Raw genomic sequence first — 57671 nt, 5'->3', positions numbered from 1 at the left:
CCGCCCGCCTGCGAAATCCAGACCAGGTCAAGCCGATTGGGAATATTGTGCCAGACCCACAGGACGAATACGAGGATCAGCCCCAGCATGAAAGCCCAGGCCACGTTATTGTGGATCAGCTTGGAAATCGTCAGCAGGGTCGCGTTCGCCTCTAGCCCCAGATAGGGCGCAATGAACATCCGGCCCATCAGGGTGACCAGACCCGTCAACCCTAACAGCACGAATGACCCGGCGACCAGCCAGTGCGAGAACCGCTCGAACGCCTGAAACCGCGTGACCGTCCTGCCGGTTTTCTCGCCCTCGATACGGACGCGCCCGCGCAGAAGGAAAAACACAACCAGAGCAGCAATCGTGCCAAGCAGCAACCAGCCGCCATAGGTAACCAGCGGCCCGCGACGAAACTCGTACCACCGCATGCCGCCATCCTGCACCAGCACCTTGCCCAGATCACCGCGCGTCGAGGTGGTGACCTCCGCTTCGTTATAGCGCAAAGCCCGCCAAAGCTCCGGATCGGACGCGCCACCCAACGGGCCCAGACCAGGCGCACTCACCGCATCCCCACCAATCGCTTCGCGGCGAAACCTGTCATCCACCGGCTCGCCGTTCTGGCGCCGTAGAATATCTTCCAATGTCTGCGCCCCGCCCGTGGCGGATCTATCAATCGGAAGTGCTTCAGCTTCCTGCGAACGCACCGCAGCGGGCAACGTCAGAAAAACCAGCATGAGAACGGTCATCAAATGACGCAACATTGTCCACTTCTCCAGACTCCAAAGGAAACAGGCCGCAGAGCCATCAATGGCCCCACCCCTTCTTCTTGGCAAAAATACTCCGGGGAGCGCGAGGGGCTGGCCCCTCGCTTCCGTCATTTTCACGCTGTGCCGACACCAGAGCGATCATGCACCAGTCGCAAAACCACCACCACTGTCGGACAGACACCAGGCCAGTTCCGGCGAGGGTCCCGCCCCGCCAGCCTGTCGCAAGGATCACCCGCCCTTCTGATCGTAGGCCGTGCCCCATCCCCAGGCACCAGAGCCGAAACCGCGCGCCACCACACGCTCGCGGTAGATCGCCGACACGATATCGCCATCCCCTGCCAGCAGCGCCTTGGTGGAACACATCTCGGCGCAGATCGGCAGCTTGCCTTCCGCGATCCGGTTGCGCCCGTATTTGGTGAACTCCGCGGCCGAGTTGTTCTCCTCGGGACCACCTGCACAGAAGGTGCATTTGTCCATCTTGCCACGCGATCCGAAATTGCCGGCCTGCGGGTATTGCGGCGCACCAAACGGACACGCGTAGAAACAATAGCCGCAACCGATGCACAGATCCTTCGAATGCAGCACGACACCGTCTTCGGTCTGGTAGAAGCAATCCACCGGACAGACCGCCATGCAGGGCGCGTCTGAGCAATGCATGCACGCGACCGAGATCGACCTTTCGCCGGGATCACCATCCTGGATGGTCACGACCCGTCGTCGGTTGATGCCCCACGGCACTTCGTGCTCGTTCTTGCACGCGGTGACGCAGGCGTTGCACTCGATGCAGCGCTCGGCATCACACAGGAATTTAGCTCTGGCCATTCTGTTTTCCTCCTTACGCTGGCATGATCTTGCAGAGAGTACACTTGGTCTCCTGCATCTGGGTCACGCTGTCATAGCCATAGGTCTGGGCGGTGTTGGAACTTTCCCCCAGCACATAGGGGTCAGCGCCGTCCGGATATTTGGACCGCAGATCCTCGCCCTGGAAATGGCCACCGAAGTGGAAGGGCATGAAGGCCACGCCCTCGCCCACCCGTCGTGTCACCATCGCCATGACCTTGACCTTCGACCCTTCGGCACCTTCGACCCAGACCTGCGCCCCGTCACGCACACCCAGATTGTTGGCGTCGCGCGGGTTGATCTCTACAAACATGTCCTGCTGGAGTTCCGCCAGCCACGGGTTGGAACGTGTCTCTTCGCCCCCGCCCTCATATTCGACCAGACGACCAGAGGTCAGGATGATCGGATAATCCTTGCTGAAATCCTGCTTCTGGATCGAGGCATACATGGTCGGCAAGCGATAGAACTTGCGGTCCTCATAGGTCGGATAATCGGCCACCAGATCGCGTCGCGGCGAATAAAGCGGCTCGCGGTGGACAGGTACGGGATCGGGGAAGGTCCACACCACTGTGCGGGCTTTGGCATTGCCGAAAGGGGCACAGCCATGCTTGATCGCGACCCGCTGGATGCCACCCGAAAGGTCGGTCTTCCAGTTGACGCCCTTGGCCTTGGCGTTGAAATCCGACGGGAAGGGCGACATGGACTGTTCGCCCACCTCTTCGGCGGCACCTTGCGTTCCATCGGCAGAGGTCAGTCCCGAAGTTGCACCATCGTCGCCGTCGTCGCTTTCACCAACGCCACCGTCGATCTGGACACCTGCGACACCCGCGATAGAGCGTTTCTCGGCATCCGTCAGATCGCCATCCCAGCCCAGATCCACAAGCATCTGATAGGTGAACTCCGGATAGCCATCCTGAATTTCCGAACCGGGATTGAACACGCCTTCAGCCAACAGATTGTCACCGTCCCGTTCGACGCCGAAGCGGGCGCGGAAGCACAAACCACCCTCTGCAACAGGCTTGGACATGTCATACAGATTCGGCGTACCGGGATGGTTCATCTCGGGCGTGCCCCAGCAAGGCCATGGCAGACCGTAATAATCGCCATCCGCCGGACCGCCAATCGCCTGAAGCGTGGTGCGGTCGAACGTGTGCTGGTTGGCCATATGCAGTTTCAGCCGCTCGGGGCTTTGCCCGGTATAGCCCACCGTCCACATGCCACGATTGAGCTCGCGCAGCGTATCCTCGACATTGGGCGTTACGCCATCCTCCTCGATCGCGATGTTGCGGAACATGCGGTCGTGAAAGCCGAACTTCTTGGCGAACAGGCCGATGATCTCCTGATCCGGCTTGGATTCAAACAACGGGTCGAACACCTTCTCGCGCCATTGCAGCGACCGGTTGGACGCGGTGACAGAGCCATAAGTCTCGAACTGCGTTGCGGCCGGCAGCAGATAGACGCCATCGGCCCGGTCATGCAGCACGGCCGAGACTGTAGGATACGGGTCGACCACGACCAGCATGTCCAGCTTTTCCATCGCGGTCTTCATCTCGGCCATGCGGGTTTGCGAATTCGGCGCATGCCCCCACAGAACCATCGCCCGCAGGTTGTTGGGTTGGTCGATGTTTTCGGCATCTTCCAGCACCCCGTCGATCCAGCGCGACACCGGTATCCCGGTCTCGTACATCAGGTTCTTGTCCTTGCCGTCTGCGCCCTTGACGGTCTGGAACTGACCGTTCAACCAGTCAAAGTCCTCCTCCCAGACCCGTGCCCAATGCTGCCAGGCACCTTTTGCAAGCCCGTAATATCCGGGTAGCGTATGCGACAGAACACCCAGATCCGTGGCCCCCTGCACATTGTCATGGCCGCGGAAAATGTTGGCACCGCCGCCCTGTGTTCCGATGTTGCCCAGCGCAAGTTGCAGCACGCAGTAAGCGCGCGTGTTGTTGTTGCCCGTCGAATGCTGGGTTCCCCCCATGCACCAGATCAGCGTGCCGGGACGGTTGTTGGCCAATGTCCGGGCGACGCGGCCCAGCTGGCTGCCGGGGGTGCCGGTCACGCGCTCGACCTCATCGGGGTTCCACTTGGCAACCTCTTCGCGGATCTGATCCATGCCCCAGACACGGGTGCGGATGAACTCCTTGTCCTCCCACCCGTTTTCGAAGATGTGCCACAGGACGCCCCAGATCAGCGCCACATCGGTGCCGGGGCGGAAACGGACATATTCGTCGGCATGGGCCGCGGTGCGGGTGAAGCGCGGATCGCACACGATCAGCGGCGCGTTGTTCTCTTCCTTCGCCTTCAGCAGATGCAGCAACGACACCGGATGCGCCTCTGCCGGATTGGACCCGATCAAGAACATCGCCTTGGAATTATGGATGTCGTTATAGCTGTTGGTCATGGCACCGTAGCCCCATGTGTTCGCAACACCCGCAACCGTGGTCGAATGGCAGATCCGCGCCTGGTGATCCACGTTATTCGTGCCCCAGTAGCTGGCAAACTTGCGGAACAGATAGGCCTGTTCGTTGCTATGCTTGGCGCTGCCCAGCCAATAAACGCTGTCCGGGCCGGATTGCTCGCGGATCTGCATCATGCCGTCGCCGATCTCGTTGATCGCCTGTTCCCAGCTGATGCGCTTCCACTCACCACCCTCTTTTTTCATCGGGTATTTCAGACGGCGCTCGCCATGCGCATGTTCGCGCACCGAGGCCCCCTTGGCGCAATGCGCGCCCAGGTTGAACGGGCTGTCCCAACCGGGCTCCTGCCCGATCCAGACACCGTTCGACACCTCGGCCTGAACGGTACAGCCGACCGAACAATGCGTGCAGACGGATTTGCGCAGCTCTACTGCACCGCTTACGGCAGATTGAGCGCTGGCCTGTGTGACCGTTCCGCCTGTGGCGGCAATCGCCGCAAGGCCCCCGATCGCAAGACCGGACCCGCGCAGAAATGCGCGCCGGTCAACGGATGTTTGTGCCACATCCGACAGGATACTTGTCCGTTGGGGGCGTCGCGCAACCCCGTTGGTCTTTTTCCTAAGCATGGTTTCCTCCCTTCACGCGCCTCTTGCGCGCTTGGTTTACAAGAAGGCCGGAACAGTCGGGCGTCACGCAACCAGTCGTCCTCAGGCCAAATCCTGCATCCGGTTCAGAACCGGGCGCTGGTGTAGTAAGCGCGGGTATGCGCGGTATCCTGCATCTTTTCCGATGCCAGATCGACCTCTGCTGCCTCTGCTTCCGCCGTGCCGGTCGCTATCGCCACCGCGGCAAGCGGTGCCGTGGTCCCGGCCAGTTTCAGGAAATCGCGGCGGCTTGTGGCCTCGTAGGTTTTCCGTGTCATCGTGAGTACCTCCTCACTGGTTCTGACGGTTTCCCGCCACTCTGAGCCCACAGCCAATCGCCGCAGACATGTGATGTCGAAGGGGTTATCCCTTGCTCATCCGAAAGGCTTCGGCCTCGATCCCGATAAAGATGCGGCCGACCGTCCCGACAGGCGCATAGAAGACAGAGTTCTTCGCCGCCTCCAGGTCGGCAAAGAAATGCCCCGCCCAAGGCGCGATATGCTTGTTGAAAAAGCTCTTTTGCGCTGCCAGATCCGCCGCCACGCCGAACCGGCCAACAATCATCGCACCCATCATCTCCATCAGGCTGGCGATATTGTCCTCTGGCTCGAACACGTTTTCGGCCCGCGCCAGCCCACGCGCCGACATGTCCTGCCGCAGCGTAGCAAGGGGCTTCTCGTTCAGGAAACCTGTCAGGTAGTAACTGGCATAGGGCAGCAACTCGCCCCGCGCCAATCCGATGAACAGGCGGTTGTATTCGCTTTCTACCGTTGCGGTCCGCGTCAGCTTTGCCAACTTCGCAAGGGTCGAGATCGCCTGACCCAAATCACTGTCATCGCCTGACAATCCTGCAGTCTGAATCAATAGGCCCTCATCTGGTGGGCGCGACAGGAGCAGCCCAAGAAAATTGTACAGGTCCGCGCGCAGGCGGTCCTCTTCATTGATGGCGATGATGTCGGGCGTGGCGGTCATTGCTTCCTCGGTGATGTGGCGTTTTCCTTGAAAGAAAATACCATGCGCCGCGCTGTCGGTGCGGCCTGCTCGGTTTCGTATGATCCGGCGACGTCGATGCAAGGCCCCGGCTCAGAGGCCGAGGCGGGGTCGGCCGAAACAACGGGTTGCGCTTCGTCGTCGGACGCGGGCAACACAGCCAACCCGTCCCGGACTTGATCCGGGACCTCCGCCGCCGCGACGTCTCCCTCCTCCTCGCGCTCCTGCTCAGCCTCCGCTGCGCGCGCCTGAATGGCCCTCAGCATGCCCTTGCCGACCTGATAGGTCGTCTGGAGATTCTCCACGACATTGGCCGCATCGGTAAAATCACCGCCATAATCCACCAAGCCATCGACATTCGCCAGCACAGGATCAAGTCGCCAAAGGCGCCGCAATGCCCGAGTTTTGAGCCGGTCCGGCAGAGCCGATTGCATGAAAGCCCGCACCTGTTCCCCGTCCGCGAGCATATCCGGGTCCGGCATCCCAGCCTCTGCCAGCAATTCCTCATCCGGGCGTTCGGCCAACTCCGTCTCGCGGGCCTGCGCGTCGGCCTCTGCCAGTGCGGCCTCTTGGGCGCGTTCCTCTGCTTGAACGGCGGATTTTCGGCGGGTCCAGAAATCACTCATTGCAAACGCCTCCGCTTCAGCGTTGGCGAGGCGTAAATATCCGCCTCCTTGTCGATGCGGGGATCGCCAACGCCGTCCTGCACCAGATCCACCCGCAATTTGTCACGCTTGCGCTTGACGAAAATCTCATCGTGATGAAATTCTTCAATGAAGTCGCGCACCCATGCCACCAGCCCGTGCGGCATCGGAACTTTTTCGACGATCTCTTCGCCACTATCCGTGTAATCCTGCGCCTCGTAAGGTGAGGCCGTGACCAGCAGCACATCCAACGGCATGTCGTCGTCGCCCTCGCGCATCACGACATAGACACTGGGGATCGCTGCGGTCAGCCCGTGCAGATACGCTTCGGTATCAGAACCGTGAAGCTCCAGCACCACGGTTGCGGCATGATATTCCACGGCGTCACCTTCGCGGCGCAACTCATGCCATCGCGCAGGCCCCGCGCCAGGCAATACTGCCGTCGCCGTCCAGCACCAGGGCACCCAGCGCGTAATGCCCGGCGCTTTGCGCAGAACAACTCCTAACGGCATGGTCCGATACTTATTCGGATTGTGCATCAAGTCGCTTGGCCTCCCCACGCCTACCATGCGCCAACAAGACGCGCCGACAAAACGCTTTTTTCATGCAAATGCGCGCTTTTGGCTTGCTTTGGACAAAAAGGGGCGGCCTGACCCGCACACGGCAGACCAAGGGACGATTTGTCCAATCCGAGTATTTCCCTCTGGTTTCTGGAAGCTCCGCCCAACCGACTCAAGACATTCCCGTGGCGCGGCGATTTCCTGACGACACAACGAGCAAGGATAGAATAGCGGTTGTCGCGCGCCGCCAAAGAGGTCTAGGCTTTGGACGCGCGAGGCACGGCGAAACGAGGAACACGCCACCGCGCAAGGGAGGCACTAACTTGGCCAAAACATTGATAACATGCGATTGTCTGGGCAGTCAGGCCATCGACCACAAGGCCCTGAGTGCGGCAACAGGGCAGGACGTCCGGGCACCCTGTTCGGCGCTTTGTACACAGCAGATAGACCGCGCCGCCGCCGCTCTGACCCACGACGATACGATTTTCTGCTGCACCCAGGAGGCGCGAGTATTCGAGACGCTGGCGGCGGAACTGGGCACCGAGCCTCCTGCACTTCTTGACCTGCGCGACCGCGCCGGATGGACCGCCGACAAGGGCTCTACCCTGCCCAAAATGTCCGCGCTGATCGCCGAGGCGCTTTTGCCAGCGGCACCGGAGAAAACCGTCGATGTCGTCTCCGAGGGGCTTTGCCTGATCCTTGGGCCAACGGACGTCGCGCTACAGGCAGCCGATCAGCTTTGTACGCATCTTGGCGTCACCGTCCTGCTGGACATCGCGGCAGAGATCCCCGACAGCCGTGATTTTGACGTGATTGTCGGTCGGTTACGCAAGGCAAAGGGCGCGCTTGGGCAGTTCGAGGTTGAGATCGACGCGCTGCAACAGATTGAACCGGGCGGGCGCGGCGCATTCTCCCTCAGCCAGCCCCGCGACGGCGGTGTGTCGCAATGCGACGTGATCCTTGATCTGACGGGTGCGCCCCCCCTGTTTCCAGCCCATGAAAAACGCGAAGGCTATCTGCGCGCCGATCCCGACCATGCCTCCGGTGTTGCTGCTGCGGTCCTCGCGGCTTCACATCTGGTGGGCACATTCGAAAAGCCGCTCTATGTGATGACAGAACCGCTGCTTTGCGCGCATTCAAGGGCCGAGCAGACCGGCTGTACGCGATGCCTCGACATTTGCCCGACAGGTGCGATTTCACCGGATGGCGACCATGTCAGCATCGACCCGATGATCTGCGCGGGCTGCGGCGCCTGTTCGGCGGTCTGCCCCTCGGGCGCTGTCAGCTATGACGCGCCGCCGGTGGCAGAGACGTTCCGCCGGGTGCAAACCTTGGCCCAGGCCTATCTGGCGGCGGGCGGCACCGCGCCGCGCCTTCTGGTGCATGACGCGTACGGGGCCGAAATGATCCGGATTTCGGCCCGGCATGGCCGCGGCCTGCCTGCCGATGTGGTTCCCCTCGAATTGCCCGCGATCGGCGCTTTCGGCCATGCCGAAGCAGTCGCGGGCCTTGCCGCCGGTTTCGCCTCGGTCAGCCTGCTGCCCGGACCGGGGGCAGAGATGGACGCCTTGGCAGCACAGATCGCGCTTGCGACGGCGATTGCCGGTCAGGACCGGACGAAGATCCTTGATTTGACCGACCCGGATGCGCTGTCAGATGCGCTTTATGCCGAAAACGCGCCCGCCGCGCTGACCCAGCCTGTCCGCCCGATGGGAACCCGTCGCCAGATCACCCGGCAGGCCGCCCGCGCGCTGCATCCCGACGCGCACTCCTTGTCGTTGCCGGAAGGCGCACCCTATGGCGCGGTTGTGGTGGATACCGATGCCTGCACGCTTTGCCTGTCCTGCGTATCGCTCTGCCCATCCGGGGCGCTTGCCGACAACCCGGACCTGCCGCAACTGCGGTTCCAGGAGGACGCCTGCCTGCAATGCGGGTTGTGCGTCACCGTCTGTCCCGAAGATGCGCTGCGCCTTGAGCCCCGGCTGGACCTGACGGAAACCGCACTGACGCAGCAAGTCCTCAACGAAGAAGAACCCTTTGCCTGTATCGAATGCGGCGCGTTATTCGGGGTGAAATCCACCATCGACCGGATCACCGAAAAGCTGCAAGATCACGCGATGTTCGCGGGGGGCGACAAGCTCAAGATGATCCAGATGTGTGACAACTGCCGGGTAAACGCACAGTTTCATTCCACCGACAATCCGTTTGCAGGCAAGGAACGCCCGCGTGTGCGCACCACCGAGGATTACCTGTCCAAACGTCGCGATCACTGATGTTGCAAAGGGGCCCCAAGATCGGCCGCCGCCATTGTGGCGACGAAGGCCAGCACCGCCTCGACCTCGTCCAGTGTCAGGGTAACGGGCACAATGGGCGAAGGCCGGTCGATCGGGAAATCGGGCGTGACGCCATCAATCAGCGTGAAGGCCGGATGCGGGTTGAGGACGTAAAAGCCCAGAAACCGCGCCTCCCAGTCGGGCAGGCTGCGCAGCACCGCAAAGCTGGGGGTGGACCCGATACCACCACGCGATGCCGCATCCACGACGTGACAGCGCCCGCATTCCCGGCGAGAGACCGTCTGACCCAGTGCCGGATCCCCGGCCAGTTCCACGCGGGCAACCTGCGGCGCGGCCACTTTCGGCGGAGCGAAGAGCGGCGTACCTTCGGGCGCAAAACCGATGATCGTGCGCTGGCCCACCTGCGACGTCAGCCACTCGGCCAGCCGCTTGGTGCCGGAATGATCCGGGCGGCCCACTGCCATGTGCCATGTCCGGCCCGCGCCATGAAACAGCGCTCGACCCTCGTCGCCCAGCACCATATCGGCACCCTCGGCGTCCTCCTGCAACGCGACCTTCACTTGCGTCTTGAGCGAAAAGCGCGGCAGGATGTGACGCAGCAGGCCAGTTTCGACCAATGCGGGCGGAGCGTAAAGCTGCACCAGCTTGTCTTGCGCCCGGCCTGTCATTGGCGTCATACCAAGGACCAGAGCAACTATCAGGATGCGCCACGGCATGAGGGCAGGTTAGGCCTGCATTGTGGCGTGCGTCAATCACCAGCAAAGGAGATCAGAATATGAGCGAAGATTTCAACATGTCGATGCGGAAGTTTCTTAAACAGGTTGGCGTGACCTCGCAGCAGGCCATCGAAGAGGCGATGCGCGACAAGGGTGCGCCGGGAAAATCCTATGCCGTCAAGGCCGTTGTAACCATCGAAGAGCTGGACGTGACCCACGAGGTCACCGGCAAGATCACCAATCAGGACTGACCCCATGACCGCCAGCAGAGAGGCCGTTCTGGCAGCCCTCAAGGCTTTCGACGACCCTGTCGCAGGCGGCGATATCGTGGCAAGCGGCGTGGTGCGTGCGTTGAATGTCGACGCAGGCACCGTTCGCTTCGTGATGGAGATCGCACCAAGCCACGCCGATGCCTATACGCAGATCAAAGCGCAGGCAGAGGCGGCGCTGATGGCGCTTGACGGGGTGTCTCAGGTCTCTGTTGTGATGACCGGGCATACCGAAAAGGCACCGCCCGATCTGCGCCCGCAACGCCCTGCCGAACCCAAAGGGCCAGAGCGGATACCGGGGGTGGACCACATCATTGCCATCGCCTCGGGCAAGGGCGGTGTGGGCAAATCCACCGTGGCGGCCAATATCGCCTGCGCGCTGGCCCAGCAGGGCCGCCGCGTGGGTTTGCTGGATGCCGATGTCTACGGGCCGTCGCAGCCGCGCATGCTGGGCATTTCCGGGCGCCCTGCCAGTCCGGATGGCAAGATCATCCTGCCGATGCGGAACCACGGCGTCACGATGATGTCGATCGGGTTGATGACCAACGAAGATCAGGCCGTGGTCTGGCGCGGTCCGATGCTGATGGGGGCGCTTCAACAGATGATGATGCAGGTACAGTGGGGCGCGCTGGATGTGTTGCTGGTCGATCTGCCGCCCGGCACCGGGGACGTGCAGATGACGCTGAGCCAGAAGGCAAAGGTCGACGGCGCGATCATCGTGTCCACGCCGCAGGATATTGCGTTGCTGGATGCGCGCAAGGGGATCGACATGTTCAACCAGCTAAACGTCCCCATCCTTGGCATGATCGAGAATATGAGCACACATATCTGTTCCGCCTGCGGCCATGAGGAACACGTCTTCGGCCATGGCGGCGTTACGACAGAGGCGGCAAAGCTGGGCGTTCCGCTGCTGGCCGAAGTGCCGCTGGATCTGCAAATCCGGCTCGCCGCCGATGGCGGCGCGCCGATCACCGTCAGCCAGCCCGACGGCAAACAGGCCCGTGCCTTTCACGATATCGCCGCCGCGCTGGTGGCAAAGGGCGTGGCATGACGCCAGACCACGACGCGCCGACATTTCCGCCGCTGATGTGGGGCGAACCCGCCCAGGGCAACGCGTTCGATCACGCCTGCATGCGCGCGACGATGGGCTGCGATGCGGGTCTGGTGGCCTATGTGCTTGGGCCCCTTCAGGTCGAGGCGGCGCTGGTCTTCGCGCCCGAAGTCCCGCTTGGCAAAGCCATGGCGATGCTGCCGCTCTGCGGTGTGGGGTTGCAGAACGCGCTTGGCGCGCTGGCCCCGCCCGAGGTCGCCGTGCACCTTGGATGGGAAGGCGGCATTCGCGTCAATGGCGCGGGCTGTGGCCGGTTTCGGGTCATGGCCTCGGATGTCGATCCGGCGGCCATGGTGGATTGGCTGGTCGTGGGTTTTGCTCTGCCTCTGCTGCCGGAAGACGATGCACGCGCAACCCCGGACCGGACCGCGCTTTACGCCGAAGGCTGTGCCGATATTGCCCCGCCCGCGTTGATCGAAAGCTGGTCGCGCCATACGCTGAACTGGATCAACCGATGGGAAACCGAAGGCCCGCAACCTCTGCATGCCGAGTGGCGCGGGCTTGCATTCGGCATCGGCGAACCCGCCGCACCCGAGGGCCAGAGCGGCACTTTTCTGGGCATTGACGAAGATTTCGGGATGTTGCTGCGCACCGGGACCGCCACCCGCCTTATCCCGCTTACGACGCTATTGGAGAGCCCGCCATGAAACTCGCCCGCGCCATCCATTTCGACGAAAGCGATCAGCGTGTCTTTGCCAGCCCGGCGCGGACCGGCGAATGGTGCATTTCCGGCGGGTTCGAGTTTTCCAACTGGACCGAGGCCGATCTGTCCGGCAAAGCGCGACAGGCTTTCGCCAATGGCTGGCTGGGGCTGGAAACCGGCGGGCGCGTGACCTTTGTCGCGGTCACGGCGGTTGAACCATCCGAGGTCGAAACACTGACCGGCCTTCTGGCACAGCATTTCGTGACCTATTACGGCGCCCCCTCGCCCGAGGCCGCGCGGCCTGTTGCTGCCGAAGAAATCGCGCAGATGACCGACCTGTGCGAAGATCACGCGCCCAACACGCTGCTGACCGTCGCCCGCGAATTGACCGAGGCAGGCGTGCGCGAGGCGTTCCGGGTGATCGAGGCTCAGGATGCCGGGCTGGACCAGTTCGCCATCCATGGCGATGTCGATCCCTAACCAGTTTGTGGTCACGCTGGAGAGCGTCTGACGACCCGAGCGGGAGACGTAAACGACGTTTCACCATCGCCCGTGCATCCATTGATCAATTCGTAGGCACGGTCAAACGTAAGCCACGCTTCCCGCATTCTGCGCGTGGTCATCCAGTTCGCGTTTCACTTCGCGATAAGTGTTTTGATTGAACAAGACAGGTTCAACGGCCCCGGACGCCTCCGATCTTAGGGCACCAGCGCAGGTTTGCACCGGGTTGCGGTAACGCGTAGGCTTTGGTGGCCCGAGGAGAGTTCCGCACATGACCTCAGTTCGCCTGCGTCTGCTTGTTCTGGCGCTTGCCCCGCTGGTTCTGTTGATGCCCTTTCTGCTTGTGATCGGCATGACGCGCTGGACCGCGGATTACGACAAGCTTTTGATAGCGAATGTCGAAAGCGACCTGCGCATCGCCGAGCAATACCTCGCGCAGCTTACCGAAAAAACGGGCGACGAATTATTGGGAATCGCGGGCTCTGTCGAATTTGCGCGCAAATTGGCGGAAGGACCACCTGCACAGAAAACCTTCCTTGCACAAAAGCGCGCAGAGCTTGGTTTGGATTTTCTGTCCTACTTGCCACGCGACAGCGCCCGGAACGCGACGACCCGCTGGCCGGTCATCGCCGAAGCGCTTGTTGGCAGGGCCAAGACAAGCATCGACATCTTTGACGCCGAAGCGCTGGCAGCCCTGCCCGGTGATCTTACCCGCCGCGCCCGGATCGACCTGATGGACACCGAGGCCGCCGTCCCCACCGATCGCACGGCCGAAGATCGCGGCATGGTGGTGCATTCGGCAAGCCCGGTGCGGCTGACCGGCCAGGAAGGCGTGCTGGTGGGCGGCATCCTTCTGAACCGCAACCTGGATTTCATAGATTCGATCAACGACTTGGTCTACCTCAACGCCGTGACCGGCGGCGATAGGCAAGGGACCGCGACGCTGTTTCTGGAGGACGTGCGGATCTCGACCAATGTGCGTCTGTTCGAAAACGTGCGGGCACTTGGCACCCGCGTTTCTGCCGCCGTGCGCGGCACCGTGCTGGGCGAGGGGCGCACCTGGCTGGACAGCGCCTTCGTGGTAAACGACTGGTATATTTCCGGCTACATGCCCCTGACCGACAGTTTCGGGGAACGTGTCGGCATGCTTTATGTAGGCTTTCTGGAGGCCCCCTTCGCCGCAGCCAAACGCAGGGCCATCTTGTGGATGCTGGGGGCGTTTGCGGCAGTTCTGGCCGTCTCCGCACCGGTGTTTCTATGGATGGCCAAGGGTATTTTCGCACCGTTGGAACGCATGACCCAAACGATGAGCCGCGTAGGCGAAGGCGACCTGTCGGCCCGCATCGGGCAGGTAAATGCGAAGGGAGAGATCGGCGCGGTCGCCGGACATCTCGACGATCTGCTGGATCAGGTACAGGATCGCGACCGTCGGTTGCGGGCCTGGGCGGATGAACTGAACCAACGCGTCGATGAACGCACCGCGCAGCTGCGCGACGCGAATGACAGGCTGGAGGACACCTACCGTCAGCTTGTGGTCAGCGAGAAGCTGGCCTCGATCGGCGTGATCACCGCCGGCGTCGCGCATGAGATCAACAATCCCGTCGCCGTCATTCAGGGCAACGTAGATGTGATCCGCGAGACTTTGGGCGACGGCAGCGCGAAGGTGCAAACAGAGCTGAACCTGATAGATGACCAGGTCACCCGGATTGCGGTGATCGTCGGCAAGTTGCTGCATTTCGCCGGTCCCGGCGAAGGCGGCGACCAGGCCGAGGTGAATGATCTGAAACCCGTGGTGAATGACTGTCTGGTGCTGGTCAAACACGCGATTTCAAAGGATGAAATCGCGGTCCACACGACGTTTCATCCCGCCCCGCTGGTCTGCGTCGACGCGGGTGAAATGCAGCAGGTCATCATCAATCTGATCGTCAACGCGGTACAGGCGATGAGCCGACACGGACGGCTGGAGCTGGAGCTTGGACAACAAAATCGCGATGGCACCGCCGGAGCTTACCTGATCGTCCGCGACACCGGGCCAGGGATGCCCGAAGATATCCTGTCTTCGGTGTTCGATCCATTTTTCACGACAAAGCGCGGGCTGGGCACGGGCTTGGGCTTGTCCATCTCTCAAACGCTGGTGCAACGCGCGGGCGGGCGCATCAGTGTGCGCAACCGGTCCGCTGGCGGTGCCGAATTCACTGTTTGGCTGCCGGCGGCGGATCCAGATGAGGAAACGGTCGATGATGGACCAAACCCGCCCCGGGCTTGACCCGGGGCCTTTGGGCTGGCCGACCGCGAGGCCCCGGGTCAAGCCCGGGGCGGGTTGCGATCACAGCGGGCATCCTGCACGCAGGAGTCATCCGAACAGCTCAACCCTCTTCCTATTCATGGGGTGGGTAACGTCGTGATTTGCTCCAGGTCGAATATCGTTGTCGGCTTACCAGACTTTTCCGGTTTTTCTCATGCACCTCTGAGCCCCTGTTCGGTCCGTCGTTGTTAACCGACGGGACTGGTAGCTTGCCCGTGGGGTAGGAATCCTCGTCCCGAGAAGATTCTCATCTCTTTATGGCAGTGATGGACAGCGCCATCCGACGGCCATATGTCTGTGCACATGGAATGGGATCACGAACTCGACGCCAGCGGATTGCTTTGCCCGCTGCCCGTATTGAAAGCGCGCAAACGCCTACAGGGCATGGCCCAAGGGCAGGTGCTGCGGATGCTTGCCACCGATCCTGCTGCGGTGGTGGACGTGCCGCATTTCTGCGCGGAATCAGGGCATGAATTGATCAGCATGGAAGAAGAAATCGATGCGCAGGTATACCTGATCCGACGCGGCTGAGCGTTCAGACCACTCCAAGGCTCGAATATGGCAGGTACTTGACTGGCGTGCCAGGCGCAACATCCATCGCCTCGTCAGGCAGTTCCACCAATCCGTCCGCCCAGGAAAGCCCACTGATTCGGCCCGACCCCTCAGATGCAAAGACCTCGGCCGCCCCATCCGTGTTCAGCCGGGCCCGCAGGTATTCCCGGCGGCCCGGTTTCTTGGATTTCGTGAACGCCGCCGGAACCGTGAAGCCCTGCGGTGTCAGCCACCCTGCACCCGCCATCAGCGAAAAGGCGGGGCGGGCGAAAATCAGCGCGCAGACCAGCGCGGCCACCGGGTTGCCCGGCAAACCGAATACCGGCGTCCCGCCCCAGAGTGCCAGCGCCAGAGGTCGCCCCGGTTTCAACGCGATGCGCCAGCTGGACAGCGCCCCACGCGCGCGCAGCAAGGCCGAGACGTGATCCTCATCCCCTGCCGATGCGCCGCCCGAGGTCAGGATCACGTCGGCCCGCGCCGCCCCATCGTTCAGCCGGGCGGCAATCGCTTCGGGGTCGTCGCGCGCATGGCCAAGATCGACCGCCTGATACCCCCAGTTCTGCGCCAGTGTCAGCAGCATCGGGCGGTTGGCATCCCAGATCTGATGCGGCAAGGCGGGCAGGTCGGGCGCGGCGATGATCTCGTCCCCCGTGGACAGCACTCCGACGCGCAGAGGCCGGAACGCCTGAACCTCGGGCACGCCGAGCGCTGACAGCAGCGCCAGATCAGGCGCACGCAAGCGGTGACCCATGGGCAGTGCAAGCGCGCTTTGGGTCACGTCTTCGCCCGCTTTGCGCGTATTGGCACGGGGCTTCACCGGGCCGTCAAAGACGACCGCCGCACCATCATTGGCAGTGTCTTCTTCCAGCACCACCGTATCCACGCCATCGGGCAGGATCGCGCCCGTCAGAATGCGGATGGCGGCCCCTTGCGGCACTGTCCCGTCGAACGGCTGGCCAGCGGCGGCGCGCCCGTCGACCAGCGGCAGGCGCTGTGGCCCCTCCCCTGTTGCCGCATGGGCAAAACCGTAGCCATCGACGGCAGAGTTCGGCCGGGGCGGATTGGATCGCCGCGCCAGGCACTCGGCAGCGAGAACCCGCCCGGCGGCCTGCGTCGTCGGGCAGGTTTCCTGCATCGTTATCGGCTTCAACGCCGCGCGCAATCGGTTCAATGCGTCATCCACCGGCACCCAATCCACCCCCTGCGGCATTGCAAAGCAATCATCCCGCAAGCGGGGTGGTTCTTGCGTGGCCGGCACAGCCCGGCGCAGCTCCATCTGATGCCCTGCCCCCAGAATCCAGCCCTCTTCGGCGATGAAGTCCGCGTCTTGGGACGGGTCCATGAGGGCTGTCAGATCACCTTGCGCAGACAGGGCATAAAGCGCCTGAGCCAGCAGCCGGACCTGCGCTTCGTCCATTGCCATGGCGGGATTGGCGGCACACAGCGCCTTGCATTCGGCCGACAGCATCGAGGGGTAAACCTCTGCCACCGTTACAGCCGCATCGGTCGGCTCAAACGGCCAGACCGCCAGTTGCCCGGCAAACCGCGCCCGCAGGCGATGCACCATCGCCATACCCATCAGACCTTGCGCGCCGACCGCACCGGCGCCCGAAAGCTGCCAGACCGATTTTGGCCGTGCGCCCGGCCCGGTGGCCGCCGTTTCTGCCTCGCGCGCGGCGGCCAGCCCCTCGGGCAAGCCGGACCTGGTGCGCGGTAAGCCCGGTATGTCAGCCTTGCGCGCGTTGCCCCAGAACGGCCCCTGTCCTGGAAAGGCTGCGTTGGCCTCGGCCGCGACATGCGGCAGGTTATGTGCATTGTCCGGCCCGTCCACCACACGGGCCGCCAGCCATGCCCAGACCGCCTGTGCGCGCGCTTCGCCAGTCAGGTGCCGCGCAAAGCCAGCGGGATGGCCCAGATTGAAATCCACCCCGAGCAACAGGCGCTGCCCCCCCGCCAATGTCTCTGCAATCAGGGTTTCCAGCCGCGCTTCGGCCTCTGAGCGTGTTGGCAGGTTTTCGGCGGTGACACCGGCGCTGTCCACAATGCCCAGCCAGATGGAATCCTTGCCCAGCCGGGGTTTGCCAGCGGTGGACCAATCCAGAATTGCGACGCGGTCCACCTTCACAGCCCGACCTCGCGCAGGATGAAATCCGCAATTGCGGCAGTGTCGTCCAGATCCATGCAGGGCAATGACAGATCGGGATGCGGAACATCCGAGGCGACGGCGCGGATCGTGTCATTCCGATCCGCCAGTGGCGGCTTGCCGTTTTGTGCGCGGAAGGCTTCGATCTTGGGATGCGGCTCGCGCTTGTAGCCCTCGATCAACACCAGATCGACCGGAGAAAGCCGCGTCAGCAGATCGGAAAGCGCAGGCTCCGGCGCGTCGCGCAGCTCATGCATCAAGGCCCAGCGGTATGGCGAAGCCAACAGCACCTCGCGCGCGCCCGCCGCGCGGTGGCGAAAGCTGTCACGACCGGGCTGATCCACATCCGTATCGTGATGCGCGTGTTTCACGGTCGAGACCGTCAGCCCACGACCACAGATTTCAGCGACCAGACGCTCCATCAACCCGGTCTTTCCGGCATTCTTCCAGCCAGTGATCCCGTAAACCTTCATAGCAGAGCCTGCGCGTGGGCCAGATCCTCAGGCGTATTGACGTTGAAGAACGGATCAAGCCTGTCCGAAGGGAACAGCGCCTCGCGGCCGCCATGCCGATCGGTCCACAGAACAACCTTTTTCAGCCCGTCCCGCAACGCATCCCGCAGGTCATCGCGCAACGCAACCGGCCAAAGGCCGAAAGTCGGATGCCGGATCAGGCCAGAGCGTGACTTTGATTTCGTCTGTGCGTCGCCCTTCGTCGCGGCCAGCACCAGCGGATGCGCCTGCCCTTCGGAGGCCAGCAGAAGCTGCGGCACCAGATCGCAGGGGAAAAACGGCGTGTCAGCGGCGACGGAGATCAAGGCATCTGCCCCTTGCTCTGCCGCCCAGTCCAACCCCGCAAGCACCCCGGCCAGTGGACCAAGAAACCCTTGAAGGCTGTCAGGCACAATCGGCAGGCCGAAATCCGCAAAGCGCGCGGGATCGCCATTCGCGTTCAACGCCAGACCGGCCACCTGAGGCGCCAGCCGGTCGATGACATGCGACAACAGAGGCGCGCCGCCAAGATCCAGCAAGGCCTTGTCGCCACCGCCCATCCGGGTCGCCTGCCCGCCAGCCAAAATGATCCCGACAGGTTGCCTCATGTGGCGGACTTGCGCCGCGAACGCGCGCTTTCCTCTGGGACGCTGGCAGGGTCAACATCGCGCACCAGCCGGTCCTCGCCGCTAAGGCAGACAAACCGCTGCCCGCGCATCCGCCCGATCAATGTCAGGCCGACCTGCTGCGCAATTTCCACCCCCCATGCGGTGAAACCGGACCGCGAGGCCAGCGCGGGGATGCCCATCAGCGCGGTCTTGATGACCATCTCCGATGTCAGCCGTCCGGTGGTATAAAGGATCTTGTCGCCCGCCGGCACGTCATGGCGGAACATGAAGCCCGCGATCTTGTCGACAGCGTTGTGCCGACCGACATCCTCCATATAGACCAACGGGCGATCCTGCTGACACAGCACCGTGCCGTGAATGGCACCCGCCTCAAGATAGAGCGACGGCGTGGTATTGATCTGCCGCGCCAACGCATAAAGCCAGCTTGTTCGGATCTCGGCGGCCGGCAGGGTCAGCCCCTCCAGCCCCTCCATCATGTCGCCGAAAACCGTCCCCACGGCACACCCGCTGGTGCGGGTCTTCTTTTGCAGCTTTTCCTCGTAGGTCGTCTCGCGCGCAGTGCGCACCACCACGGTCTCGATCTCGTCGTCGTAATCGACGCCTGTGACTACATCATCGGCGCGCAGCATGCCCTGATTGCGCAGGAACCCCAGCGCCAGATATTCCGGGTGATCGCCGATGGTCATCGCCGTCACGATCTCTTGCCGGTTGAGATACATGGTCAGGGGGCGCTCTTCGACCACGGCAATTTCCGTGGCCGCGCCGGTATGGTCCGTCCCGGTGATCCGGCGCGTCAGTCGAGGGTCGCCGGGATTGGGCAGCACGGGATAATCAGGCGGCTGTATCATGCGGTCACTTTCCTGTTCGGCGGGCATCATGTATGCGGGTCGGCAGAGTTGCAAGGGACGTAACATGCTGGGCTATGTGGTGGCTGACGGGCGCGGAGCGGCGGATCGGTTGATCCGGGACGTGGCCGCGCGGCTGCGTGACAATGGGCTACGCCTGACAGGTGCGGTGCAGGTCAATCCGGAAGGCAAACCGGCGCATAAATGCCACATGGATCTGCATATCCTGTCCGGAACAGAGGTGGTGCGGATCAGTCAGGATCTTGGCACGCATTCACAGGGCTGCCGACTGGATCCAGACGGGCTGGAACGCGCAGTCGGGCTGGTCACCGCAGGGCTTGACGATGGCGCAGACCTGTTGGTGGTGAACAAATTCGGCAAGCAGGAAATGGACGGGCGCGGCTTTCGACCGGTGATCGCCGAGGCACTTTCGCGCGATATACCGGTGCTGGTTGCGGTCAATCCCGGATCGCTCGACGCGTTCCTGACCTATGCCGAGGACCTGGCAGAGCCGCTGGAACCGGATGTCACGACGGTCGCCGCCTGGTGCCTGCGGCAAAGAGCCCCGGACCACGTTTGAAAGTTCTGGTCCGTTCCAGCCGTATTGCGCAGCGTTTCAAGCCGCAAAGATATCGTTGATATGGTCGCGCAGATAGATCCGCAGCCACGGGGTATAACGCTCTGGCCTGCGAGTGGTGTCCGTGACCAATGCGTCGAGGTCTATCCACGCAACTTCTGCCACTTCTGCCGGATTCGGAACGCATACAGTGTCCTCCGACGCCTCGGCGGTGAATATCTCGACGACCTCATCCTCGGTCAGCCCGCCGCCCACATCGGCGCGATAATGCACCTGCCCGCGATGGCGGATTGGCAGGCACTCGATGCCCAGTTCCTGCTGCAACCGTCGCGGTGCGCAGTCCTCTGCCGCCTCGTCCCAAAAAGGATGCGTGCAGCAGGCATTCGCCCAAAGCCCTGGCGTGTGGTATTTCGTCAGTGCCCGGCGCTGTATCAGCGTCTGCGATCCGCGCATCACGAAAACCGACACCGCCTTGTGGCGCAGGCCGCGGCGATGCACCGCCAGCTTTTCGACAGGACGCAGCGTGCCGTCCACCCATGCGGGGATCATCGTTTCCATTTGGCTGCCGTTTTCCTTGTCCGACGGCCCTCGCGGGGCCGCCCTGCTGTACCGGTCCATCGAATTAGCACGACATGGCTAACCGGGTCCATATGGCTTGCTGACAGGGATCACCGATGCTCCGCACGGAACACCATGTCGTGAAGCCGCTGGATTGCACGGCTCCGATCATGCCAATGTGCGGAATTGTCCGGTCCGGCGCGGGAAGACCCGCCGTTTCGACAAGACACGATAACACAGGACGCCCAATGCGGGCATGACGAAAAAAGGAACCGAAAGCCTGAGACGCGTTGCGATGATAACCACGGAGCCATGCGCCCTGCCTTTGATTGGGCGCGCACCGCCGATGCGCCGGGCTGTGAGACGCCGCAATCCGGTGCCGGAATCGCGCGGTTTCTCGGTGGCGGTCAAGTTCGGCGGTGCCGCGCTTCGTCGCGCCAACCGTGCAGGTTTGCACCGCAAGGTAGGTTTCCGATGATCGACGCAGCCCTTCTGCCCTTGCAAAGACGCCTCCTTGAGCCGCTCGCCAGGGCCATTGCCGCCCGCGGTATCAGTGCCGACCATCTGACACTGGCGGGTTTCGGGATCGGTCTTTTGGCCATACCCTCACTGGCGTTTGGATCTTACGGCGTTGCTTTGACGCTGATCGCTCTGAACCGACTTTTCGACGGGCTGGACGGTGCGGTCGCGCGCCTGGCCAGCCCCACCGATCGCGGCGCTTTCCTGGATATCGCGCTGGACTTCGCCTTCTACGCATTGGTGCCGCTGGGATTTGCGCTGGCCGATCCGGCGCAGAACGCCCTGCCTGCCGCCGTGTTGATCGCGGCCTTTGTCGGCACCGGGTCGTCCTTTCTGGCCTTTGCCGTCATCGCAGGTCAACGCGGGCTGCGGCCAGAGGCCTATCCCACCAAGGGGATCTATTACCTTGGCGGGCTGACCGAAGGCGCGGAAACCATCGGTCTGTTTGTTGCCATGTGCCTGTTTCCGGACCTGTTCCCTGTGCTGGCGTTGATTTTCGCTGCGGCCTGCGCGATCACGACCCTGACACGTTGGTGGCAGGGGTGGCAGGCTTTTGCCCAACCCCCCGCATGACGCGGGGCATCCTCTTTGTTTTCATCACGACCACGATAAAGGACTTTGCATATGCCCCCATCCCTGACAGCGGCCCTTGTCGCTGCCCTGTTCGCCACCCCGGTTCTTGCCGACACCTGGCAAGACACGCTGGACGCCGCCCGTGGCCAGACCGTATATTGGAACGCCTGGGGCGGGGATGAGCGGACCAACGCCTTTATCGCCTGGGTGGGCGAGCAGACATCGGCGCGTCGTGGCGTCTCTGTCCGGCAGGTCAAGCTGACCGATACAGCAGAGGCCGTCACCCGCGTGATCTCGGAAAAGGCGGCCGGGCAGGATCAGGGCGGATCGGTCGACATGATCTGGATAAACGGGCCGAATTTTCTGGCGATGAAGGAACAAGGCTTGCTGCACGGGCCTTTCGTGGCCGACCTGCCGAATGCGCAATACCTTGACCTGTCGCCGACTTCGGCCAATTCGGTTGATTTCACCACGCCCGTCGATGGTATGGAAAGCCCGTGGCGGCTGGCGAAATTCGTGTTCAATTACGACAGTGCACGGATTGATGCGCCGCCCGCCAGCATGGCGGCATTTGTCGACTGGGCGGCGGCACACCCCGGCCGGTTCACCCATCCCGATCCGTCGAACTTCATGGGTGGCACGTTTCTCAAGCAGGCGCTGATCGAACTGACACCCGACGCCTCGGTGCTGCAACAGCCCGCGACGGATGCCAATTACGACGCGGCCACGGCACCGCTGTGGGAGTGGTATGACGCGTTGCGGCCCAACCTTTGGCGCAAGGGCGCGGCATTCCCGGAAAACCAGTCCATCCAGCAACAGTTGATGAATGACGGCGAGATCGACATGGCGATGTCCTTTGACCCCGCCTCGACCGCCGGTGCCATTGCCGAAGGGCTGCTGCCCGAGACTGCGCGCGTTTTCGTGCCCGAAGGCGGAACGATCGGCAATGTCAGCTTTGTCGCCATCCCCTATAATGCGGCCAACCGCGAAGGTGCGATGGTCGTCGCCAACTTCCTGCTGGACCCCGAAACGCAGGCGCATATGCAGAATATCGAGGTTCTGGGCTCTTACGCCGTCCTCGACCCGGCCAAGCTGAACGACGACGCACGGGCCGTCTTTGACGCCCTGCCGACGGCACCTGCCTTGCCCGATCTGGCCTCGCTGGGACCAACCCTTCTGGAACCCCATGCCAGTTGGATGGACCGTCTGACCGCCGACTGGGCGAAGCGCTACACACGGTGAGACCCCGCGACGGCAGAGGGCTGCGCCTCGTCGTTCTGGCGGTGCTTGTGCTCGGCCTTCTGGGGCCGATTGCGGCGGGGCTGGGTCAAACCGGCCGTGCCGCCTTTGGCGTGATGCCGGTGCTTGGCGCGGTTGATCCGGGCCTGGGCCCTTGGCGCGAATTGTCCGCCATTCCGGGCCTGTGGACCTCGATGAAACTGACGTTGTGGACCGGCCTGGCGGCAACATTGCTGTCACTGATGCTGGCCGTGGGCTTCTGCGCCGTCGCGCATGAACGCATGTCCAATTCTGCCGCCGCGCGCTGGCTGACGCCGTTTCTGGCAGCTCCCCATGCCGCCATGGCCATCGGGCTGGCCTTCGTGCTGGCACCCTCTGGCTGGATCGCGCGCCTGCTGGCACCGCTGATGGGATGGGGCAACCCGCCGGATCTGACCATCGTAAACGACCCTTGGGGCATCGCGCTGATCCTTGGCCTGATGGTCAAGGAGGTGCCGTTTCTGCTGCTCGTGATGCTGTCGGCGCTGACCCAGATCCCGTTGCGGCAGAATATGGCTGCGGGGCGGATGCTGGGCTATGGGCGCGGGCTGGTGTGGATGAAGATCATCGCCCCGCAGGTCTGGCCTCTCATTCGCCTGCCGGTGATGGTCGTGCTGGCCTATGCGCTGTCGACCGTCGATATGGGACTGATCCTCGGGCCTTCCAACCCGCCGGTGCTGGCGGTGCTGCTGACACGGCTGTTTTCCGATCCGGAGATTGCGCGCATCCTGCCCGCCTCTGCCGGGGCGCTGATGCAGGGGCTGCTGGTCGCTGCGGCGTTTGCCCTGCTGTGGCTGGGCGAGCGGACCATGCGTCGGCTCGGCCTGTGGTGGGTGCGCGGCGGTGGGCGGGGCAGCTCTGCCGAGCCGCTGCTTCGGGCGGCCACGGCGCTGGTCATGGCACTGTTCGCAATCGGCACGCTGGCGATGCTGTCGCTGGTCGTCTGGTCGCTGGCCTGGCGCTGGCCCTGGCCTGCCCCCGTACCGCAAAGCTGGTCGCTGAAGGCCTGGGGCAGCCCCGGCGCTGGCTGGGCGCATGCGCTTGGCAACACGCTGCTTCTGGCCGGTGCGACCACCGCCATTTCGCTGACGCTGGCCATCGCCTGGCTGGAGGGCGAGGACCGCGCCCGGCGTGGCCGCGCCGCCTGGGCCGAGGCGCTGATCTACCTGCCGCTTCTGGTCCCGCAGATCGCCTTTCTCTACGGGCTGAATATCCTGTTTCTGCGGTTGGGAATCAGCGGCGGCCACATAGCGGTGATCTGGGCGCAGGCGCTGTTCGTCTTCCCCTATGTGATGATCACCCTGTCGGACCCGTGGCGCGCGTTGGATCCGCGGCTGACCCGCGCTGCCGCATCGCTTGGGGCGGGGCCGTGGCGACGCCTGTTCGCGGTGAAGCTGCCGGTCCTGGCGATGCCGATCCTGACAGCCGCCGCCATCGGCATCGCCGTGTCCGTCGCGCAATACCTGCCGACGCTGTTCATGGGGGCAGGCCGGGTGGCGACCCTGACGACAGAGGCCGTCACCTTGTCCTCGGGGTCGGACCGGCGCGTGACGGGCGTCTATGCCAGCCTGCAAGCCGGATTGCCGCTGGCCGCCTATGCCGCCGCATTCCTGATCCCCGCGCTTTTGCACCGTAAACGTGCAGCCATGAAAGGAGCCTCGGCATGAGCCTGTGCCTGACCGGCCTGACGGTGCGCCTGAACCAGACACCGCCGCTTTTCCCGGCGCTGACGCTGTGTGTCGGCCCCGGAGAGGTTGCCACGGTGATGGGACCGTCCGGCGTGGGCAAATCGACGTTGCTGGATGCGGTCGCCGGGTTGCTTTCGCCAACGTTCATCCTGTCGGGACAGATCACCTTGAACGGCATGGACATCAGCCCCCTGCCTGCCGAGGCGCGGCGCATCGGATTGATGTTTCAGGATGCAGTGCTGTTTCCGCATCTCAGCGTCGGCGACAACCTGGCCTTCGGCTTGTCCCGGACCGTCAAAGGGCGGCGGGTGCGGCGTGACACTGTGCAGGAGGCGCTGGCTGACGCGGGCCTGCCTGGCATGTATGACCGTGATCCCGCCAGCCTGTCTGGCGGCCAAAGATCCCGAGCGGCACTGATGCGCACGCTACTGGCAGACCCTGCGGCCCTGCTGCTGGACGAGCCGTTCTCGAAGCTGGACGCAGGACTGCGCGACGAGATGCGCGGTTTTACCTTCACCCATATCCGCAAGCGCGAGATCCCGACACTGATGGTCACCCATGATCCCGAGGATGCCGAAGCCACGAATGGCCCGATCATCACACTGAGCGAGGCGGAAACGTCCCGCTAATCCGCTGCGTACCAGCCCCGGCCCTTCAGTGTTTAGGTGTGGCCTGGGCCAGTTCCGGTGCCAGAATCGCGGCATCAATTCCGCGCTTCTCAGCGCTGGCGCGCACGGCATCCTGCAAAGCCTTGCTGCGTTTCAAAAGTCGCCGAAACCGGGTTTCGTCCAGCGCAAGGATGGTCGAGGGTGCCATGACCCGAACCTCGACGCGGCGCGGCCGCTGCATCAGAACCGCCATCTGCCCGAACATCTCGCCACGCCCCAAACGCCAGGTCTGGCCGGCGCTTTCCAGTTCTACCGCGCCGGACGAAATGAAAAACACGCTTTTGGCCGGGCTGTCCTTGGTCACGACAATGTCGCCCGCATTGGCATAATGGGTCCGAAGTGCCCGTCCCAACCGTTTCAGCGCGGCCTTGTCCAGATCCTCGAACAGCGGGAATTGCTGCACCAGTTCCGACCGTTGAAGCGCGATATCAAGCCGGGGTCGTTCTTCGGCCTTGGCCCGGCGCGCGGCGACATCCTGCATCAACGAGGTGTAAACCTCTGCTCCGATCAGGGCGTCCTCACGCATCAAGGTATATTCGCGTTCCTCCAGACGCAGCGCGGTGCGGCGGATGAACCGGCGCTCCAGTTCTTCGGCATAGCCGGGATATTGCAGCCGAAGGCCCTCCAGAGCGGCCTCGACGTTTTCGATCCGGCGGCTGAGCAGCTCGTGCAGCAGTTCCGCGACCCGGCGACCATGGATGCGGCGGATGCGCCCGTCAATAAAGCCCCCCAGATCGCGCAGGATCAGCCTTTGTGACAGCAGCAGTTCGAACCGGTCAGCTGTCAGCGCGCCAAGCGGCCCCGACAGCCAGAACCGATTGTGTAAAAGAACGGTCGCGCGGAACATGGGACCATAGGTCAAGGTACGATTGGCGGCGCGGCGATACCCGTTGCGCCCGCCGGTCCGCGCGCCTTCGATCACCCGGTCGGCATGGGACAGAACCTGTTCGCTCATCCGGGCCGAGATCGTGCGTTCGCGCATACTTTCAAGGATCGTGTCACGCTCTGCGCCCGCCAGCGCAATCAGGCCCAGCGTGATGCGGTCCCGATCCAGGATTTCACCGCTTTCCTCGGCCGATTTCACCGCATCGTCGAGCCTTTCGCCAAAGATCTTGGCCTCGGACCGGATGATGTCATGCGTCAGCTCGTAATTTTCTGTGGTGCGGGACACATCCTCGCGGACGGTCTGCAAGGCAACGGCGACGACCTGCCGGGACAGGGCCTGATCCAGAGGCGACAACCGGTCAAGGCCCAGCCAGCGGATCACCATGCGCAGCGTCGTCCCCTGCACCAACAACGTGAACAGGGTAAAACCGGTGGCAAGGATCGCCACGACGCGTTTGACCTCGCCGGGGACACGGAAGCTTTCAGTGACGGCGAGCGCCAGCGCCAGGGTCACGGCCCCGCGCAAGCCGCCCCAAAGGATCGCGGCGCGGTAGGGACGCTCGACATTCGGTGATATGCGCAGCGCGGTCAGCAACGGCATAAGCGCGAAAATGATTGCCGCGCGCGCCGCGATCGCCGCCAGGATCACCACGCCCAGAAGCGCGAAATCCGACACGCGGACCTCTTCCAGCATACGCGGGATCAACAGGGCGGCGAGGATAAAGATCAATGCCCCGGCCCAATGCGCCAGAAGATCCCAGACTTCGCGCAGGTTGACCCAGGATTCGGGCGGCAGCCGACCGGGGCCGGTCAGATTCAGCGTCAGCCCAGCCGCGACCACGGCAATCACGCCAGATGCGCCAACGCTTTGTTCTGCCCCAATATAGGCCAGATAGGGCAACGCGACCGAGATCGAAATCTGCGCCAATTCGTAGCGGGCAAACATCGACATGACCCATACCGCGATCTGCGCCACCACCCAGCCGGTCAGCGCCCCGCCAAAGATCAGCATCGGGAATTGCCCCAATGCCGCAGACAGCGTCGGGTTCGGCACACCCAACATGACGAACCCCATGAACAGGCCGAACAGCGCAATGGCCGCGGCATCGTTCAGCAGGCTTTCGCCCTCGATGATACGGGCCAGCCGACGTGGTGCCGAGATTGACCGGAAGATGCTGACCACCGCCGAGGGGTCTGTGGTTGACACGATGGCACCGATCAACAGACACGCCACCAGCGGGATAGAGCTGACCCAGGCCAGCGCATATCCCACCGACAGTGTCGCCACGACCACGGCCACCACGGCGAGCACGAGTATCGGCACCCAGTCGTCCAGCATCCGGCGCAGGTTCATGCCCAGCGTGGCCTGAAACAACAGGGTGGGCAGGAACACATAAAGGAACACATTGGACCGGATCGGCAGGTTCAGGATCGCGGCGGATACCGGGTTCAGCGCGTCAATTATATCTGTGCGAAGGAAAAAGATCGCGCCCGCACCGATCATCATGCCCAGCACGGCGAGAATCACGGTGTAGGGCAAACGCAGACGCGCTGCCAACGGCTCTGCCACCCCGATAATGATAAATAACGACGCGATGATCGTGGTGACGATGACGATATCCATGTGGCCGGATAAACTACCTTTCGGATGAATTAAGATGAAACAGGCGCAAGCTAAATTGCGAAATCACAGAGGTTTGTGCAAGCAGGCAGAGCAGGCTTTATGCCGAATCCGGCGTCCATTGCACAAGTTTTGCGCGCCAGACCGGTTGTGTTTCCTTCACCGATGGCGCGCGCATCAAGCCCGGATCGACCGGGCAGGTCGTCCGGACGTGTGCCGCGTCCGGACCATGTGTGCGAGCGGTCAGAAAAACGCCTGTATGCCGGTTTGCGCCCGGCCAAGGATCAGCGCGTGAACGTCATGCGTACCCTCGTAGGTGTTCACCGTTTCAAGGTTCTGGGCGTGGCGCATCACCTGATATTCGATCTGGATACCATTGCCGCCATGCATGTCGCGGGCCATGCGCGCGATATCCAGCGCCTTGCCGCAATTGTTGCGCTTGATGATCGAGATCATCTCCGGGGCGTGGCGGTTCTCGTCCATCAGCCGCCCGACCCGAAGCGACGCTTGCAGACCGAGGCTGATCTCTGTCTGCATATCGGCCAGCTTCTTCTGATACAGCTGCGTCGCGGCCAGCGGACGCTTGAACTGCTTGCGGTCCAGCCCGTATTGCAGCGACCGGTGCCAGCAATCCTCTGCCGCGCCCATCACGCCCCAGCTGATGCCATAGCGCGCCCGGTTGAGGCAGCCAAACGGCCCGCTCATGCCTTGGGTATTGGGCAGGATCGCGTCCTCGGGCACCTCGACGCCGTCCATGACGATCTCGCCGGTGACAGAGGCGCGCAGCGACAGCTTGCCGCCGATCTTGGGCGCGCTCAGCCCCTTCATGCCCTTATCCAACACAAAGCCGCGCACCTTTCCGTCATGCGCGTCGGATTTCGCCCAGACCACGAAGACATCCGCCATAGGCGCGTTCGAGATCCACATCTTGGACCCGTTCAACACATAGCCGCCATCGGTCTTCTTGGCCCGTGTCTTCATGCCGCCGGGGTCCGACCCGGCATCGGGTTCCGTCAGCCCGAAACAACCGATCCATTCGCCAGAGGCCAGCTTGGGCAGATACTTCTTGCGCTGTGCCTCGCTGCCATAGGCATGGATCGGGTACATCACCAACGACGACTGCACCGACATCATCGAGCGGTAGCCGGAATCCACCCGCTCAATTTCCCGCGCGACGACGCCGTAGCTGACATAGCCCGCACCCAGACCGCCATATTCCTCCGGCACGGTAATGCCCAAAAGCCCCGCCGCGCCCATATCGCGGAAGATGTCGGGATCGGCGACCTCATTCAGGTACGCATCCGTTACACGCGGTGCCAGCTTGTCAGCGGCGAAGGCTGCGGCGGCCTCGCGGATCATCCGCTCGTCCTCCGTCAGTTGATCGTCGAGCAGGAACGGATCCGCCCAGACAAAGGACTGGCCATCGGCCTTTTTCGCGCCTGCTGGCATCTGATTTGCGTCGTCGGGCATCCGGGCCCCTCCCCAATTTGTCTGCTGTGCTGTCTATCAACCCAAAGTCGTCGAGTCGCACTATTTCATCATCCTTTGCACCGGCGGTCCAGCGGACGGGCAACTCCGCAAGGGCGGGGCCTCGAAATAAGCGACGGCCATGACCTTGGCGTGCAGCCGAGGCGGATGACCTTGTCGAGAACTTCTAATGACACGCGGATTGCGCAAAGCCCTTGCAGACTCGGGGCGAGCGGCGTATATGCCCCTCAACAGCGGCGCGTTCGGGTCCTGATCCGAAAGCACCACCGGGATTTCCGAACGGGCCGCGCGCCCGTTTTTTTGTGTCTGGAACGCCGATACGCATGTCTGATCTGATCGCCAAAGCCGCCATGGACAAACGCCTGGCCGAAATCGTGACCCCTGTCATCGAGGACATGGGATTCGAGCTGGTGCGTATCCGTCTGATGGGCGGCAACACGCCCACGTTGCAAATCATGGCCGAACGTCCCGCGGGCGGCATCGAAGTCAACGAATGCGCGGATATTTCCACCGCAGTCAGCGCAATACTGGACGTGGAGGACCCGATCCTTGATGGCTACACGCTGGAAGTTTCCAGCCCCGGCATCGACCGGCCGCTGACCCGGATCAAGGATTTTGACACATATGAGGGCTACGAAGCCAAGATCGAGACCACCGAGCTGATCGACGGACGCCGCCGCTTCAAGGGAGAGCTGGCAGGCGTCGAGGGATCGGAAGTGTTGATCAATATCGCCGAGGGTACTGTGGGGCTGCAATTCGACTGGTTGTCGGAAGCCAAGTTGGTGCTGACGGATGATCTGATCAAGGAAATGCTGAAAGCCCGCAAGGCATCGGCCGTGAACGAAGACGAGTTTGACACTATCGAGGCGGAAACGCCCGAAGAGGAGACATAATAAATGGCAATCACCTCTGCCAACCAGCTTGAGCTTTTGCAAACCGCCGAAGCGGTCGCACGCGAAAAGATGATCGACCCCGGTCTGGTCGTCGAGGCGATGGAAGAATCCCTCGCCCGTGCCGCCAAGAGCCGCTACGGTGCCGAAATGGACATCCGCGTCCATATCGACCGCAAGACCGGGCGTGCGCAATTCACCCGCGTCCGAACCGTGGTCGAGGAAGAAGAGCTGGAAAACTATCAGGCAGAGATGACTGTCGATCAGGCCAAGCAATATATGGCGGACCCTGCCATCGGCGACACCTTTGTCGAGGAAGTCCCGCCGGTGGAAATGGGCCGGATCGCCGCGCAATCTGCCAAGCAGGTGATCCTGCAAAAGGTCCGCGAAGCAGAGCGTGACCGCCAATACGAAGAATTCAAGGACCGCGCAGGCACGATCATCAACGGTCAGGTCAAGCGTGAGGAATACGGCAACGTCATCGTCGATGTGGGTCGTGGCGAAGCAATCCTGCGCCGCAATGAAAAGATCGGCCGCGAAAGCTATCGCCCGAACGACCGCATCCGCTGCTACATCAAGGATGTGCGCCGCGAAGTCCGTGGACCGCAGATCTTCCTGTCGCGCACCGACCCGCAATTCATGGCGGAATTGTTCAAGATGGAAGTGCCGGAAATCTACGACGGCATCATCGAGATCAAGGCCGTGGCCCGTGACCCCGGTTCGCGCGCCAAGATCGCCGTGATCAGCTATGACGGCTCGATCGACCCAGTCGGTGCCTGCGTTGGTATGCGCGGCAGCCGTGTGCAGGCCGTCGTGAACGAGCTTCAGGGCGAAAAGATCGACATTATACCCTGGAACGAGGACATCCCGACCTTCCTGGTGAACGCGCTGCAACCGGCAGAGGTGTCCAAGGTCGTGTTCGACGAGGATGCAGAGCGCATCGAGGTTGTCGTGCCTGACGAACAGCTGTCGCTGGCCATCGGCCGTCGCGGCCAGAACGTGCGCCTTGCCAGCCAGCTGACCGGTCTTGATATCGACATCATGACCGAGGAAGAGGAATCCGCGCGCCGCCAGAAAGAGTTCGAGGAACGCACAAAGCTGTTCATGGACGCGCTGGACCTGGACGAATTCTTTGCCCAACTGCTGGTCGCCGAAGGCTTCACCAACCTCGAAGAAGTGGCCTATGTCGAACAGGATGAGCTGCTGGTCATCGACGGGGTCGATGCCGACACCGCGCTGGAACTTCAGACCCGCGCCCGTGAAAACCTCGAAGCGCAGGCCCGCAAGGCGCTGGAAACAGCACGCGAACTGGGCGCCGAGGACAGCCTTATTGACTTTGAGGGCCTCACACCCCAAATGGTAGAGGCATTGGCGAAGGACGGCGTGAAGACGCTGGAAGACTTTGCAACCTGCGCCGATTGGGAACTGGCAGGCGGCTGGACCACCGACAATGGCGAACGCGTCAAGGATGACGGCCTTCTGGAACCCTTCGATATGTCGCTGGAAGAGGCGCAGACCCTCGTGATGACAGCCCGTGTTCTGCTTGGTTGGGTCGATCCGTCGGAATTGGACCCGAGAGTCGATGAGGACGAAGCTGCCGAGGACGACACGGACGCTACTGAGGAAACTGGCGCTTAAGGCGCCGGGAACTGGGGCCGGGCATGACTCGCGGCGGACGCCAAAAGGACCATGAAGATGGTCCGGAACGTAAATGTATCGTCACGGGCGAAGCACAGCCCGCGTCGGGGCTGATACGTTTCGTGATCGGGCCGGACAATCAGGTCGTCCCCGACATTCTGGGGCGCCTTCCCGGTCGGGGGATCTATGTGTCCGCGGACAAGGCGGCGATCGAAAAGGCCGCGGCCAAGGAATTGTTTTCCCGCGCCGCAAAGCAACCGGTGCAGGTGCCCGAAGGGTTGGCCGAACTGGTCGAAAAATTACTGGCGCGTCGGGTGGTGGATCTGATCAGCCTCGCGCGAAAGTCCGGAGACGCTGTCACCGGGTATGAAAAGGTGAAGGACTGGCTGTCAAAAGAAGAGGCCGAAGTCCTTATTCAGGCCAGCGACGGGTCCGAGCGCGGAAAGTCCAAGCTCAGCACGCCGCACTATGGCAATTTTATCGGTTGGCTCACCTCTGAAGAGTTGGGCTTGGCCTTTGGGCGACAAACTGTGATACATGGCGCGCTTGGCGCTGGTGGACTCACCAAACGTGTTGTAGAGGAAGCCCAACGACTGAAGGGCATGCGCATCGGCGCATCCGATGCAGATCGCGGCGGCAGGGGCCGTCGGAAAGGATAAGAGAACTTCATGAGCGATAGCGACGGTAAAAAGACTTTGGGTTTGCGCGGTGGTCCCCGGTCCGGGAATGTGAAGCAGAGCTTCAGCCATGGGCGGACCAAAAACGTCGTGGTTGAGACCAAGCGCAAGCGCGTTGTGGTCCCCAAGCCCGGTGCGTCCAAGCCCGCGGGCGGCGGTGCCACGTCAGGCAACAAGGGCCCACGCCCCGCCGGGATTTCCGATGCGGAAATGGATCGCCGCCTGAAAGCCGTTCAGGCCGCACGGGCGCGCGAGGTCGAAGAGGCCGCGAAGCGCGAGGCTGATGAGAAGGCCCGCGCCGAAGAGCGCGAGCGCATGCGCGCCGAAAAAGAACAGAAAGAGCGCGAACAGCGCGAAGCCGAGGAAAAGGCCCGCCAGAAGGCGGAGGACGAAGAGCGTCGCGCCCGCGACGCCGCCGCAGCCGCTTCCAAGGCCGCCGAGGAACCCGCCGCGCCGAAGGCCGACGCTGGCGCACGCACACCGCGGCCCACAGGTGGCCCGGCAGCCCCCTCGCCTGCCCGCAAGAAAGGTCGTGAAGACGACGACCGTTCCAACCGCAACAAGAACCGCGATGATGGCCGCCGTTCTGGCAAGCTGACGCTGAACCAGGCCCTGTCTGGCGAAGGCGGTCGGCAAAAATCCATGGCCGCGATGAAGCGCAAGCAGGAACGTGCCCGCCAGAAGGCAATGGGCGGTCCGGTCGTGCGCGAAAAGATCGTGCGCAATGTCAATCTGCCCGAGGCAATCTCGGTCGGCGAATTGGCCAACCGCATGGCCGAACGGACGGCTGATGTGGTCAAGGCGCTGATGCAGAACGGCATCATGGCGACCCAGAATCAAAGCATTGATGCCGATACCGCGGAACTGATCATCGAAGAATTCGGCCACAAGGTAACCCGCGTGTCCGATTCCGATGTCGAGCAGGTCATCGAACAGGTCGACGACAAGCCCGAGGATCTCAAACCGCGTCCCCCGGTCATCACGATCATGGGCCATGTCGACCACGGCAAGACCTCTCTGCTGGACGCAATCCGTGACGCCAAGGTTGTCGCGGGCGAGGCTGGCGGCATTACGCAGCATATCGGTGCCTACCAGGTGACGACGGATAGCGGCACTGTGCTCAGCTTCCTCGACACGCCGGGCCACGCCGCCTTTACATCCATGCGGTCGCGTGGTGCGCAGGTCACGGATATTGTGGTGCTGGTTGTGGCTGCCGATGATGCGGTGATGCCGCAGACAATCGAGGCCATCAACCATGCCAAGGCGGCAAACGTGCCGATGATCGTTGCGATCAACAAGATCGACAAGCCTGCCGCAGATCCGAACAAGGTCCGGACGGACCTGCTTCAGCATGAGGTCGTCGTCGAGAAGATGTCCGGTGACGTGCAGGACGTCGAGGTTTCGGCCAAGACGGGCAAGGGTCTGGACGAATTGCTGGAGGCCATCGCGCTTCAGTCCGAGATCCTCGACATCAAGGCCAACCCCGATCGCGCTGCCCAAGGTGCCGTGATCGAGGCCCAGCTGGATGTGGGTCGCGGCCCGGTTGCCACCGTCCTCATTCAGAACGGCACATTGCGCCAAGGCGATATCTTCGTCGTGGGCGAGCAATACGGCAAGGTTCGCGCGCTGATCAACGACAAGGGCGAACGCGTTTCCGAAGCCGGCCCTTCGGTTCCGGTCGAGGTTCTTGGCCTCAACGGCACACCCGAGGCAGGCGACGTGCTGAACGTCACCTCGACCGAGGCGCAGGCCCGCGAAATCGCCGAGTATCGTGCAAGTGCCGCGAAGGAAAAGCGCGCCGCAGCCGGGGCCGCGACGACGCTGGAACAACTGATGGCGAAGGCCAAGGACGACGAGAATGTCAGCGAGCTACCGATTCTGCTCAAGGCTGACGTGCAAGGCTCTGCTGAAGCGATTTTCCAGGCGATGGAAAAAATCGGCAATGACGAGGTGCGCGTGCGCGTGCTGCACTACGGTGTCGGCGCGATCACAGAAACCGATGTCGGGCTGGCCGAAGCATCCGGGGCCCCGATCATGGGCTTCAACGTGCGTGCCAATGCCACCGCCCGCAACACCGCCAACCAGAAAGGCGTGGAGATCCGCTACTATTCGGTGATCTACGATCTTGTGGATGACGTGAAAGCGGCGGCCTCTGGTCTGCTGTCCAACGAGATCCGCGAACGCTTTATCGGCTACGCCAAGATCAAGGAAGTCTTCAAGGTTACCGGCGTCGGCAAAGTTGCAGGCTGTCTGGTCACCGAAGGCATCGCCCGCCGCTCTGCCGGTGTGCGCCTGCTGCGCGACGACGTGGTGATCCACGAAGGCACGCTGAAGACGCTCAAGCGCTTCAAGGACGAAGTCGCCGAAGTGATTTCCGGTCAGGAATGCGGTATGGCCTTCGAAAACTACGACGATATTCGTCCTGACGATGTCATCGAGATTTTCGAGCGCGAAGAGGTTGAGCGCAAGCTCGACTGACTTCGGACCGGATAAGAAATTGGAAAAGGGGAGGCAGATGCCTCCCCTTTTTTGTATAAGCCATGTCATCTGTCAGCCGAGTGGTGCCGACAATCGGGCTGCCAATCGGGCTGCGTATTAGACAGGAATTCCTGTGAATACCTGATCGCCGACCCGCACAGCGATGCGTCCGTCAGGCAATGTGTTTTCGACTGTGCCCTGTACCGAGACGCAGCTTCCAACGACAATCGTTCTTAACATGTCAGTTCCTTCCCGATTTCAACGACATATAGAAAGTACGAAGCAATGGTTAATGAACTAGAAACAAGTTTTAGCGATTTGAAGGTATTTGAACAGCCCTGTCCAGATTTTCGGGAGCAAGCTGACCGAACGGCAGATAATCGCCTATAAAAAGTCGCGCAGCATAGCGATCAACGGGATATCTGCCGGAGGCATCGGATAGTCGCGCATCTCTATCGGCCGCACCCATTTGAGGGTCTGACCCTCCTGCGCACGCGCAATGCCCTGCCATTTTCGGCAAGCAAACAGCGGCATGAGAAGGTGAAAATCATCATAGCTGTGGCTGGCGAAGGTCAGCGGCGCAAGGCAGCTTTCCCAAGTGTCGATGCCCAACTCTTCCTGAAGCTCGCGAATCAATGCCGCTTCGGGGGTCTCTCCGGGTTCGACCTTGCCGCCGGGAAACTCCCAAAGACCTGCCATCGGCTTGCCTTCGGGCCGTTGTGCCAGCAGAACGCGCCCGTCCGGGTCAATCAATGCGACGGCGGAGACAAGAATGGTTTTCATCGACGTCCTTGTGGTGAAGGCAGGGCCAGGGGCCAGCCCCTGGAACCCCGGAGTATTTTCGCCAAGAAGAAGCTTAAGAGCGATAATCCGCGTTGATCGAGATATAGCCGTGGGTCAGATCGCAGGTCCAGACCGTCGCCGCGCCTTGGCCGAGTCCCAGTCCGACATTGATCGAGATTTCGGACTGTTTCATAATCGCCGCGCCTTGGTCTTCGCGGTAATCGGGCGAAACCCAACCGTTTTCCGCCACCAGAACATCGCCGAATCGAATGGTCAGCAGGTCGCGATCGGCCGCGGCACCGGATTTTCCGATGGCCATGACGATGCGGCCCCAGTTGGGATCTTCGCCGGCAATGGCGGTTTTCACCAGCGGCGAATTGGCGATTGCCAATGCATGGGTGCGCGCATCGGCATCCGATTCGGCCCCTGTCACGTTGATCTCGACGAATTTCGTGGCACCCTCGCCGTCGCGCACAACCTGATGCGCAAGGTCCAGCATGACCTTGTGCAGCGCGGCGCGGAATGCGTCATCGCCGGGCTCTACCTGCACGCCCGATGCGCCGGTCGCGGCCATCAGCAGCGTGTCGGAGGTCGACGTGTCGCTGTCGACGGTGATGCAGTTGAACGTGGCATCGCTGATCTCGGATACCATCTGTTGCAGGGCGTCGAAACCGATCTGTGCATCGGTGAAGATATAGACCAGCATCGTCGCCATATCCGGCGCGATCATGCCGGAGCCTTTGGCGATGCCCGCGATCTGTACGCGCCCGCCCGGCAAATCAACCGAAGCGGCGCTGCCTTTGGGGAACGTGTCCGTGGTCATGATGGCGCGCGCCGCGTCTGCGATGCCATCCGGGGACAGGGAGGCCGTCAGCTCATCAAGTTTGGCGGTGATACGGTCGTGGCGCAACGGTTCGCCGATCACCCCGGTGGATGAACTGAACACGCGGGCATCCGGCAAGTCCAGCACATCGGCCACCGCAGAGGTCACGGCTTGCGTTGCCTCGACGCCGTTGCGACCGGTGAAGGCGTTGGAATTGCCAGAGTTCACGATGATCGCCGCGCCGGGCGACTGATCCCCGCCCAGCTTGTCCTGACAATCCAGGACCGGGGCCGAACGGGTGGCTGACCGGGTGAAGACGCCCGCGACCGTACTGCCCGGCACAAGCCGCGCCAGCATCACATCCGTCCGGCCAGCGTAACGAACGCCGGCCTCTGCGACGGCGAATTCCACGCCGCCGATCACCGGAAGTTGAGGAAATGCCGCCGGTGCGAGCGGGGAAACCGCGAGCGTCTTCGCCATGGATCAGTCCTCTAGCAGGGAGAGGTCGTTCAGCGCCTCTGTGTCGAGTTCTGCCTTGTCGGTGCGGGTGATCTCTGCCGCGTCGACCAGTTCAGCAATCTTTGCCTCGACAGCAGCGCGCTGGATCGTGCCCGACAGCTCTTCGCGCACGGCATCCAGTTCAGGTGCGCTTTTTGTGCGGGTCTCGATCAGCTTGATGACATGCCAGCCGAATTGGGTTTGAACCGGATCGGAGATTGTCCCGTTTTCCATACCCTCAACAGCGGCCTGGAAGGGTTCAACCATCATCCCTGCGCTGAACCAGCCAAGCTCGCCACCATTCGGGCCTGAAGGTCCGGTGGAGTTTTCGCGGGCAAGCTCTGCAAAATCGGCACCGCCATTCAGCTCTTCCACAAGGGCTGCGGCTTCTTCTTCGGTTTCGACCAGAATATGCGCCGCGTTGAACTCGTCGCCCATTTCGGCACCGACATATTTAGCGTCATATGCGGATTGCAACGCCTCATCTGTCACCGCATCCGTAGCGGCCATCTCGATCACTTCGCTGGCCAGAAGGGTACGGCGTTCATTATCAAGCGCAATTTTCACGCGTCGGGTTTCCGTGGCGTCATCTGATTGGGCAAGCGTTTCCTGCTGCACCAATTGTTCGAGAATGCCGTCGAACAGTGCATCCGCAGGCATCTGCTGATACTGTTCGGGCAGCGTGGCACGGACCATGATCATGTGGCCAAGCGTGATCTCGGTGCCATTCACCGTGGCGACGACCGTATCGGCGCTGGGGGTGTCCTGGGCCTGCAAAGGCATCCCCATCATGCAGATCAGCGCAATAGTCGACAATTTGGTGAGGTGTTTTGGCATTGATTCGTCCTTCCTGGGCGTATGCGCCCTTGGGCGGCGTTGACACTTTTCCGACCGACCCTTACATCGCCGAGGGGCTATTGCCAGACCGGTCATTCACCCGACTCATATGGGGTGTGTGCGAGGCGGGCAAGCAGGATGCCACACACGATGGCGTCAGAAAGCGACGGAGAGACCATGCTCGGATTCGGAAAACTCGCGCGGAAGGTGTTCGGAACGCCGAATGACCGCCAGATCAAGGCGACACGCCCGCTTGTCGAAAAGATCACTGCGCTGGAGCCGGATTTCGAAAAACTGTCCGACGAGGGCCTGATCGAGAAAACCGCAGAGCTGCGTAAACGGCTGGCGGACGGTGCCAAGCTGGACGATCTGCTGCCGGAAGCCTTTGCCAACTGCCGCGAAGGTGCCAGGCGTGCCTTGGGCCTGCGGGCCTTTGACGTTCAGTTGATGGGCGGTATTTTCCTGCATCAAGGCAATATCGCGGAAATGAAAACCGGCGAGGGCAAGACGTTGGTTGCGACCTTCCCGGCCTATCTGAACGCGCTGTCGGGCAAGGGCGTGCATATCGTCACCGTGAACGACTATCTCGCACGGCGCGATGCCGACTGGATGAGCAAGGTCTATGCGGCCGTCGGCATGACCACGGGTGTTGTCTATCCCCAGCAGCCCGAGGACGAAAAGCGCGCGGCCTATGCCTGCGACATCACCTACGCCACCAATAATGAGCTTGGCTTCGACTATCTGCGCGACAACATGAAGTCAGAGCTGAGCCAGATGAACCAGCAGGAACACAATTTCGCGATTGTGGACGAGGTTGACAGCATCCTGATCGACGAGGCGCGCACCCCGCTGATCATCTCGGGTCCGGCACAGGACCGGTCCGAGCTTTACGTCAGCATCGACCGGCTGATTCCCGATCTGACCGACGAACATTTCACCATTGATGAGAAAACCCGCAACGTGACCTTCACCGATGAGGGCAACGAATTTCTCGAAAAGCATTTGCTGGCCCGCGGTATCCTGCCCGAGGGGCAATCGCTGTATGATCCGGAAAGCACGACCATCGTGCATCACGTCAACCAGGGTCTGCGCGCGCATAAACTGTTCCAGAAGGACAAGGATTATATCGTTCGCGACGGCGATGTTGTGCTGATCGACGAGTTCACCGGGCGTATGATGTCCGGACGCCGCCTGTCAGAAGGCCTGCATCAGGCAATCGAGGCCAAGGAAGGTTGCAAGATCCAGCCCGAGAACGTGACCTTGGCCAGCGTGACCTTCCAGAACTACTTCCGCCTTTACAACAAACTTGCGGGCATGACCGGGACGGCGACCACCGAAGCCGAGGAATTTGCCGAAATCTACGGGCTGGGCGTGGTCGAGGTTCCAACCAACCAGCCGATTGCGCGGATTGACGAAGACGACAAGGTTTTCCGCACCGCGCGCGAGAAATACGACGCCATCGTCGAAGAGATCAAGCTGGCGCATGAAAAGGGCCAGCCGGTGCTTGTTGGCACGACCTCGATCGAAAAATCCGAGATGCTGTCGCAACTGCTGACCACGGCGGGCCTGACGCACAACGTGTTGAACGCACGCCAGCACGAGCAGGAGGCGCAGATCGTCGCCGATGCAGGCAAGCTGGGCGCGGTGACCATCGCCACGAACATGGCGGGCCGCGGGACCGACATCAAGCTGGGTGGAAACCTCGATTTCAAGGTGATGGAAGCCATCGCCGCTGATCCCGACGCCAATCCCGACGAGGTACGCGCCCGCATCGAGGCCGATCACGCCGCCGATGAACCTGCGGTCAAGGAGGCCGGCGGGCTTTTCGTTCTGGCAACCGAACGCCACGAAAGCCGCCGCATTGACAACCAGCTGCGCGGTCGGTCTGGCCGTCAGGGCGATCCCGGACGATCCTCGTTCTTCCTGTCGCTTGAGGACGATCTGATGCGGATCTTCGGGTCCGAACGGTTGGAAAAAGTGCTGTCCACCCTTGGCATGAAAGAAGGCGAGGCGATCGTGCATCCTTGGGTGAACAAATCGCTGGAACGCGCACAGGCCAAGGTCGAAGGCCGCAACTTTGATATTCGCAAACAGTTGCTGAAATTCGACGATGTGATGAACGACCAGCGCAAGGTGATCTTCAGCCAGCGCCGCGAGATCATGGAAACCGAAGACCTGTCGGAGATCACGCAGGACATGCGCGAACAGGTGATCGACGACCTCGTGACCCAATATATTCCGCCCAAGACCTATGCCGATCAGTGGGACATGCAGGGGCTTTATGCCGCCGTGATTGCAGAGCTTAACCTCGATGTGCCGGTGATTGGTTGGGGCGAAGAGGAAGGCGTGGACGACGAGGTGATCCGCGAGCGACTGGAAGAAGCTGCTGAAAAGAGCATGGCCGAAAAGACCGAGGCCTTTGGCGAAGACACGATGCGCCAGATCGAGAAGCAGATCCTGTTGCAAACCATCGACGGCAAGTGGCGCGAGCATCTTCTGACGCTGGAACATCTGCGTTCGGTCGTGGGGTTCCGCGGCTATGCGCAACGTGACCCGTTGAATGAATACAAGACCGAGGCCTTCCAGCTTTTCGAATCGATGCTTGATAGCCTGCGCGCCGAAGTGACGCAAAAGCTGGGCCAGGTCCGCCCGATGTCCGAGGAAGAGCAGAAGGCGATGGCCCAGCAGATCGCCGCGCAACAGGCAATGATCCAGCGTCAGGCCGAAGCTGCCGCCGCTGCATCCGCACCGCAGCCTGACAGCGCGCCTGACGCGCAGGATGGCACAGCCGCTATATCAGGGTTCGACGAGGCCAACCCCGAAACATGGGGAAATCCGGGCCGCAACGATCCCTGCCCCTGCGGGTCGGGAAGCAAGTTCAAGCATTGCCACGGAAAACTGACCTGAAAGGCTTGCGGTGCGGCGGGTTTAGCTACAACAGACCCTCCGCCCGGAAGCTGAGTTCTTGTGACTTTCCGACGATCAAGTGGTCATGCAGCGTCAGCCCCAATGCATCGGCGGCAGCCTGAATCTGTCTTGTCATGTCGATATCCGATTGCGACGGCGTCGGATCCCCGGACGGGTGGTTGTGGACAAGAATTAACGCGCTGGCATTCAATTCTAGTGCGCGCTTGACCACCTCGCGCGGGTAGACCGGCACATGATCGACTGTGCCCTGCGCCTGCGCCTCGTCCGCCACCAGCACGTTCTTGCGATCCAGAAAAAGCACCCGAAACTGTTCTGTCTCGCGATGCGCCATCGTTGTGTGGCAATAGTCCAGAAGCGCATCCCAACTTGACACGACATGGCGCTGGATCACACGCGCCCGTGACAAGCGATGCGCTGCGGCCTCGACGATCTTCAATTCCTGCACTACGGCGGGGCCTACGCCTTTCACCTCCTCCAGCCGCGCGGCGGGTGCCGAAACAACCCGGTTGAAATCGCCGAAACCGTCGATCAACTGCCGCGCAAGAGGTTTGACATCCTGTCGTGGAATGGCGCGAAACAACACCAGTTCCAACAGTTCGTAATCCGGCATCGCATCCGCACCGCCTGCCATGAACCTGTCGCGCAGCCGCTTGCGATGGTCAGTCAGATAGGATGGCACCTTGCCTCCGGAGCGGATGGCAACCGGTTCGGTCTCATCCGAAAAGAAGATCGGAAGCGGCGGTTCAGAGAAGTTCTGGCGATGTGTCATAGATGGACCATGCCGGAAAGACGGTAAGCAAACCGTTAACCACCGACAGGCGGGCAGCACGGTCTGATGCCGTCACAGCGCGCCGCCACGAGGTTGAAAACTGGTGATTTCGCGCTGCACTTGCCCTTGCACCTCCGGTCAGTCTAGACCGGGTTGACGCGAACACGGGACGGACTCATGACATTCGAAACAATCATTCTGCTGGTCGTCAGCGGATTTGCCGCTGGCGTGCTGAACGCCGTTGCCGGCGGTGGTACGTTCATTACCTTCCCTGCGCTGGTTTTTACGGGGGTTCCGCCGATCGCAGCCAATGCGACGGCAACCGTGGCTGCCCTGCCCGGTTACATCGCCAGCGCTTATGCCTATCGTAGCAACATTGCTAAAGAAGGCGTTCTGAAGATCCGTACTATCATGTTGATCGCACTGGCCGGCGGACTCGTGGGTGCCGTCCTGCTTATGATCACCCCGGCAGAGCTGTTCTCGGGCCTTGTACCGTGGCTGCTGCTGGTCGCGACGGTCCTGTTCGCAGTCGGCCCATGGTTGGTCAAACGCCTGCAAAAGGCAGGGATTGGCGCGGCGGGTCCGGCGCTTTCGATCTTTGCCTTCGGCGTCGTCAGCACTTATGGCGGCTATTTCAACGGGGGTCTCGGGATCATCCTGCTCGCGACGATGGGGTTGATCGGCTTTACCAATCTGGATGGAATGAACGGGCTGAAGAACCTGATGTCGGCGGTAATTTCGGTAATTTCTGCGGGAGTTCTTGCGCTGGCCGGTCTGATCTGGTGGCCACAGGCGCTGGTGATGGCGGTGGCAACCACGGCGGGTGGTTTCTTTGGCGGCTGGGCCGCGCAACGAATCACCAACAAGGCGCTGTTGCGCGCAGGCATTGTGATGGTTGGCCTGATAATGACCGTCATTTTCTTCATGCGGCAGTAATCGCAGCGCGGCTTTTATCGCGGATAAGCTGCTTCTGCGATGATTTCCGACACATAAAAAGGACCGGGGAATGCCCGGTCCTTTTCGCATTTTGAAGGTCGATCCCAATTAGGCTTAGTGTTTTTTCTTCTTCGGCGGCATCAGATCGGTGATCGTGCCTTCAAACATCTCGGCCGCGAAGTTCACCGTTTCCGACAGGGTCGGATGCGGGTGGATTGTATGGCCAAGATCGACAGCATCCGCGCCCATCTCTATCGCCAAAGCCACTTCGGCAATCAAGTCGCCCGCGTTGGTGCCGACGATCAGCCCGCCAATGATCCGGTCGTCCTCGGGATCAAAGAGCAGCTTGGTCATGCCTTCGGAGCGACCATTCGACAGCGCCTTGCCCGACGCGGCCCAAGGGAACACGCCCTTTTCGTACTTGATGCCCTTGGCCTTGGCCTCAGTCTCGGTGACACCGGCCCATGCGACCTCTGGGTCGGTATAGGCGACCGACGGGATCAGGCGGGCATCAAAGTGACGGTTCTGACCGGCACAGACCTCTGCCGCAACCTTGCCCTCATGCACCGCCTTATGCGCCAGCATCGGCTGGCCCACGACGTCGCCTATGGCAAAGATATGCGGCACGCCGGTACGCTGCTGGCCGTCGACGGCGATAAAGCCGCGTTCGTCCACGGCCACACCGGCCTTGTCGGCATCAATCAGCTTGCCATTGGGCTTGCGGCCCACGGCGACCAGAACCTTGTCAAAGATGCCGGCGCTTTCTTCGCCCTTGGCATCCTCGAACGTGACTTTCAGCCCGTTCTTCTGGGCCTTGACGTCCGTTACCTTGGTCTTGAGCATGATCTTCTCATACCGCCCCTCAATGCGCTTGTGCAAAGGTTTGACGATGTCCTTATCGGCACCTGGTATGATCTGGTCCATCAGCTCGACCACGGTAATCTTGGTGCCTAAAGCGTCATAGACGCAGGCCATTTCCAGACCGATGATCCCGCCGCCCAGAACCAGCATCCGTTTCGGGATGTCTTTCAATTCCAGCGCGCCCGTGGAATCGATCACCCGATCATCATCCTGGGGAATGAACGGCAGGTTCACGGGCTCGGACCCGGCGGCAATGATGCACTGATCGAAGCTGACATTCTTCACGCCGTCATCGCCGGTGACCTCGATCATGTTGGGCCCGGTGAATCTACCGTACCCCTGCACAACCTCGACCTTGCGCGCCTTGGAAAGGCCCTTCAGACCGCCGGTCAACTGGCCGACAACGCTGTCCTTGAAGCCGCGCAAGTCGTCCAGATTGATCTTCGGCTTGCTGAAGGAGATACCATGCGCGCCCATCTCTTCGGCCTCGGTGATAACCTTGGCGACATGCAACAACGCCTTGGACGGGATACAGCCAACATTCAGGCAGACACCACCGAGCGAGGGGTATTTTTCGATCAGGATGACCTTCTTGCCCAGATCCGCCGCACGGAACGCAGCCGTATAACCGCCGGGACCAGAGCCCAGAACGACAACCTCGGCATGCAGATCGCCCTTGCCTGATGCGGTGCCGGTCGCAGCGACCGATTCCGGTGCCGGACTTGATCCGGCACCTTGCGGCTGCTCCGCCTTCTCCGGGGAGTCGGCAGGTTTTGCGTCATCACCGGCATCGGCCCCTTCGAAGACCATGATCACAGCGCCTTCGGAAACCTTGTCGCCTTCGCTGACCTTGATCTCCTTGACGGTGCCGGCAGCGGGGCTGGGCACCTCCATCGTGGCCTTGTCGCTTTCAATCTCGATCAGCGGATCCTCGGCGGCGACAGTGTCACCGACCGAGACCAGAACGCTGACCACGGGCACATCGGTGAAATCGCCGATATCGGGAACTTTAATGTCCATCTTGCGATCTCCTTACCACATCAACTTGCGCATATCGCCGAGCAGGGTCTTGAGCGTCACGGTGAACCGTGCAGCCAAGGCGCCATCGACCGCGCGGTGGTCATAAGACAGCGACAGCGGCTGCATCAGACGCGGCACAAATTCCTCGCCATTCCAGACCGGTGCCATCTTGGACCGCGCAAGGCCCAGAATCGCCACTTCAGGCGCGTTGACGATTGGGGTGAAGGATGTACCGCCAATGCCGCCAAGCGACGAGATCGTGAAGGTGGCGCCCTGCATGTCCTTGGACTTCAACTCGCCATCGCGGGCGGCTTTGCTGAGGCTCATCAGCTCTTTCGAGATGTCCACCAGGCCCTTGCGATCAGCATCCTTGATCACCGGAACCATCAGGCCATTGGGCGTATCAGCCGCGAAACCGATATTGTAGAAGTCCTTCTTGATCAGCTTGTCCCCATCAGGATGGATCGAGCTGTTGAATTCCCAATGCTGTTTCAGCGCCGAGACACTTGCCTTGATGACAAAGGACAGAAGCGTGACGCGGTAGCCGTCTTCCTTGGCCTGCGTGTCCATCTCCTTGCGGTACTTGTCCAGCTCGGTGATGTCGGCCTCGTCATTATGCGTCACATGCGGGATGTTCAGCCAGGACCGGTGCAGCGCAGGACCAGAAAGCTTCTTGATCCGGGACATTTCCACGTCTTCGACAGGTCCGAACTTGGAGAAATCCACAGCCGGGATCGGCGGGATACCCATACCGCCCTGCGCACCACCTGCCGCAGCTGCCGCAGGGGCAACAGTGGATTTCAGCGCCTTCATCACGTCTTCGCGCAGGATACGACCCTTGCGGCCTGATCCGTTGACCTTCGTCAGATCGACTTCGACATTGCGCGCAAACGCACGCACGGATGGTGAGGCATGCACCTTGCCAAAGCCTGCATCCGTCACCGGAGCAGCCGCAGGCGCGGCGGCTGGGGCAGATGCCGGCGCAGCAGCCGGAGCAGATGCAGGGGCTTCGGCTTTCGGCTCGTCCTTGGGGGCATCGGCGGCACCGTCACCTTCAAGGATCAGGATCACCGCGCCTTTGGAAACCTTGTCGCCTTCGGCAATCTTGATCTCCTTGACGACGCCTGCGGCGGAGGAAGGAACCTCCATCGTCGCCTTGTCAGATTCCAGTTCCACGATCGGGTCTTCCTCGGCGATGGTATCGCCAACGCTGACCAGAACCGTGACCACGGGGACATCGTTAAAATCGCCGATATCGGGTACTTTGACTTCGGTTGTCATATTACTTGTCTCCTCTCGTCCCGCTGGTCACACAAGGCGCGGGTTCGGCTTTTCGCCGTCGATGTCATATTTGCTCAGCGCGGATTTCAGGTCTTTCTCGGACACAACACCCTCGCGGAAAAGATCCACCATGGCAGCGGCGGCGATGTGGTTTGCATCCACCTCGAAGAAGCGCCTCAGGTTCACCCGGCTGTCCGACCGGCCAAAGCCATCGGTGCCCAGAACGGTGAACCGGCCCGGCACACAGGCGCGGATCTGCTCGGCGTAGTTCTTCATATAGTCAGTGGCCGCAATGATCGGCCCCTTGACCCCGTCCAGAACCTTGGCGGCATAAGCCTGCTTTGGCTCCGACAGCGGGTTCAGACGGTTCCACCGCGCCACGTCCTGACAATCACGCGCCAGTTCGTTCAGGCTGGTGGCCGACCACAGATCAGCGGTCACGCCGAAATCTTCCTTCAGCATCTCTGCCGCCTTCATCGCCTGCACGAGTATCGTGCCGGAGCCGAGCAGGTTGACGTGCTTCTTGCCCGGACGCGCGGTTTTCTTCATCCGGTAGAGGCCCTTGATGATGCCCTCTTCGACACCCATCGGCATTTCGGGATGCTGATAGTTCTCGTTCATCAGCGTCAGGTAGAAATAGACATCTTCCTGATCCTGATACATCCGCTTCAGCCCGTGCTGGACGATGACGGCAACCTCATAACTGAAGGTCGGGTCATAGCTGATACAGTTGGGGATCGTGTTCGCAAGGACATGGCTGTGACCATCCTGGTGTTGCAATCCCTCGCCGTTCAGCGTGGTCCGTCCGGCGGTGCCGCCCAGCATGAAGCCGCGCGCGCGACTGTCGCCCGCCGCCCAAGCCAGATCACCAACCCGCTGGAACCCGAACATCGAGTAGTAGATGTAGAACGGAATCATCGGAACGCCGTGGTTGCTGTAGGCCGTCGCGGCGGCGATCCAGTCAGCCATGGCTCCGGCCTCGTTGATGCCTTCCTGAAGCACCTGGCCGTCCTTGGATTCCTTGTAATACATCATCTGGTCGGCGTCCTGGGGCGTATAGTTCTGCCCCAGCGGGTTGTAGATCCCGGCGCTGCGGAACAGCCCCTCCATGCCGAATGTGCGCGACTCATCCGGTACGATCGGCACAACCTGTTTGCCGATCTTCTTGTCGCGCAGAAGCGTCGTCAAGATGCGCACGAAGGCCATCGTGGTCGAGATTTCGCGGTCGCCCGTGCTTTCCAGCTGCGCCTTGAACTTGTCGAGACCGGGAATTTCAAGGCTTGGCACATCGCGCCAGTGACGTTTGGGGAATTCACCGCCAAGCTCTGTGCGACGCTCGGTCAGATAGGCCTTTTGCGCGTTATTGAGGCTGACAAAAGGTGCCTTGGGCAAGTCTTCGTCCGATACCGGGATCTTGAAGCGGTCACGGAAAGCGCGAAGCTGATCCTCGACCATCTTCTTTTGCTGGTGCGAGGTGTTTTGCCCCTCACCGGCCGTACCCATACCGTAGCCCTTGATCGTCTTGACCAGCAGGCAGGTTGGCTGCCCCTTGGTTTCCGTCGCGCGCTTGAAGGCCGTGTAGACCTTCTGCGGGTCGTGACCACCACGGCGCAGCGACCAGATCTGTTCGTCGGTCCAGTCTTCGACCAGCGCGGCAGTTTCCGGGTATTTGCCAAAGAAATGCTCGCGGATATAGGCACCATCCTTCGATTTGAAGGTCTGATAGTCGCCATCCACGGTCTCGTCCATCAACTGACGCAGACGACCGGAGACGTCTTTTTCCAGCAACTCGTCCCAGCCTTTGCCCCAGAGCAGTTTGATGACGTTCCAACCGGACCCGCGGAAGTTGCCCTCCAGCTCCTGCACGATCTTGCCGTTGCCGCGTACCGGGCCATCAAGGCGTTGCAGGTTGCAGTTGACCACGAAGATCAGATTGTCCAACCCTTCGCGGGCAGCGAGGCTGATCGCACCCAGCGATTCTGGCTCGTCCATCTCGCCATCGCCGAGGAAACACCAGACCTTGCGGTCGGCCATGTCGATATGGCCGCGGTTGTGCATGTATTTCATGAAACGGGCCTGATAGATCGCCATCAACGGGCCAAGACCCATGCTGACAGTCGGGAACTGCCAGTAATCCGGCATCAGCCAAGGGTGCGGATAGGACGACAGGCCCTTGCCGTTCACCTCAGAGCGGAAGTTTTCCAACTGCTCTTCGGTAATGCGACCTTCCATGAAGCTGCGCGCGTAGATGCCCGGAATCACATGGCCCTGAAAGAAAACCAGGTCGCCGCCGTGGATCGCCGATTTTGCCCGCCAGAAGTGGTTCAGCCCGATGTCGTACATCGCCGCCGAAGACGCAAAGCTGGCGATATGCCCGCCATATTCGCTGCTTTCCTTGTTGCGGCGCACAACCGTCGCCATGGCATTCCAGCGGTTGATCGTCCGGATCCGCCACTCCATTTCCTGGTCACCCGGCATTTCGAGCTGGTCGTCCATACCGATCGTATTCTGATATGGCGTCGTGGAGGAAAACGGCAGCATCGCGCCTGCGGCACGCGCCTGGCTTACAGCCTTGTCCAACAGGTAATGCGCACGATCGGCACCGTCCCGCTGTATCACATCCTCTATGGCATCCTGCCATTCCTGGCTTTCGATCGGATCAAGATCTTTCTGATGTTCGGTCATGCATCCTCTTCCCTAGGTCCCGGCAACAACGTTGCCGATATTTTCGTTTAGCATTAAACCATTTTCTCCAACAGCGACTTTTCCTGTTGGGTAAAAACTGCACGTCGGGTAGCACAGGCATGGTGTCCGTAAAAAGATGGGCTGACGCATATCCTCCTTGCACGCGACGCATAGCTTAATGTTTAAAGCTAAACATTTGCCTTCCGCCACGTTCACTGCGTCCAGAAATTTCATTCTGTTTCCCATGCACTGTCCTGAAAGTTGACAGATATGGGCAATTCGTCAACCGGAGAATTAAATCGCGGCGACGCAATCGATTGCGCGTAGCGCATTGCACATTGAGCCGAAGGCCGGCTTATCGGGGCCCGATGGGCCTGACTGGACTATTCCGCGGAAACGGGTACGATTTCGGATGGCTCGACCGGATCGCCGGCCAACTCCTCAAAATCGAAGTTGTCCAGCCGCCGGGCGCGTCGGCTTGCCTTGTCGGCGCTTATCTTGATCTCCGAGACGTCCTTGGATGCCTGATTGAAATGCCGGTCGAGATTTTCAACCCGCGTTCCCAACCGCTCCACATCCGCGAACAGCAGTCCCAGTTCTTTGCGGATGGCGCCCGCCTGCTCGCGCATCCGGGCATCTTTGAGAATTGCACGCATCGTGTTCAGCGTCGCCATGCAGGTCGTCGGAGAAACGATCCAGACCCGCGCGTCGAAACCGGCACGCACCAGTTCCGGGAAATTGGAATGGAGTTCCGCATAGACAGCCTCTGACGGCAGGAACATCAGTGCGCCGTCGGCCGTTTCGCCCTCGATGATGTAACGTTCGGATATATCGCGGATGTGTTTGCGCACGGACAGCCGCAAGGACTGCGCCGCACGGGCAAGTTGTTCTTTCGTCTCCGCCCGGCGCAGGGCCTCGTACGCCTCCAGCGGGAATTTGCTGTCCACGCAGATCGGCCCCGGCGGATTGGGCAGATGGATCAGACAATCCACGCGCCGCCCGTTGGATAGGGTCGATTGCAGGCTGTAGCTGTCGGAAGGCAGCGCTTTGCTGACAATATCATTCAACTGGATTTCGCCGAACGCCCCGCGCGTCTGCTTGTTCGACAGAATATCCTGCAAGGACAGCACATCGCCTGACAGTTTGGTGATGTTGTCCTGCGCCTTGTCGATGGCCGTCAACCGCTGTTGCAGATCGCCCAGGCTTTGCGCCGTCCGCCGGGCCGATCCGTGCAGGTTCTCGTTCATCTTTTCCTGCACGTCGGCCAGCCGCTGCTCCATCAATTGCAGCATCTTGGTCTGCTGAGTCGCCTGCGCCTCGGACACATGATGCAAACCGCCCGCCAGTCGTTCCTGCCCGTCCCCCAGCGCCTGCACACGCCCGCCAAGCTGGCTTAGCTGCATTTCCAGCGGCTGCGCCATCTGCGCCGACCGACCCGCCGCCCGCATCGTCACGACCAGCATGAAAAGGATCAGCGACACCACCGCTGCGCCAGCCAATGCGGCCAGCACCACGGGATCGTTCAGGCCATAGGTTTGCCCGTTCAGCGTGATCATGTGCGCCCGAACAGCCGCTCAATATCGGCCAGCTTCAACTCGACATAGGTGGGGCGGCCATGGTTGCATTGCCCGGAATGCGGCGTGGTCTCCATTTCCCGAAGAAGCGCGTTCATCTCTTCACCACGCATACGGCGACCAGAGCGGATCGAGCCATGACAGGCGACGCGGCTGAGAATCGCCTCGATCTTTTCCTGCACCAACCCGCTGGCCCCCTGATCGGACAGCTCGTCCAGAATATCGAGCACCAGCGCCTTCGCGTTTACGTCGCCAAGGATCGCGGGGGTTTCGCGCACCGCCACCGCACCGCCGCCGAACGGCTCCAAGGTCAGGCCCATGCGGCCTAGATCGTCGGCCACGGCCAGCAGGCGCCCGGCATCGTCAGACGACAGATCCACGACTTCGGGGATCAGCAAGGCCTGCGCGGCGACGCCGTTTTCCGCCATCTGCCGCTTCAGTCTTTCATAGACAAGCCGTTCATGTGCGGCGTGCTGGTCGACAATCACCATGCCATCGGCGGTCTGGGCGATGATGTAGTTTTCGTGGACCTGACCGCGCGCCGCACCAAGGGGCAGCGCCTCTGTCTGCTGGACAGGCGCTTCTTCGGGTTCGACCACCGTTTCAACCCGCGCGGACCAACTGTCCCGAAGTTCGGCAAAGCCCGGTGCCTGCGCCTGATAGGCTGCGGCCCGTGCGCCCGCCGAGGGCCGGTCCATCTGGTAGACGCGCGGTGCCGTCGGTTCGGGGCGCATCGCGCCTAGCGTTGCCCCGGCCACGGTCGTAGAGGCACGGTGTCCGGCCTCGGCCAGCGCGTGGCGCAGCGCCGACACGATCAGCCCGCGCACCAGACCGGGATCGCGAAACCGCACCTCTGACTTGGCGGGATGCACGTTGACATCCACCTTATGCGGATCACAGTCGATGAACAGCGCCGCCGCAGGATGCCGGTCGCGGCTGAGGAAATCCTGATAGGCACCGCGCAGCGCCCCGATCAGCAGCTTGTCACGGACCGGACGACCATTGACAAACAGGTATTGCGCCACCGATGACCCCCGCGAATAGGTCGGCAGCGCGGCATAACCGGTCAGCCGGAACCCCTCGCGTTCGGCATCCACAGCCAGCGCATTTTCGATGAATTCGCGCCCCATCACCTGCCCAAGACGGCCCCGCAAGGCGTCGAACAGATCGCCCGTCTGCGCGTCGGCGCGAAAACTCACGCGGTCGCCGCCTCCGGTCACGTCGCGCAAGGTAAAGCCGACCGAAGGTTCCGCCATCGCCAGCCGTTTGATCACATCGCCGATGGCCTGCGCTTCGGCCCGGTCGGTGCGCATGAATTTCAGCCGTGCGGGCGTTGCGTAGAACAGATCCCGCAACGCCACGACGCTGCCACGGTTCAGCGCCGCCGGCTTCACACCCGACATCTGACCACCCGCGACGGCGATCTCGGCAGCCTCTGCCCCCTCGGCCCGGCTGGTGATGGTCAGACGCCCGACCGCGCCAAGCGACGGCAGCGCCTCGCCCCGGAAGCCGAAGGAATGGATGTTCAGCAGGTCCGACCCGTCGATCTTGGATGTCGCGTGACGCGACAGCGCCAGCGGCAATTCGTCTGCGGTCATACCGCAGCCGTCATCCGCCACACGGATCAGCGTCTTGCCGCCATCCGCCTGCGCGATGTCAATGCGCCGCGCGCCCGCGTCGATGGCATTCTCGACCAGTTCCTTGACCGCAGAGGCGGGACGTTCCACGACCTCGCCCGCCGCAATGCGGTTGATGGCGGATTCGTCCAGCTGTCGGATAACAGGGCGGATATTGGGGCTGTGCGTGTTCATGCCACAAGTCCTAGCATGAGCCTGGTGATTCTGAAACGCTGGATCGCCACCCGACCGCATGTCCGGATATCGAAAAGTCCGGGCACGAATGCCCGGACACAAGATTTTTTTGGAGCTGGTCGGAGGACGCATTCAGCCCTTGGAGAATTCGGGATAGGCCTCCATCCCCAACTCGGCCATGTCGAGCCCGTTGATTTCGTCTTCTTCGCTGACACGAATGCCCAAGGCCATTTTCAGGATCATCCACAGGATCAGCGACGCCCCGAAGGTGAATATCCCATAAGAGACGATACCGACGATCTGGGTGACGATGCTCGCATCATCGTTGTAGAACACGACTGCGATCGTGCCCCAGATACCTGCGAACAGGTGGACCGGCACGGCACCAACCACGTCATCGATCTTGAACTTGTCGAGCATCGGAACGGCGAAGACGACGATTACACCACCAATTGCACCGATCCACAGCGCCCCGAACAGGGATGGGGCGAGCGGTTCCGCAGTGATGGAAACCAGGCCAGCCAAGGCACCGTTCAGAACCATGGTGAGGTCAGGCTTCTTGTACAGCACTTGCGTCAGGATGAGCGTGGTAACGGCACCGGCCGCAGCAGCCATGTTGGTGTTGGCGAAAATGCGCGATACATCAGACACGTCACCCACAGTGCCCATTGCCAGCTGCGAGCCGCCATTGAAGCCGAACCAACCCAGCCACAGGATGAATGTACCCAGAGTGGCCAATGCAAGGTTGGAACCCGGAAGCGGTGTGACTCGGCCATCCTTGGCATATTTGCCGATACGGGGACCAAGAACGATGGCACCTGCCAGAGCGGCCCAGCCGCCGACAGAGTGCACAACGGTGGAACCGGCAAAGTCAGAGAAGCCCATCTCGGACAGCCAACCGCCGCCCCACTGCCAGGAACCGGAAATCGGATACATGACGCCGGTCAGCAGAATGACGAACACCAGAAACGGCCAAAGTTTGATACGCTCGGCCAAGGCACCCGATACGATCGACGCGGTTGCCGCAACGAACACCAGCTGGAAGAAGAAGTCCGAACCGATCGACGCATAGTCCAACGCAGCGTCTGCGGCGGCCACACCGACCGGATCCAGACTGGTCGGAACGAAGAGCGGCCCGACCCAGCCGGGCATGATCCACGCATCACCCGGATACATGAGGTTGAAACCGATAAGCCAGTACATGATCGCAGCGATGGAATAGAGCGCGATATTCTTGGTCATCTGCATGGTGACGTTCTTGGAACGCACTAGCCCACCTTCAAGCATGGCAAAACCAGCGGCCATGAAGAACACTAGAAAGCCTGCCATGCAGAACAGCAGGGTGGTCATGATATACGGGCCGATCTCGTCGAACCCGGGCGCGGCGGCCTCGGCTTCCTGCGCGAGGCCGAGACTGGGCAGCGCAATCAGCGCGGCAGCCGGGGCAAGTGTTTTCAGAAGCTTCATGTATTCGTTTCCCTTTGTCTCGGGCGGCCCTTAAAGGGCGTCCTCGTTCATTTCGCCGGTACGCACGCGCACGGCCTGTTCCACATCCAGTACGAAAATCTTGCCGTCGCCGATCTTGCGGGTCTGTGCGGTTCTGGTGATGGTCTCGACCACCTGATCGACCATTGCCGCCGCGACGACGATTTCGAGCTTGATCTTGGGCACGAAGTTCACCGCGTATTCCGCCCCACGATAGATTTCCGTGTGCCCCGACTGTGCGCCAAAGCCTTTGATTTCGTTCACCATCATGCCGCGCACCCCGATAGAGGTCAGCGCCTCGCGGACCTCCTCCAGCTTGAACGGCTTGATCGTTGCAATGATGAGTTTCACCCGTTTCCCTTTCGGTTATCGGGGCAGAACCCCGTCTTTGCATTTGCAGAAGGGCGGATGGAGCATGGGATTTGAAAGAATGTGCCGTGATGGCCGCGTTAAATTTCGCAATATATGCGTAATTTTTAGGCGCATATCCTCAAATGCCTACTTTTTGCGCGCCATTGAAATGTGATGAGCGTCGGGTTTGCAGTCAACATTGCGGACGGATAGGGGTAATGTGGCCGAAAACAACAATGCCGGGCAGAGCAAGTAATGAGTGATTCAGGCAAGGGACGCGGACGTCTTGTGGCGGACCGCCGCTATTCAAAGTCACGGGCACCCGCCAAGGCGGGCAAGAAACCCGTGCGCCGCAAGACTGCATCGAAAAAGACCGTCAGAAAACGGACGTCCACCCGCCGTCGCAATCCGATTGTCGCTTTTGTCATCGGCATATTCGCCTGGATATGGCGTCTGTTCTGGCGATTGACCTTCCGCATCGGGATTGTGGTGGTGCTTCTGCTGGCGCTGTCCGTAGGCTATTTCTATACTAAGCTGCCCGACATAGACGCCCTGCTGGACGGGCGGGCGCGGGGCTCTGTCACACTAATGGACCGTAACGGCGACGTCTTTGCGTGGCGTGGCGACCAGTTTGGCGGGGTTGTGACGGCTGACAGCGTTTCGCCGCATCTCAAGAATGCCGTCGTCGCGACCGAAGACAAGCGGTTCTACTGGCATCCGGGCATCGACCCGCGCGGCATTGCCGGTGCCGTCCGCATCAACCTGAGCGAAGGCCGCGGTCCGCTGTCCGGGCATGGTGGGTCAACGCTGTCGCAGCAAACAGCCAAACTGCTGTGCCTCGGCGTCGAATACGATTCCACCCAATGGAAGAACGAGGCCGAATATGTGCAGGATTGCCGCCGCGGATCGCTGACGCGCAAGCTCAAGGAAGCAATCTACGCGTTGGCGATGGAGGTTAAGTTCACCAAGGACGAGATCCTGTCGATCTACCTCAACCGCGCCTATCTGGGCGGTGGGGCCTACGGGGCCGAAGCCGCGTCACAGCGGTATTTCGGCAAGCCCGCTTCGGCGCTGAACGCGTCCGAAGCGGCGATGATCGCGGGTCTTTTGACCGCCCCCACCACGCTGTCGCCGACAAACAACCTTGAACGGTCGCAAAACCGCGCAGGCGTCGTGCTAGGCCTCATGCAGGAACAAGGCTACCTGACCCCGGAAGAGGCGGACCGCGCCCGCGCCAATCCTGCGGTCCTGTCCGAAGCCGCAGAAGCCAAGGCCGGTGGCTATTTTGCCGACTGGGTGATGGATTCCGGACCGGAGTTCTTTACCCGCAAGACGTCCGAAGATGTCATTATCCGCACCACGCTGGACCAGCGCCTGCAAAAAGCAGCGGAGGATGCGATGGTCGCTATTTTCTCCGAAAAGGTGCGCGAAGGATCCAAGGCGCAGGCGGCGATCGTGGTCATGTCCTCGGACGGGGCGGTGCGTGCCATGGTCGGTGGCCGCAAGATCCGTGTCACAGGTGCCTTCAACCGCGCAACACAGGCGCTGCGGCAGGTCGGATCGGCCTTCAAGCCCTTTATCTACGCCACGGCACTGGAATTGGGCTACAGCCCCTATGACACGGTGGTGGACGAGCCATTGACCCTCGACATTCCCGGCTCCGGCAAATGGTCGCCGCAGAATTACACGAAAACCTTCAAGGGCCGCGTGACACTGATCGAAGCGCTGAAAAATTCGCTCAATATCCCCGCTGTGAAGATCTCGGAAAGCGTCGGGCGCGATCTGGTGATCCGCGTGGCCGAGGATTTTGGTTTCGGCAACAATATCGCCAACACTCCGGCCATGGCGCTTGGGTCATCGGAATCCACCTTGCTGGAAATGACCGGTGCCTATGCGGGCATCCTGAACGGCGGATCGTCGGTGACGCCGTACGGGTTGGTTGAATTGCGCCTGCAAGGCGAGACCGAGACGCTGATGGACAGCGGCGGCGGCATTGGTGAGCGTGTGATCCGCGAGGATGCGGCCAAGCAGTTGATCTTCATGATGGAAAAGGTCGTCAGCGAAGGCTCTGGGCGGCGCGCCCGTCTTGAGGGGCGGCAGGCTGCTGGCAAGACCGGCACAACCCAAGCGGCGCGCGATGCGTGGTTTGTGGGTTTCACCGCAGATTATGTCGCTGGCGTCTGGATGGGCTATGACGACAACACGCCGCTGACCGGCGTGACCGGTGGCGGTCTGCCCGCCGAGATCTGGCGCGAAACGATGGAGCGTGTCCATGCAGGCCTGCCCGCCCGCCCGCTGCCGATGATCATCCCGGAACCACCCCGCGCCGCACCTGCGCCCCAACCGGCCCCGCAGCCGCAGCAGCAACAGCGTCGACCGACCGTGTTGCAACAGTTGCTCCAGGACCTGCTTGGCGGCAACTAAGGCGGAAGCTCGGCGGCTTTTTCGGAATCACAACGCCGCCGGTGGGAAAGTCTGATGGTTGTCCGATGCGGCGGTCCCGCCTGTCTGACGGCCCGACAGAAGCAGTCGGGTCGGACGGGCGGCAGCCGCCTCAACCCGATTGCGCGCTGCTTTAACCGGCCCGTTTCAGATCTGCGGTCATGGCGTCAATGTCGCCGCGACGGCGGTCCAGCATCGCCCCGATCTCTGTGCGCTCGGTCAACAACATGTTCACGCCCTCGACCTTCATATTGAAGAACAGGTCGCGTCCTGACCGGTCCGAAACCATGAAATCAATGATGAACGGTGCCTCTCCGCGCAGAAAGGCCGTCGAGCGGACGACGTGATAGGTTTTCTCGACGAACACGCCTTCAACCTCGATCCGGCCGCCGACAAATTCCCGAAACCGCTTGCCGTATTTCCGCGCGATGTAGCCTTTAAATGCATCGGTAAAGCTGCGCATCTGCGCCGCACTGGCGCTTCGTGCATCGACACCCAGCGCATAGCGGGCGATCGTCGGAACATCGGCATAGCGATCAAAAATGCGTTCAAATGCGCGGATCATCGCGTTTTCGGATTGGCCAGAGCCGATAACCCGGTTGATTTCGCCCACAAGACTGTCAACCAGTCGCCGCGCACCTGCATCTGTCAATGACAGCGCCGGAACAGGCAGCAGCATCACCCCGGCCGCGAGGCCTCCCAACAGATTGCGGCGATTCATCCTTTCATTGTGAAACATCATCACTCCCGTAAAGCTCTACATAGGGGTCCACGCCACCACCGGGCACGTCCTGACCCAATTCAAATCGACGGTTCTGAAGGTAGATGATTCGGGTCTGTGCGTAGCTGTCCGCGCTATCGTGCAGCACCGAATCCACGGTCGCGCCGTATTGCCGACGCTTGCCCGCCCGCGAGACCAGCTTGGCAACCGTGCCTGAGTATCGCTCTGGCTTGTCCAGAACATAGCCCAGCGGGTTGGTGAACAGATCGACCACCCGACCTGCTGTATCGCGCTCTGTCGACGGGCCGATGATGGGCAACACCTGATAGGCACCCTCGGGCGCACCCCAGACATGCAATGTTTCACCGAAATCGGTCTCGTCCTCGGCGACGCCAAGATCTGACGCAATATCCATCAGCCCAGCAAAGCCCAGCGTCGAGTTCACGGCAAAGCGGAAGGTGTTGCGCGTCGCCCCCCCCAGATCGCCCTGCATAACCTGATTGACCACATAACCTGGCGTCGCAAAATTCCCGGCAAAATTGGTCACGTTGTCTTGCACACCATCACGGAACGCGTTGGGCTTGGCCGGGGCGCGTTCTTTTCCGCCGCCGAAAAACCGCTTATCGATGTTCTGGTTGAATTCATGTACCTGTCGGTTCGACGCTTCATGCGGATCATGCATTCCGTCTGGCGCGGCACCCGGCCCCGGCACGGAACATGCGACAAGAAAACCAAGAGCGAAGAGCGGTAAGATACGAAGAATGTTCATGTGTTAACCCGAGTCTGGAATTCATGACCTGTCTTGCGGTCCTTACTTATGTAGGCTGACCTCATTGCCCAACCGATTCTATTTCACCACAGGCATTTGTGGCAGAATGGCTACATTGACGATAACTTAATGACCTGTGTCGTATCCAACACCTAACCTATTTGTGGACGAGCGGAAACTCGCAGATGACAAGAAATCGAAATGACTCAG

At 61.5% G+C, this 57671-nt stretch carries 48 protein-coding genes (2 of these 48 only partly in view); 20 read left to right on the top strand and 28 right to left on the bottom strand.

The features are described 5' to 3' along the window. The 7 genes from B8991_RS05980 to B8991_RS05950 form a co-directional block, all read right to left on the bottom strand. On the bottom strand, positions 1–749 hold the 5' portion of the coding sequence (locus tag B8991_RS05980; RefSeq protein ID WP_084351367.1) for a formate dehydrogenase subunit gamma. It extends 451 nt beyond the left edge of the window; only the first 749 of its 1200 coding nucleotides appear in the window; the start codon lies at positions 747–749; its stop codon lies beyond the left edge, outside the window. 234 nt (positions 750–983) lie between these two features. Then, positions 984–1577 (bottom strand): formate dehydrogenase FDH3 subunit beta, encoded by a 594-nt coding sequence (fdh3B, locus tag B8991_RS05975; protein ID WP_084351364.1) that lies wholly within the window; start codon positions 1575–1577, stop codon positions 984–986. 13 nt (positions 1578–1590) lie between these two features. Further along, entirely contained in the window at positions 1591–4638 is a 3048-nt protein-coding gene (locus B8991_RS05970) for a formate dehydrogenase subunit alpha (RefSeq protein ID WP_084351362.1), read from the bottom strand. A 104-nt stretch (positions 4639–4742) separates the two neighbouring features. Then, positions 4743–4934 carry a twin-arginine translocation signal domain-containing protein gene (locus B8991_RS05965; protein ID WP_084351359.1) on the bottom strand — a complete coding sequence of 64 codons (192 nt, stop codon included), beginning with the start codon at positions 4932–4934 and terminating at the stop codon, positions 4743–4745. An 85-nt stretch (positions 4935–5019) separates the two neighbouring features. Then, positions 5020–5628: a TorD/DmsD family molecular chaperone gene (locus tag B8991_RS05960; RefSeq protein WP_084351356.1), complete on the bottom strand. Its 609-nt coding sequence runs from the start codon at positions 5626–5628 to the stop codon at positions 5020–5022. Next, on the bottom strand, positions 5625–6272 hold the full coding sequence (locus B8991_RS05955) for a DUF3306 domain-containing protein (protein ID WP_084351353.1): 648 nt from the start codon (positions 6270–6272) through the stop codon (positions 5625–5627). Before B8991_RS05955 ends, B8991_RS05960 begins: the two co-directional genes overlap by 4 nt. Beyond that, a complete protein-coding gene (locus B8991_RS05950; protein WP_084351351.1) occupies positions 6269–6802 on the bottom strand; it encodes a DUF3305 domain-containing protein in 534 nt (177 codons plus the stop codon). Before B8991_RS05950 ends, B8991_RS05955 begins: the two co-directional genes overlap by 4 nt. A 371-nt stretch (positions 6803–7173) precedes the next feature. Here B8991_RS05950 and B8991_RS05945 point away from each other — a divergent pair, with 371 nt between their 5' ends. Next, entirely contained in the window at positions 7174–9123 is a 1950-nt protein-coding gene (locus B8991_RS05945; protein ID WP_179141436.1) for a 4Fe-4S binding protein, read from the top strand. On the opposite strand, the gene B8991_RS05940 is transcribed toward B8991_RS05945, so the two are convergent. Continuing rightward, positions 9117–9860 carry a cytochrome c family protein gene (locus B8991_RS05940; protein WP_084351348.1) on the bottom strand — a complete coding sequence of 248 codons (744 nt, stop codon included), beginning with the start codon at positions 9858–9860 and terminating at the stop codon, positions 9117–9119. The two genes, B8991_RS05945 and B8991_RS05940, sit on opposite strands and share 7 nt — an antisense overlap. 59 nt (positions 9861–9919) lie before the next feature. Between B8991_RS05940 and B8991_RS05935 the strand changes: the two genes are divergently transcribed. The 6 genes from B8991_RS05935 (at position 9920) to B8991_RS05910 (ending at position 15220) form a co-directional block, all read left to right on the top strand. Continuing rightward, positions 9920–10111, top strand: a complete 192-nt coding sequence (locus B8991_RS05935) for a DUF6494 family protein (RefSeq protein ID WP_084351345.1) — start codon at positions 9920–9922, stop codon at positions 10109–10111. Between the two features lie 4 nt (positions 10112–10115). Continuing rightward, positions 10116–11180 carry an Mrp/NBP35 family ATP-binding protein gene (locus B8991_RS05930; protein ID WP_084351342.1) on the top strand — a complete coding sequence of 355 codons (1065 nt, stop codon included), beginning with the start codon at positions 10116–10118 and terminating at the stop codon, positions 11178–11180. Further along, complete coding sequence (locus B8991_RS05925; RefSeq protein ID WP_143514501.1) at positions 11177–11887, top strand: biotin/lipoate--protein ligase family protein; 711 nt, start codon at positions 11177–11179, stop codon at positions 11885–11887. The genes B8991_RS05930 and B8991_RS05925 overlap by 4 nt, the downstream gene beginning before the upstream one ends. Continuing rightward, the gene (locus B8991_RS05920; RefSeq protein WP_084351339.1) at positions 11884–12363 is read left to right on the top strand and encodes a DUF6505 family protein; all 480 of its coding nucleotides are present in this window, start codon (positions 11884–11886) and stop codon (positions 12361–12363) included. Before B8991_RS05925 ends, B8991_RS05920 begins: the two co-directional genes overlap by 4 nt. A gap of 292 nt (positions 12364–12655) precedes the next feature. Beyond that, a complete protein-coding gene (locus B8991_RS05915) occupies positions 12656–14650 on the top strand; it encodes a sensor histidine kinase (protein WP_084351336.1) in 1995 nt (664 codons plus the stop codon). A gap of 342 nt (positions 14651–14992) precedes the next feature. Further along, positions 14993–15220, top strand: a complete 228-nt coding sequence (locus B8991_RS05910) for a sulfurtransferase TusA family protein (RefSeq protein ID WP_084351333.1) — start codon at positions 14993–14995, stop codon at positions 15218–15220. 4 nt (positions 15221–15224) lie between these two features. On the opposite strand, the gene B8991_RS05905 is transcribed toward B8991_RS05910, so the two are convergent. From B8991_RS05905 to B8991_RS05890, 4 genes are read right to left on the bottom strand one after another with little or no spacing between them, the layout of a single operon-like run. Next, entirely contained in the window at positions 15225–17366 is a 2142-nt protein-coding gene (locus tag B8991_RS05905; RefSeq protein WP_179141435.1) for a molybdopterin-binding protein, read from the bottom strand. Continuing rightward, complete coding sequence (gene mobB, locus B8991_RS05900; RefSeq protein ID WP_084351331.1) at positions 17363–17857, bottom strand: molybdopterin-guanine dinucleotide biosynthesis protein B; 495 nt, start codon at positions 17855–17857, stop codon at positions 17363–17365. Before mobB ends, B8991_RS05905 begins: the two co-directional genes overlap by 4 nt. Continuing rightward, the gene (gene mobA, locus B8991_RS05895) at positions 17854–18483 is read right to left on the bottom strand and encodes a molybdenum cofactor guanylyltransferase MobA (RefSeq protein WP_084351329.1); all 630 of its coding nucleotides are present in this window, start codon (positions 18481–18483) and stop codon (positions 17854–17856) included. Before mobA ends, mobB begins: the two co-directional genes overlap by 4 nt. Continuing rightward, on the bottom strand, positions 18480–19352 hold the full coding sequence (locus B8991_RS05890; protein ID WP_235866558.1) for a formate dehydrogenase accessory sulfurtransferase FdhD: 873 nt from the start codon (positions 19350–19352) through the stop codon (positions 18480–18482). Before B8991_RS05890 ends, mobA begins: the two co-directional genes overlap by 4 nt. 64 nt (positions 19353–19416) lie before the next feature. Between B8991_RS05890 and B8991_RS05885 the strand changes: the two genes are divergently transcribed. After that, positions 19417–19929 carry a DUF2478 domain-containing protein gene (locus B8991_RS05885; RefSeq protein ID WP_084351327.1) on the top strand — a complete coding sequence of 171 codons (513 nt, stop codon included), beginning with the start codon at positions 19417–19419 and terminating at the stop codon, positions 19927–19929. Positions 19930–19965: 36 nt separating this feature from the next. Here the strand turns inward: B8991_RS05885 and idi are convergent, their stop codons facing one another. After that, positions 19966–20484 (bottom strand): isopentenyl-diphosphate delta-isomerase, encoded by a 519-nt coding sequence (gene idi / locus B8991_RS05880; RefSeq protein WP_084351325.1) that lies wholly within the window; start codon positions 20482–20484, stop codon positions 19966–19968. Between the two features lie 474 nt (positions 20485–20958). Between idi and B8991_RS05870 the strand changes: the two genes are divergently transcribed. Genes B8991_RS05870 through B8991_RS05855 form a run of 4 tightly spaced genes read left to right on the top strand, consistent with a single transcriptional unit; the run spans position 20959 to position 25171 of the window. Beyond that, entirely contained in the window at positions 20959–21576 is a 618-nt protein-coding gene (locus B8991_RS05870) for a CDP-alcohol phosphatidyltransferase family protein (RefSeq protein WP_084351321.1), read from the top strand. Between the two features lie 51 nt (positions 21577–21627). After that, a complete protein-coding gene (locus B8991_RS05865; RefSeq protein ID WP_084351319.1) occupies positions 21628–22818 on the top strand; it encodes an ABC transporter substrate-binding protein in 1191 nt (396 codons plus the stop codon). Then, entirely contained in the window at positions 22770–24521 is a 1752-nt protein-coding gene (locus tag B8991_RS05860) for an ABC transporter permease (RefSeq protein ID WP_218673190.1), read from the top strand. The genes B8991_RS05865 and B8991_RS05860 overlap by 49 nt, the downstream gene beginning before the upstream one ends. Continuing rightward, on the top strand, positions 24518–25171 hold the full coding sequence (locus tag B8991_RS05855; RefSeq protein ID WP_143514500.1) for an ATP-binding cassette domain-containing protein: 654 nt from the start codon (positions 24518–24520) through the stop codon (positions 25169–25171). The genes B8991_RS05860 and B8991_RS05855 overlap by 4 nt, the downstream gene beginning before the upstream one ends. Before the next feature lie 25 nt (positions 25172–25196). On the opposite strand, the gene B8991_RS05850 is transcribed toward B8991_RS05855, so the two are convergent. After that, entirely contained in the window at positions 25197–27719 is a 2523-nt protein-coding gene (locus B8991_RS05850) for a cation:proton antiporter (RefSeq protein WP_084351317.1), read from the bottom strand. A gap of 240 nt (positions 27720–27959) precedes the next feature. Then, positions 27960–29186 carry an acyl-CoA dehydrogenase gene (locus B8991_RS05845; protein WP_179141434.1) on the bottom strand — a complete coding sequence of 409 codons (1227 nt, stop codon included), beginning with the start codon at positions 29184–29186 and terminating at the stop codon, positions 27960–27962. Positions 29187–29527: 341 nt separating this feature from the next. Between B8991_RS05845 and rimP the strand changes: the two genes are divergently transcribed. The 4 genes from rimP to infB are packed head-to-tail and all read left to right on the top strand — an operon-like array spanning position 29528 to position 34887. Then, positions 29528–30097, top strand: coding sequence for a ribosome maturation factor RimP (gene rimP, locus B8991_RS05840; protein ID WP_084351315.1), 570 nt, complete (start codon positions 29528–29530; stop codon positions 30095–30097). A 3-nt stretch (positions 30098–30100) separates the two neighbouring features. Beyond that, positions 30101–31732, top strand: coding sequence for a transcription termination factor NusA (nusA, locus tag B8991_RS05835; protein WP_084351313.1), 1632 nt, complete (start codon positions 30101–30103; stop codon positions 31730–31732). Between the two features lie 23 nt (positions 31733–31755). Beyond that, positions 31756–32391 carry an RNA-binding protein gene (locus B8991_RS05830; RefSeq protein ID WP_084351311.1) on the top strand — a complete coding sequence of 212 codons (636 nt, stop codon included), beginning with the start codon at positions 31756–31758 and terminating at the stop codon, positions 32389–32391. Positions 32392–32400: 9 nt separating this feature from the next. Next, positions 32401–34887: a translation initiation factor IF-2 gene (gene infB / locus B8991_RS05825; RefSeq protein ID WP_084351309.1), complete on the top strand. Its 2487-nt coding sequence runs from the start codon at positions 32401–32403 to the stop codon at positions 34885–34887. Positions 34888–35271: 384 nt separating this feature from the next. Here infB and B8991_RS05820 read toward each other — a convergent pair whose 3' ends face one another. The 3 genes from B8991_RS05820 to B8991_RS05810 form a co-directional block, all read right to left on the bottom strand. After that, entirely contained in the window at positions 35272–35670 is a 399-nt protein-coding gene (locus B8991_RS05820; RefSeq protein WP_084351307.1) for a (deoxy)nucleoside triphosphate pyrophosphohydrolase, read from the bottom strand. A 73-nt stretch (positions 35671–35743) separates the two neighbouring features. After that, positions 35744–36973, bottom strand: coding sequence for a bifunctional glutamate N-acetyltransferase/amino-acid acetyltransferase ArgJ (gene argJ / locus B8991_RS05815; protein WP_084351304.1), 1230 nt, complete (start codon positions 36971–36973; stop codon positions 35744–35746). Between the two features lie 3 nt (positions 36974–36976). Beyond that, on the bottom strand, positions 36977–37828 hold the full coding sequence (locus tag B8991_RS05810) for a peptidylprolyl isomerase (RefSeq protein ID WP_084351302.1): 852 nt from the start codon (positions 37826–37828) through the stop codon (positions 36977–36979). Positions 37829–38005: 177 nt separating this feature from the next. Here B8991_RS05810 and secA point away from each other — a divergent pair, with 177 nt between their 5' ends. After that, positions 38006–40735 carry a preprotein translocase subunit SecA gene (secA, locus tag B8991_RS05805; protein ID WP_084352150.1) on the top strand — a complete coding sequence of 910 codons (2730 nt, stop codon included), beginning with the start codon at positions 38006–38008 and terminating at the stop codon, positions 40733–40735. A 25-nt stretch (positions 40736–40760) separates the two neighbouring features. On the opposite strand, the gene radC is transcribed toward secA, so the two are convergent. After that, complete coding sequence (gene radC / locus B8991_RS05800) at positions 40761–41525, bottom strand: RadC family protein (protein WP_084351300.1); 765 nt, start codon at positions 41523–41525, stop codon at positions 40761–40763. Positions 41526–41702: 177 nt separating this feature from the next. Here radC and B8991_RS05795 point away from each other — a divergent pair, with 177 nt between their 5' ends. Continuing rightward, complete coding sequence (locus B8991_RS05795) at positions 41703–42461, top strand: sulfite exporter TauE/SafE family protein (protein WP_084351298.1); 759 nt, start codon at positions 41703–41705, stop codon at positions 42459–42461. A gap of 114 nt (positions 42462–42575) precedes the next feature. Here the strand turns inward: B8991_RS05795 and lpdA are convergent, their stop codons facing one another. The 7 genes from lpdA to B8991_RS05760 all read right to left on the bottom strand — a co-directional run bounded on the left by lpdA (position 42576) and on the right by B8991_RS05760 (position 53529). Then, the gene (lpdA, locus tag B8991_RS05790; protein ID WP_084351296.1) at positions 42576–44342 is read right to left on the bottom strand and encodes a dihydrolipoyl dehydrogenase; all 1767 of its coding nucleotides are present in this window, start codon (positions 44340–44342) and stop codon (positions 42576–42578) included. A gap of 12 nt (positions 44343–44354) precedes the next feature. Further along, complete coding sequence (gene aceF / locus B8991_RS05785) at positions 44355–45623, bottom strand: dihydrolipoyllysine-residue acetyltransferase (RefSeq protein ID WP_084351294.1); 1269 nt, start codon at positions 45621–45623, stop codon at positions 44355–44357. A 27-nt stretch (positions 45624–45650) separates the two neighbouring features. Next, a complete protein-coding gene (gene aceE, locus B8991_RS05780; RefSeq protein ID WP_084351292.1) occupies positions 45651–48308 on the bottom strand; it encodes a pyruvate dehydrogenase (acetyl-transferring), homodimeric type in 2658 nt (885 codons plus the stop codon). 383 nt (positions 48309–48691) lie between these two features. Further along, complete coding sequence (locus B8991_RS05775; protein WP_084351290.1) at positions 48692–49864, bottom strand: DNA recombination protein RmuC; 1173 nt, start codon at positions 49862–49864, stop codon at positions 48692–48694. Further along, positions 49861–51693: a DNA mismatch repair endonuclease MutL gene (mutL, locus tag B8991_RS05770; RefSeq protein WP_084351287.1), complete on the bottom strand. Its 1833-nt coding sequence runs from the start codon at positions 51691–51693 to the stop codon at positions 49861–49863. Before mutL ends, B8991_RS05775 begins: the two co-directional genes overlap by 4 nt. 132 nt (positions 51694–51825) lie before the next feature. Further along, entirely contained in the window at positions 51826–53160 is a 1335-nt protein-coding gene (locus B8991_RS05765) for an ammonium transporter (protein WP_084351285.1), read from the bottom strand. A 30-nt stretch (positions 53161–53190) separates the two neighbouring features. Further along, positions 53191–53529, bottom strand: a complete 339-nt coding sequence (locus tag B8991_RS05760) for a P-II family nitrogen regulator (protein ID WP_084351282.1) — start codon at positions 53527–53529, stop codon at positions 53191–53193. A 255-nt stretch (positions 53530–53784) separates the two neighbouring features. Here B8991_RS05760 and B8991_RS05755 point away from each other — a divergent pair, with 255 nt between their 5' ends. Further along, on the top strand, positions 53785–55953 hold the full coding sequence (locus B8991_RS05755) for a transglycosylase domain-containing protein (protein ID WP_084351280.1): 2169 nt from the start codon (positions 53785–53787) through the stop codon (positions 55951–55953). Between the two features lie 151 nt (positions 55954–56104). Here the strand turns inward: B8991_RS05755 and B8991_RS05750 are convergent, their stop codons facing one another. Continuing rightward, a complete protein-coding gene (locus tag B8991_RS05750) occupies positions 56105–56692 on the bottom strand; it encodes an MlaC/ttg2D family ABC transporter substrate-binding protein (protein WP_084351278.1) in 588 nt (195 codons plus the stop codon). Positions 56693–56696: 4 nt separating this feature from the next. Further along, positions 56697–57461, bottom strand: coding sequence for an MlaA family lipoprotein (locus B8991_RS05745; protein WP_084351276.1), 765 nt, complete (start codon positions 57459–57461; stop codon positions 56697–56699). Between the two features lie 185 nt (positions 57462–57646). On the opposite strand from B8991_RS05745, the gene B8991_RS05740 reads away from it, so the two are divergent. Next, positions 57647–57671: the 5' end (the start) of a type I secretion system permease/ATPase gene (locus tag B8991_RS05740; protein WP_084351274.1), read on the top strand. It continues 1709 nt past the right edge of the window; only the first 25 of its 1734 coding nucleotides appear in the window; the start codon lies at positions 57647–57649; the stop codon falls past the right edge of the window.

Origin of the sequence: Primorskyibacter flagellatus (assembly GCF_900176485.1) — a bacterium.
Taxonomy (GTDB): Bacteria; Pseudomonadota; Alphaproteobacteria; order Rhodobacterales; family Rhodobacteraceae; genus Primorskyibacter; species Primorskyibacter flagellatus.
This window is presented reverse-complemented; position numbering and strand designations above follow the sequence as displayed.

Coding starts and splice junctions, on each gene's coding strand:
- fdh3B (WP_084351364.1), bottom strand. CDS start 1,577: ATGGCCAGAGCTAAATTCCTGTGTGATGCCGAGCGCTGCATCGAGTGC.
- B8991_RS05970 (WP_084351362.1), bottom strand. CDS start 4,638: ATGCTTAGGAAAAAGACCAACGGGGTTGCGCGACGCCCCCAACGGACA.
- B8991_RS05965 (WP_084351359.1), bottom strand. CDS start 4,934: ATGACACGGAAAACCTACGAGGCCACAAGCCGCCGCGATTTCCTGAAA.
- B8991_RS05960 (WP_084351356.1), bottom strand. CDS start 5,628: ATGACCGCCACGCCCGACATCATCGCCATCAATGAAGAGGACCGCCTG.
- B8991_RS05955 (WP_084351353.1), bottom strand. CDS start 6,272: ATGAGTGATTTCTGGACCCGCCGAAAATCCGCCGTTCAAGCAGAGGAA.
- B8991_RS05950 (WP_084351351.1), bottom strand. CDS start 6,802: ATGCCGTTAGGAGTTGTTCTGCGCAAAGCGCCGGGCATTACGCGCTGG.
- B8991_RS05940 (WP_084351348.1), bottom strand. CDS start 9,860: ATGCCGTGGCGCATCCTGATAGTTGCTCTGGTCCTTGGTATGACGCCA.
- B8991_RS05935 (WP_084351345.1), top strand. CDS start 9,920: ATGAGCGAAGATTTCAACATGTCGATGCGGAAGTTTCTTAAACAGGTT.
- B8991_RS05930 (WP_084351342.1), top strand. CDS start 10,116: ATGACCGCCAGCAGAGAGGCCGTTCTGGCAGCCCTCAAGGCTTTCGAC.
- B8991_RS05925 (WP_143514501.1), top strand. CDS start 11,177: ATGACGCCAGACCACGACGCGCCGACATTTCCGCCGCTGATGTGGGGC.
- B8991_RS05920 (WP_084351339.1), top strand. CDS start 11,884: ATGAAACTCGCCCGCGCCATCCATTTCGACGAAAGCGATCAGCGTGTC.
- B8991_RS05915 (WP_084351336.1), top strand. CDS start 12,656: ATGACCTCAGTTCGCCTGCGTCTGCTTGTTCTGGCGCTTGCCCCGCTG.
- B8991_RS05910 (WP_084351333.1), top strand. CDS start 14,993: ATGGAATGGGATCACGAACTCGACGCCAGCGGATTGCTTTGCCCGCTG.
- mobB (WP_084351331.1), bottom strand. CDS start 17,857: ATGAAGGTTTACGGGATCACTGGCTGGAAGAATGCCGGAAAGACCGGG.
- mobA (WP_084351329.1), bottom strand. CDS start 18,483: ATGAGGCAACCTGTCGGGATCATTTTGGCTGGCGGGCAGGCGACCCGG.
- B8991_RS05890 (WP_235866558.1), bottom strand. CDS start 19,352: ATGATACAGCCGCCTGATTATCCCGTGCTGCCCAATCCCGGCGACCCT.
- B8991_RS05885 (WP_084351327.1), top strand. CDS start 19,417: ATGCTGGGCTATGTGGTGGCTGACGGGCGCGGAGCGGCGGATCGGTTG.
- idi (WP_084351325.1), bottom strand. CDS start 20,484: ATGGAAACGATGATCCCCGCATGGGTGGACGGCACGCTGCGTCCTGTC.
- B8991_RS05870 (WP_084351321.1), top strand. CDS start 20,959: ATGATCGACGCAGCCCTTCTGCCCTTGCAAAGACGCCTCCTTGAGCCG.
- B8991_RS05865 (WP_084351319.1), top strand. CDS start 21,628: ATGCCCCCATCCCTGACAGCGGCCCTTGTCGCTGCCCTGTTCGCCACC.
- B8991_RS05855 (WP_143514500.1), top strand. CDS start 24,518: ATGAGCCTGTGCCTGACCGGCCTGACGGTGCGCCTGAACCAGACACCG.
- B8991_RS05850 (WP_084351317.1), bottom strand. CDS start 27,719: ATGGATATCGTCATCGTCACCACGATCATCGCGTCGTTATTTATCATT.
- B8991_RS05845 (WP_179141434.1), bottom strand. CDS start 29,186: ATGCCCGACGACGCAAATCAGATGCCAGCAGGCGCGAAAAAGGCCGAT.
- rimP (WP_084351315.1), top strand. CDS start 29,528: ATGTCTGATCTGATCGCCAAAGCCGCCATGGACAAACGCCTGGCCGAA.
- nusA (WP_084351313.1), top strand. CDS start 30,101: ATGGCAATCACCTCTGCCAACCAGCTTGAGCTTTTGCAAACCGCCGAA.
- B8991_RS05830 (WP_084351311.1), top strand. CDS start 31,756: ATGACTCGCGGCGGACGCCAAAAGGACCATGAAGATGGTCCGGAACGT.
- infB (WP_084351309.1), top strand. CDS start 32,401: ATGAGCGATAGCGACGGTAAAAAGACTTTGGGTTTGCGCGGTGGTCCC.
- B8991_RS05820 (WP_084351307.1), bottom strand. CDS start 35,670: ATGAAAACCATTCTTGTCTCCGCCGTCGCATTGATTGACCCGGACGGG.
- argJ (WP_084351304.1), bottom strand. CDS start 36,973: ATGGCGAAGACGCTCGCGGTTTCCCCGCTCGCACCGGCGGCATTTCCT.
- B8991_RS05810 (WP_084351302.1), bottom strand. CDS start 37,828: ATGCCAAAACACCTCACCAAATTGTCGACTATTGCGCTGATCTGCATG.
- secA (WP_084352150.1), top strand. CDS start 38,006: ATGCTCGGATTCGGAAAACTCGCGCGGAAGGTGTTCGGAACGCCGAAT.
- radC (WP_084351300.1), bottom strand. CDS start 41,525: ATGACACATCGCCAGAACTTCTCTGAACCGCCGCTTCCGATCTTCTTT.
- B8991_RS05795 (WP_084351298.1), top strand. CDS start 41,703: ATGACATTCGAAACAATCATTCTGCTGGTCGTCAGCGGATTTGCCGCT.
- lpdA (WP_084351296.1), bottom strand. CDS start 44,342: ATGGACATTAAAGTTCCCGATATCGGCGATTTCACCGATGTGCCCGTG.
- aceF (WP_084351294.1), bottom strand. CDS start 45,623: ATGACAACCGAAGTCAAAGTACCCGATATCGGCGATTTTAACGATGTC.
- aceE (WP_084351292.1), bottom strand. CDS start 48,308: ATGACCGAACATCAGAAAGATCTTGATCCGATCGAAAGCCAGGAATGG.
- B8991_RS05775 (WP_084351290.1), bottom strand. CDS start 49,864: ATGATCACGCTGAACGGGCAAACCTATGGCCTGAACGATCCCGTGGTG.
- mutL (WP_084351287.1), bottom strand. CDS start 51,693: ATGAACACGCACAGCCCCAATATCCGCCCTGTTATCCGACAGCTGGAC.
- B8991_RS05765 (WP_084351285.1), bottom strand. CDS start 53,160: ATGAAGCTTCTGAAAACACTTGCCCCGGCTGCCGCGCTGATTGCGCTG.
- B8991_RS05755 (WP_084351280.1), top strand. CDS start 53,785: ATGAGTGATTCAGGCAAGGGACGCGGACGTCTTGTGGCGGACCGCCGC.
- B8991_RS05750 (WP_084351278.1), bottom strand. CDS start 56,692: ATGAATCGCCGCAATCTGTTGGGAGGCCTCGCGGCCGGGGTGATGCTG.
- B8991_RS05745 (WP_084351276.1), bottom strand. CDS start 57,461: ATGAACATTCTTCGTATCTTACCGCTCTTCGCTCTTGGTTTTCTTGTC.